Source organism: Kitasatospora sp. LaBMicrA B282, from assembly GCF_050325825.1.
Lineage (GTDB): Bacteria > Actinomycetota > Actinomycetes > Streptomycetales > Streptomycetaceae > Kitasatospora.
Genome location: NZ_JBNQTI010000067.1, coordinates 1 through 40,667, shown reverse-complemented (window position 1 = coordinate 40,667; position 40,667 = coordinate 1). Strand labels below are relative to the sequence as shown.

40 protein-coding genes and 1 tRNA gene are annotated in these 40,667 nt (G+C 72.9%); 20 read left to right on the top strand and 21 right to left on the bottom strand.

Going from position 1 to position 40,667, the window contains the following annotated elements; translation table 11 throughout:
• The coding region (locus ACQRUO_RS20065; protein ID WP_428317354.1) for an exonuclease domain-containing protein at positions 1-932 on the top strand (932 nt) is incomplete at its 5' end.
• 50 nt (positions 933-982) lie between these two features.
• On the opposite strand, the gene ACQRUO_RS20060 is transcribed toward ACQRUO_RS20065, so the two are convergent.
• A complete protein-coding gene (locus tag ACQRUO_RS20060; protein WP_428317353.1) occupies positions 983-1,900 on the bottom strand; it encodes a polysaccharide deacetylase family protein in 918 nt (305 codons plus the stop codon).
• 234 nt (positions 1,901-2,134) lie between these two features.
• Entirely contained in the window at positions 2,135-4,360 is a 2,226-nt protein-coding gene (locus ACQRUO_RS20055; protein WP_428317357.1) for an MMPL family transporter, read from the bottom strand.
• 609 nt (positions 4,361-4,969) lie between these two features.
• On the opposite strand from ACQRUO_RS20055, the gene ACQRUO_RS20050 reads away from it, so the two are divergent.
• From ACQRUO_RS20050 to ACQRUO_RS20030, 5 genes are all read left to right on the top strand, one after another.
• Positions 4,970-7,207 (top strand): MMPL family transporter, encoded by a 2,238-nt coding sequence (locus ACQRUO_RS20050; RefSeq protein WP_428317352.1) that lies wholly within the window; start codon positions 4,970-4,972, stop codon positions 7,205-7,207.
• Positions 7,208-7,510: 303 nt separating this feature from the next.
• Positions 7,511-7,717: a cold-shock protein gene (locus tag ACQRUO_RS20045; protein WP_428317351.1), complete on the top strand. Its 207-nt coding sequence runs from the start codon at positions 7,511-7,513 to the stop codon at positions 7,715-7,717.
• A gap of 164 nt (positions 7,718-7,881) precedes the next feature.
• A complete protein-coding gene (locus ACQRUO_RS20040) occupies positions 7,882-9,534 on the top strand; it encodes a DEAD/DEAH box helicase (RefSeq protein ID WP_428317350.1) in 1,653 nt (550 codons plus the stop codon).
• 209 nt (positions 9,535-9,743) lie between these two features.
• Complete coding sequence (locus ACQRUO_RS20035) at positions 9,744-10,142, top strand: MmcQ/YjbR family DNA-binding protein (RefSeq protein ID WP_428317356.1); 399 nt, start codon at positions 9,744-9,746, stop codon at positions 10,140-10,142.
• 285 nt (positions 10,143-10,427) lie between these two features.
• Positions 10,428-11,954 carry an MDR family MFS transporter gene (locus ACQRUO_RS20030; RefSeq protein WP_428317349.1) on the top strand — a complete coding sequence of 509 codons (1,527 nt, stop codon included), beginning with the start codon at positions 10,428-10,430 and terminating at the stop codon, positions 11,952-11,954.
• Between the two features lie 29 nt (positions 11,955-11,983).
• Here ACQRUO_RS20030 and ACQRUO_RS20025 read toward each other — a convergent pair whose 3' ends face one another.
• The 11 genes from ACQRUO_RS20025 to ACQRUO_RS19975 all read right to left on the bottom strand — a co-directional run bounded on the left by ACQRUO_RS20025 (position 11,984) and on the right by ACQRUO_RS19975 (position 21,822).
• On the bottom strand, positions 11,984-12,757 hold the full coding sequence (locus ACQRUO_RS20025; RefSeq protein ID WP_428317348.1) for a sirohydrochlorin chelatase: 774 nt from the start codon (positions 12,755-12,757) through the stop codon (positions 11,984-11,986).
• A gap of 4 nt (positions 12,758-12,761) precedes the next feature.
• Positions 12,762-13,709: an ABC transporter permease gene (locus tag ACQRUO_RS20020; RefSeq protein ID WP_428317347.1), complete on the bottom strand. Its 948-nt coding sequence runs from the start codon at positions 13,707-13,709 to the stop codon at positions 12,762-12,764.
• A complete protein-coding gene (locus ACQRUO_RS20015; RefSeq protein ID WP_428317346.1) occupies positions 13,696-14,499 on the bottom strand; it encodes an ABC transporter ATP-binding protein in 804 nt (267 codons plus the stop codon). The genes ACQRUO_RS20020 and ACQRUO_RS20015 overlap by 14 nt, the downstream gene beginning before the upstream one ends.
• 172 nt (positions 14,500-14,671) lie before the next feature.
• Positions 14,672-15,823 carry an aliphatic sulfonate ABC transporter substrate-binding protein gene (locus ACQRUO_RS20010; protein ID WP_428317345.1) on the bottom strand — a complete coding sequence of 384 codons (1,152 nt, stop codon included), beginning with the start codon at positions 15,821-15,823 and terminating at the stop codon, positions 14,672-14,674.
• 203 nt (positions 15,824-16,026) lie between these two features.
• On the bottom strand, positions 16,027-17,358 hold the full coding sequence (locus ACQRUO_RS20005; protein WP_428317344.1) for a sulfate adenylyltransferase subunit 1: 1,332 nt from the start codon (positions 17,356-17,358) through the stop codon (positions 16,027-16,029).
• Positions 17,359-18,300 (bottom strand): sulfate adenylyltransferase subunit CysD, encoded by a 942-nt coding sequence (gene cysD, locus ACQRUO_RS20000; RefSeq protein ID WP_428317343.1) that lies wholly within the window; start codon positions 18,298-18,300, stop codon positions 17,359-17,361.
• Complete coding sequence (gene cysC / locus ACQRUO_RS19995; RefSeq protein ID WP_428317355.1) at positions 18,297-18,869, bottom strand: adenylyl-sulfate kinase; 573 nt, start codon at positions 18,867-18,869, stop codon at positions 18,297-18,299. The genes cysD and cysC overlap by 4 nt, the downstream gene beginning before the upstream one ends.
• A gap of 100 nt (positions 18,870-18,969) precedes the next feature.
• Complete coding sequence (locus ACQRUO_RS19990) at positions 18,970-19,668, bottom strand: phosphoadenylyl-sulfate reductase (RefSeq protein WP_428317342.1); 699 nt, start codon at positions 19,666-19,668, stop codon at positions 18,970-18,972.
• Positions 19,652-19,831 carry a hypothetical protein gene (locus ACQRUO_RS19985; protein WP_428317341.1) on the bottom strand — a complete coding sequence of 60 codons (180 nt, stop codon included), beginning with the start codon at positions 19,829-19,831 and terminating at the stop codon, positions 19,652-19,654. The genes ACQRUO_RS19990 and ACQRUO_RS19985 overlap by 17 nt, the downstream gene beginning before the upstream one ends.
• Positions 19,828-21,540 (bottom strand): nitrite/sulfite reductase, encoded by a 1,713-nt coding sequence (locus tag ACQRUO_RS19980; RefSeq protein ID WP_428317340.1) that lies wholly within the window; start codon positions 21,538-21,540, stop codon positions 19,828-19,830. Before ACQRUO_RS19980 ends, ACQRUO_RS19985 begins: the two co-directional genes overlap by 4 nt.
• A gap of 198 nt (positions 21,541-21,738) precedes the next feature.
• Positions 21,739-21,822 carry a putative leader peptide gene (locus tag ACQRUO_RS19975; protein ID WP_329492070.1) on the bottom strand — a complete coding sequence of 28 codons (84 nt, stop codon included), beginning with the start codon at positions 21,820-21,822 and terminating at the stop codon, positions 21,739-21,741.
• A gap of 171 nt (positions 21,823-21,993) precedes the next feature.
• Here ACQRUO_RS19975 and ACQRUO_RS19970 point away from each other — a divergent pair, with 171 nt between their 5' ends.
• From ACQRUO_RS19970 to ACQRUO_RS19960, 3 genes are all read left to right on the top strand, one after another.
• On the top strand, positions 21,994-23,496 hold the full coding sequence (locus ACQRUO_RS19970; protein ID WP_428317339.1) for a YihY/virulence factor BrkB family protein: 1,503 nt from the start codon (positions 21,994-21,996) through the stop codon (positions 23,494-23,496).
• Positions 23,497-23,778: 282 nt separating this feature from the next.
• A complete protein-coding gene (gene rsgA, locus ACQRUO_RS19965; RefSeq protein WP_428317338.1) occupies positions 23,779-24,942 on the top strand; it encodes a ribosome small subunit-dependent GTPase A in 1,164 nt (387 codons plus the stop codon).
• A 119-nt stretch (positions 24,943-25,061) separates the two neighbouring features.
• The gene (locus ACQRUO_RS19960) at positions 25,062-26,555 is read left to right on the top strand and encodes an AlkA N-terminal domain-containing protein (RefSeq protein ID WP_428317337.1); all 1,494 of its coding nucleotides are present in this window, start codon (positions 25,062-25,064) and stop codon (positions 26,553-26,555) included.
• Between the two features lie 12 nt (positions 26,556-26,567).
• Here the strand turns inward: ACQRUO_RS19960 and ACQRUO_RS19955 are convergent, their stop codons facing one another.
• The 4 genes from ACQRUO_RS19955 to ACQRUO_RS19940 all read right to left on the bottom strand — a co-directional run bounded on the left by ACQRUO_RS19955 (position 26,568) and on the right by ACQRUO_RS19940 (position 29,442).
• Entirely contained in the window at positions 26,568-27,197 is a 630-nt protein-coding gene (locus ACQRUO_RS19955) for a MarR family winged helix-turn-helix transcriptional regulator (protein ID WP_428317336.1), read from the bottom strand.
• A 188-nt stretch (positions 27,198-27,385) separates the two neighbouring features.
• Positions 27,386-28,108, bottom strand: a complete 723-nt coding sequence (locus ACQRUO_RS19950; RefSeq protein ID WP_428317335.1) for a DUF305 domain-containing protein — start codon at positions 28,106-28,108, stop codon at positions 27,386-27,388.
• Positions 28,108-28,779 carry a DUF3105 domain-containing protein gene (locus tag ACQRUO_RS19945; protein ID WP_428317334.1) on the bottom strand — a complete coding sequence of 224 codons (672 nt, stop codon included), beginning with the start codon at positions 28,777-28,779 and terminating at the stop codon, positions 28,108-28,110. Before ACQRUO_RS19945 ends, ACQRUO_RS19950 begins: the two co-directional genes overlap by 1 nt.
• Before the next feature lie 138 nt (positions 28,780-28,917).
• Complete coding sequence (locus ACQRUO_RS19940; protein WP_428317333.1) at positions 28,918-29,442, bottom strand: hypothetical protein; 525 nt, start codon at positions 29,440-29,442, stop codon at positions 28,918-28,920.
• Between the two features lie 301 nt (positions 29,443-29,743).
• Here ACQRUO_RS19940 and ACQRUO_RS19935 point away from each other — a divergent pair, with 301 nt between their 5' ends.
• Positions 29,744-31,174, top strand: coding sequence for a protein phosphatase 2C domain-containing protein (locus tag ACQRUO_RS19935; protein ID WP_428317332.1), 1,431 nt, complete (start codon positions 29,744-29,746; stop codon positions 31,172-31,174).
• A gap of 12 nt (positions 31,175-31,186) precedes the next feature.
• Here ACQRUO_RS19935 and ACQRUO_RS19930 read toward each other — a convergent pair whose 3' ends face one another.
• Positions 31,187-31,795, bottom strand: a complete 609-nt coding sequence (locus ACQRUO_RS19930; RefSeq protein ID WP_428317331.1) for a TetR/AcrR family transcriptional regulator — start codon at positions 31,793-31,795, stop codon at positions 31,187-31,189.
• A 255-nt stretch (positions 31,796-32,050) separates the two neighbouring features.
• On the opposite strand from ACQRUO_RS19930, the gene ACQRUO_RS19925 reads away from it, so the two are divergent.
• Positions 32,051-32,124, top strand: a tRNA-Trp gene (locus ACQRUO_RS19925).
• 230 nt (positions 32,125-32,354) lie between these two features.
• Positions 32,355-33,068, top strand: coding sequence for an MBL fold metallo-hydrolase (locus tag ACQRUO_RS19920; RefSeq protein WP_428317330.1), 714 nt, complete (start codon positions 32,355-32,357; stop codon positions 33,066-33,068).
• Positions 33,069-33,095: 27 nt separating this feature from the next.
• On the opposite strand, the gene ACQRUO_RS19915 is transcribed toward ACQRUO_RS19920, so the two are convergent.
• Positions 33,096-33,887 carry an alpha/beta fold hydrolase gene (locus ACQRUO_RS19915; RefSeq protein WP_428317329.1) on the bottom strand — a complete coding sequence of 264 codons (792 nt, stop codon included), beginning with the start codon at positions 33,885-33,887 and terminating at the stop codon, positions 33,096-33,098.
• Positions 33,888-34,162: 275 nt separating this feature from the next.
• Between ACQRUO_RS19915 and ACQRUO_RS19910 the strand changes: the two genes are divergently transcribed.
• The 8 genes from ACQRUO_RS19910 (at position 34,163) to ACQRUO_RS19875 (ending at position 38,118) form a co-directional block, all read left to right on the top strand.
• The gene (locus ACQRUO_RS19910) at positions 34,163-34,375 is read left to right on the top strand and encodes a hypothetical protein (RefSeq protein WP_428317328.1); all 213 of its coding nucleotides are present in this window, start codon (positions 34,163-34,165) and stop codon (positions 34,373-34,375) included.
• Positions 34,368-34,880, top strand: coding sequence for a DUF6879 family protein (locus ACQRUO_RS19905; protein WP_428317327.1), 513 nt, complete (start codon positions 34,368-34,370; stop codon positions 34,878-34,880). The genes ACQRUO_RS19910 and ACQRUO_RS19905 overlap by 8 nt, the downstream gene beginning before the upstream one ends.
• A 12-nt stretch (positions 34,881-34,892) precedes the next feature.
• Positions 34,893-35,747 (top strand): helix-turn-helix domain-containing protein, encoded by an 855-nt coding sequence (locus ACQRUO_RS19900; protein WP_428317326.1) that lies wholly within the window; start codon positions 34,893-34,895, stop codon positions 35,745-35,747.
• A 62-nt stretch (positions 35,748-35,809) separates the two neighbouring features.
• On the top strand, positions 35,810-36,955 hold the full coding sequence (locus ACQRUO_RS19895) for a terpene synthase family protein (protein ID WP_428317325.1): 1,146 nt from the start codon (positions 35,810-35,812) through the stop codon (positions 36,953-36,955).
• Positions 36,955-37,089, top strand: a complete 135-nt coding sequence (locus ACQRUO_RS19890; RefSeq protein ID WP_428317324.1) for a hypothetical protein — start codon at positions 36,955-36,957, stop codon at positions 37,087-37,089. Before ACQRUO_RS19895 ends, ACQRUO_RS19890 begins: the two co-directional genes overlap by 1 nt.
• A complete protein-coding gene (locus ACQRUO_RS19885) occupies positions 37,086-37,400 on the top strand; it encodes a hypothetical protein (RefSeq protein ID WP_428317323.1) in 315 nt (104 codons plus the stop codon). Before ACQRUO_RS19890 ends, ACQRUO_RS19885 begins: the two co-directional genes overlap by 4 nt.
• Complete coding sequence (locus tag ACQRUO_RS19880; RefSeq protein ID WP_428317322.1) at positions 37,397-37,879, top strand: hypothetical protein; 483 nt, start codon at positions 37,397-37,399, stop codon at positions 37,877-37,879. Before ACQRUO_RS19885 ends, ACQRUO_RS19880 begins: the two co-directional genes overlap by 4 nt.
• Positions 37,880-37,902: 23 nt before the next feature.
• Positions 37,903-38,118 (top strand): hypothetical protein, encoded by a 216-nt coding sequence (locus ACQRUO_RS19875; RefSeq protein ID WP_428317321.1) that lies wholly within the window; start codon positions 37,903-37,905, stop codon positions 38,116-38,118.
• A gap of 523 nt (positions 38,119-38,641) precedes the next feature.
• Here the strand turns inward: ACQRUO_RS19875 and ACQRUO_RS19870 are convergent.
• Together ACQRUO_RS19870 and ACQRUO_RS19865 are read right to left on the bottom strand one after the other, a co-directional pair.
• On the bottom strand, positions 38,642-39,679 hold the full coding sequence (locus tag ACQRUO_RS19870; protein WP_428317320.1) for an agmatine deiminase family protein: 1,038 nt from the start codon (positions 39,677-39,679) through the stop codon (positions 38,642-38,644).
• A 30-nt stretch (positions 39,680-39,709) separates the two neighbouring features.
• On the bottom strand, positions 39,710-40,667 hold a 958-nt coding region (locus ACQRUO_RS19865; RefSeq protein ID WP_428317319.1), incomplete at its 5' end, for an urease subunit alpha.

The following is a 40,667-nucleotide window of genomic DNA, read 5'->3' as shown; positions in this document are numbered from 1 at the left end:
CCCCGCCTCCCCCTGGCCCCGAGGCGGGGCGGCGCCGCACCCGGCGCCGCGCCCGGCGCCGGCCCGAGCGGATCACGCCGGCCCCTCGAGGGCGGGAGCAGGGCGTTGTCACAGGCGGCGGCCATGATGGGGCCGTCAAGGTGACACCCCGACGGAAGGCGCTGCTGATGGGTGAGGTGAAGAACGGGGCACTGGCCGCGGCCGGGCCGGTGCTGCGGCCGGCGCGGGCGCGCTGGTGGCAGGGGCCGCTGGTGGGGTTCGACCTGGAGACCACGGGGACCGACCCGGCCGAGTCGCGGATCGTCACGGCCGCCCTGGTGGACGCGGTCGGCAGCGAGCCGGTGCGCACCACCCGGTGGTTGCTCGATCCGGGGGTGCCGATCCCCGAGCAGGCCAGGGCGATCCACGGGATCAGCGACGAGCAGGCCCGCACCAGAGGCCGGCCGCCGGCCGCGGCGGTCGAGGAGATCGCCGCCGCGCTCTGCGCCCGGCTGGCCGAGGGCATACCGGTGGTGGCCTTCAACGCCCCGTTCGACCTGTCGCTGCTCGACGCCGAGCTGCGCCGGCACGGCCGCCCGGGCCTGTCCGAGCGCTCGGCCGCCCGGCAGGTCGCGCCGGTGCTGGACGCGCTGGTGATCGACCGTGCGGTGGACCGCTACCGCAAGGGCTCGCGCGGTCTGGGGCACGTCTGCCAGGTGTACGGGGTGGAGCTGCTGGACGCGCACGAGGCGGCGGCGGACGCGCTGGCCGCGGTCCGGGTCGCGGTCGCGCTCGGCGAGCGCTACCCGGCCGAGGTCGGCGAGCAGAGTCCGGCCGCGCTGCACGAGCGGCAGGTGGGCTGGTACCGGGACTGGGCCGAGGGCCTGCAGTCCTGGCTGCGGCAGGGCAAGGACCCGCAGGCGGTGGTCGACGCCCGGTGGCCGATGCGCTGACCAGGCGTCAGGGGCGATGCCGGGCCGGCGAAAGGTTTCCCCCGGCCCGCTCAGGCGGCCGGGAAGTCGAAGGTGTACCCCTGCTGCACCAGCCAGGGCAGCAACTGACCCAGCGCCGCCACGCTCTGGCTCCGGTCGCCGCCGCCGTCGTGCATCAGGATGATGCCGCCCGGGCGCAGCTCCTTGTGGACGGCGTCGAGGATCTTGGGGACGCCGGGGCGGGACCAGTCGACGGTGTCCACCGTCCAGCCGAGCGGCCGCAGCCCGTTCTGCACCGCGATCTGCCGGTTGTCCGCGCTGAAGTCGCCGCCCGGCGCCCGGAACCAGCTCACCTGCGCGCCGTTGCCGCCGGCCTTGAGGATCATGGTCTTGGCGTCGACTATCTCGTGCACCTGGCGGTCGTGCGACAGGACGTGCATCGGCTGCGGGTGGTGCACGGTGTGGTCGCAGAGGCGGTGGCCCTCGGCCAGGATCCGCTGGACCAGGGCCGGGTTGGCGGTGGCCTGCGGGCCGATCTCGCAGAAGGTGGCCTTGGCGTGGTACCGGGCGAGCAGGTCGAGGATGGGGCCGGTGGCCGGGCCCGGGCCGTCGTCGAAGGTGAGCGCCACGGTGCGGCTGGTGCTGCCGGTGGCGGTGCCGTAGACGATCGAGGTGCCGGGTGCGTCGTTGCTCGGGAGCGGGGCGGCGGCGGTGCTCCCGGCGGGGGCGGGGGTGCCGGTCGCCGCCGCGGCGCTGCCCGGGCTGCCGGCGACGGGGGTGCCGGTGACCGGTGCGCCGCTGACCGGGCCGCCGGCGGTCGGGTTGCCGGCGCTCGCGCTCGCGCTCGCCGGGCCGGGGTGGGCCGCCGCGTCCGCCGAGGTGCCGGGGCTCGAACTCCCGCAGGCGCAGGCCAACGCCAGCGTGAGGGCGGCGACGCAGCCGGCGGCAGCGCGCCGGAGCAGGGTGCGGCGGGCGGCGGGGACGGACATGCGGCGGCTCCTGGTCCGGGGTGGCCGCCCCCGGGCGGTGCGGCTCGTTCGTACGACGACGGCCTTCGCCCGGCAGGTTCCGCGATGATGAGAACATCGTCGGAAAATCCTGTGAGTTGGCTGAACTTCGTCAGGTCCGGAGCCGACAGCTGACAGCCGACAGCCGGCTGCCCGGCCCCTGAACGGGACCGGGCAGCCGGGGCGGTGCGGGGCGGTGTGGTGTGGTGCGGGCCGTCAGGCGGTCACCCGCCGGTGCCGCGCGCCCTCGTCCGCCGGCGACCCGGGCTGCTGCGCGGGGGCCTGCGGGACCGGGACCGGCTCGCCGTGCGAGAGGTTCGGCAGCCAGGACAGCCAGCTCGGCAGGTACCAGTTCCGCTCGCCCAGCAGGCTCATCACCGAGGGCAGCAGCACCCCGCGGATGACCGTGGCGTCCACCAGCACCGCCACTGCCAGGCCGACGCCCATCTGCTTCATCGACTGCACCGAGAGGGTGCCGAAGACCGCGAAGACCGCCACCATGATGATCGCCGCGCTGCTCACCACCCCGGCGGTGGAGCGGATCCCGTGGGCCACCGCGTCCCGGGTGGCCAACCCCCGGTCGTGCGCCTCCTTGATCCGGGAGACCACGAACACGTGGTAGTCCATGCTCAGCCCGAAGAGGATCACGAAGAGGAAGAGCGGCACCCAGCTCTCCACCGCGCCGACCCCGGCGGTGCCCAGCAGCGAGGCGCCGACGCCGTGCTGGAAGACCAGGGTCAGCACCCCGTAGGCGGCGCCCACCGAGAGCAGGTTGAGCAGCACCGCGGTGACCGCGATGCCCAGCGAGCGGAACGAGGCGAGCATCAGCAGGAAGGCGAAGACCACCACGAAGGCGAAGACCGGGAGCATGCTGCGGGTCATCTGCCGGTTGAAGTCGTAGGAGGCGGCGGTGTTGCCGGTCACCGGGGCCTGGGTGCCGGGGACCTTGAGCAGGGTGTCCGGCACCAGGGTGCCGCGCAGGGTGGCGAGCGCCGCGGTGCTGGTCGCGTCGTTGCCGCTGCCGTCGAGCGGCACGGCGATGGTGGCCACGTTCTGCGCCCGGTAGGTGGTGACGTCGATCGGGCCGTGCATCTGCCCGCTCGCCAGTGCCCGGCTCTTCAGGTCGGCGATGGCCTGCTGCACGGCGGGGGCCTCGATGTCGCCGGCCTTGACCACCACCTCGGCCGGGGCCGGGCTGCCGGGGAAGGCGGCCTGGATCCGCTCGGAGGTGGCGACCAGCGCGTTGCCCTTGGGCAGCGACTGTTCGAAGGTCAGGTTGGCGGTGTGCATGGTGACCAGCGGGGCGGCCAGCGCCAGCAGCAGTCCGGCCGCGGCCACGGTGGCGGCCAGCGGGTAGCGCAGCACCGGGGTGAGTACCGCGTTCCAGATCCGGCTGCCGCTGCTCACGTCCTGGGCCTTGAGCCGGTGCAGGAACGGCACCCGGCCCTTCTCCACCCGGTCGCCGAGCATCGAGAGCAGGGCCGGCAGCACGGTCAGCGACCCGAGCACCGCGGTGATCACCACCACGATGGTGGCGTAGGACATCGCCTGGAAGTCCGCGATCCCGGTGAAGAACATCCCCGCCATGGCGACCACCACGGTGATCCCGGAGACCAGCACGGCGCGGCCGGAGGTGGCGGCGGCCACCCTGAGGGCGTCCTCGGGGCTGCGCCCGGCGGCCCGCTCCTCGCGCTCCCGGCGCAGGTAGAAGAGGCAGTAGTCGACCCCGACGGCCAGGCCGACCAGCAGCATCACCGAGCTGGCGTCGTCGCTGGTGTGCAGGAAGCCGCTGCTCAGCCCGACCAGGCCGCCGGCCGCGATGAACGCGGTCAGCGCCAGGCCCACCGGCAGCACCGCGGCGACCAGGGCGCCGAAGGCGATCAGCAGGATGCCCAGGGCGAGCGGGACGGCGGTCCACTCGGCGGCCGAGAAGTCGTTCTTGAACTGGTCGTTCGACCACCTGGTGGCGCTGGCCTGGCCGAACTCGGCGACGGTGAAGGACGGTTGGGCGTGCTGGACGCCGGCCACCGCGTTCAGCGGGGCCGTGACGGCGGTCGCGGCCTGGTCGGCGTCGCCGACCACGGTGAACTGGATCAGCGCCGAGTGCCGGTCGGCCGAGATCGCCCCGCTGTCGTAGGGCGAGCGCAGGTCGGTGGTCCTGCCGGTGCCGTTGATCGCGGCGACGGTCTGCTCGACCACGGCCCGGAAGGCCGGGTCGTCCGCGGTCCGTGCGGCGCTCTGCACCAGGACCGTCTCGCCCTGCGGGCTCTTGATCCCGGCCTGGTCGAGGATCTTCGCGGCCTGGGCCACCTGGCCGGGCATGGACTCGGCGTCGGTGATCTTGTGACTGCCGGCGGCTCCGCCGAGGAAGGCGGCCAGGACCACGAAGACCAGCCAGCCGAAGACGGCGGCCTTGCGGTGCCGGGCGCTCCAGGCGCCCATGGTGGCGGCGAAGCCGGCCTGCTGCGCGGGGCGGGCGGCGCTGCCGGAGTGCGGCGCTCCGGCGGGCTGCGGGGCTCCGGCGGACCGGGCCGGGCGGTGCGAGGTGGACACGGGAAATCTCCCCCAGGGCCGCGGCGCTGCGGGCCGCGAGGCGGTGCCCGGCGGTGGCCCCGGGCTCACAACCGAGGCTAGGGAGTGGGGTGCTGAGGGGTAATCCGGCCAGCGGGGGAGCGGTCCCTGGGCTTTTCCCCCAGGGTCCCCTGGGGTCCGCCCCAGGGTCGGGGTGGGGTTTTCCCCCAGTCGCCCCTCCGACCTGGGTACCGGCGGAACTCCACCCTGAGGGGGAGGGATCTCCACCCCGCGAACGAGGTATTGACACGGCCCGGCAGGTCAGGATGGTGCAGGGCCGCGCGTCGGCCCAGCGGGCATGCGTCGAGGACTACGGCCCACGGGGGGCTGCTTGCCGGTCGGCTAGTAAGTTCTCGTATGATGCTCGTTCGTACTTACCTGCCGACCGGCTAAGACCATGCGGTCGTGGCCGTCTCAGCCGTCGCCCGGCGTCCCGTCCCCCAAGGGCTGCGGTGAACCATGCCAGGAGGCATTGCAAGCATGTTCCACCGAATCGGACAGTTCGTCGTCAAGCGGGCGTGGTGGGTGATAGTCGCCTGGATCGTGGCCGCGGTCGCGATCGTCGCCACGGCTCCCACGCTGACGGCCCAGACGGACGAGAGCTCGTTCCTGCCCAAGCACTACGAGTCGATCCAGGCCCAGGAGCTCCAGGACAAGGCCTTCCCGGCGAACTTCACCCCGAGTGCGATCCTGCTCTTCGAGCGGACCGACGGCGGGAAGCTGGACGCCTCCGACCAGGCCGCGATGGCCAAGGTCACCGACGGCCTGACCGCCGAGAAGATCAAGTACGTCCAGACGATCCTCCCGGTCACCGACAAGCCGGCCGCCCAGGGCGGTTCCTACTCGGGCGACGGCAAGTACGCGATGTCGCTGGTGGGCTTCGACAAGAACACCCCGCAGCAGGGCACCGAGACCGCCGACACCGCCAAGAAGCTGCGCGACGACGCCAAGACGCTCTCGGCCGGCAGCAACCTCAAGGTGCAGATCGGCGGCCCGGCCGCGCAGAACCTGGACCAGCAGGACTCCTCGAAGCTGGCCAACGCGCTGATCGGCGTCGGCACCGTCGTCATCATCCTGCTGACGCTCTTCCTGATCTTCCGCAGCCCGATCGTCGCCCTGCTCCCGGTGCTGATGATCACGGTCTTCTCGCTCGTCGCCAACGGCCTGATCGCGGACGCCAGCAAGGCCTTCGGCCTGAAGGCGGACAGCTCGGTCTCGGCGATCCTGATCGTGGTGCTCTTCGGCGTCGGCACCGACTACTTCCTCTTCCTGATCTTCCGCTACCGCGAACGGCTGCGAGCCGGTGACGAGCGCCACACCGCGATGATCAACGCCGTCGGCCGGGTCGGCGAGGCGATCTCCTCCGCCGCCGGTGCGGTGATCGTGGCCTTCAGCGTCCTGGTCCTCTCCAGCCTGGGCATGTTCAAGGCGATGGGCCCCTCGCTGGCCATCGCGGTCGCCGTCACGGCGCTGGCCTCGGTCACCCTGGTGCCGGCCGTGCTCTCCCGGATCCCCGAGCGGGTGCTGTTCTGGGAGAAGGGCCTGGTCTACGCGATCCGCAAGTTCGTCTTCCGCCAGCAGGTGCAGCCCAAGACGCGCTGGCGCCAGGAGCCGGCCGGCGCCAAGTTCGCCGCGCTGGGCCGCACCGTGCAGCGCCGTCCGGGCATGGTGGCCGCCGTCTCCGGCCTGATCCTGGTCGCGCTCGCCCTCGGCGCCACCGGCTACAAGGGCAACTTCGACCTGGCCTCCGGCTCGATGCCGAAGACCAAGGAGTCGATGGTCGTCCAGACCACCATGGCCAGTGCCTTCTCGGCCGGCGCCGCCGACCCGTCGCAGGTCTACCTGACCTCGACCAACGGCACGCCGCTGGACCAGAGCGCCTTCCCCGCCTACGTCTCCGAGCTGTCGGCGGTCCCGGGCGTGGCCCAGGTCAGCCCGAAGCCGAAGCTGAGCGGTGACAACCTGACCGCCAACTTCACCGTGCTGCTCAAGGACGACCCGGCCTCCAACAAGGCCATCGACACCGTGGGCAAGCTGCGTTCGGCGGCGCACGCCGACGCCCCGCAGGGCACCCAGGCGTACGTGGGCGGCATCACGTCCATCTACAAGGACATCAACGCCGCGATGACCCACGACTACGAGCTGGTCTTCCCGGTCGCCGCGCTGCTGATCATGCTCATCCTCGGCCTGCTGCTGCGCAGCGCCGTGGCGCCCTGGTACCTGATGGCGGCGGTCGGCCTCGGCTTCGGCGCCACCGTCGGTGCGACCACCCTGCTGTTCCAGAACATCCAGGGCCAGTCCGGCCTGATGTTCATGCTGCCGATGTTCATCTACCTCTTCGTGGTGGCCATCGGCACCGACTACAACATCCTGATGATCGCCCGGTTGCGCGAGGAGGCGGCCGAGGGCCGCGACCCGCGCGAGGCGGCCTCGATGGCGCTGCGGCACGGCGGTCCGACCGTCGCGGCGGCCGGTGGCATCCTGGCGGCGACCTTCGCCACCATGCTGCTGGCCGGGAACAGCCTGTTCAGCCAGATCGGCTTCTCGGTGGCCTTCGGCATCGTGGTCTCGGCCTTCGTGATGGCGATGTTCTTCACCCCGTCGCTGACCGCGCTGCTGGGCCGCGCCGCCTGGTGGCCCGGCCACGCGAAGCTGAGCGAGCAGGACGTGGAGCCCGGCGAGTGGACCGAGCGCGACGAGCTGGTGCGCACCCGCTAGTGCCTGCCGCAGTAGTACTCCGGTAGCACCGCAGTGCCCACGGGCCGCCCCGATCTCCCCGGGGTGGCCCGTTTCACGTCCGCAGCGGGGTGATGGTATGCAAAATATTCCGATCATCTTCGCGGGGCTCGTGCTACAGTCGAAGCAGTTGCAGTTTTGGTTCCCATGAACGTTTGTGTGCGCCTGCTGGTTCAACCATCAGGCGCATTTGTTTTGTCCGGTGTCATCTCCGGATGGGGATCGCGGCGACGCGGGGTCCACGCAGTGTGGTCCCTGTAGCCCCCAGGTATGAAGGAGACGGTTATGGCTACCGGCACCGTGAAGTGGTTCAACAGCGAGAAGGGCTTCGGCTTCATCGAGCAGGCCGAGGGTGGCCCGGACGTGTTCGCCCACTACTCGAACATCACCGCCCAGGGCTTCCGTGAGCTCGTCGAGGGCCAGCACGTCGAGTTCGACGTGACCCAGAGCCCGAAGGGCCCGCAGGCCGAGAACATCCGCGTCATCGGCTGACGTTCCGGCACTCTGCTGGACGCGCACGACGCAGCGAAGGCCCGCACCGCACGGTGCGGGCCTTCGCCCATGCCGCCCAACGGCCGGGGCGGCGCACACCTTCCTGGCGGCCGACCCACGAGTCACCTCGACGACGGTGACCGCTCAGGACGGAGCACACCCGCATGACCGATCAGGCACGCCCCACCGGCGGCCGTGGCCGCACCCGCGGCTCGGCCCCCCGCCAGTCCGGCGCCCAGGGCCGCGGCCCGGCCCGCGGACGCGGCCAGGCCCGCCCCCGCACCACCGCCACCCCGGCGACCACCGAGTTCACCACGGTGACCGGCACCCCCGCCCGCCCGCCGGCGGCGACCTTCGCCGAGCTGCCGCTGCCCAAGGGGATCCTCTCCGCGCTGGGCCGCGAGGGCGTCACCGAGCCGTTCCCGATCCAGTCCGCGACCCTGCCGGACTCGCTGGCCGGGCGCGACGTGCTCGGCCGCGGCCGCACCGGCTCCGGCAAGACCCTGGCCTTCGGCCTGTCGGTGCTGGCCCGCACCGCCGGGCAGCGCGCCGACGCGCGCCGCCCGCTGGCCCTGGTGCTGGTCCCCACCCGCGAGCTGGCCCAGCAGGTCACTGACGCGCTCACCCCGTACGCGACCGCCGTCAACCTGCGGATCGCCACCGTGGTCGGCGGCATGTCGATCACCCGGCAGGCCAACGCGGTGCGCCGCGGTGCCGAGCTGCTGGTGGCCACCCCGGGCCGCCTGGACGACCTGATCGGGCGCGGCGACGTCGCCCTGGACCAGGTGCGGATCACCGTGCTGGACGAGGCCGACCAGATGGCCGACATGGGCTTCCTGCCGCAGGTCACCAAGCTGCTGGAGCAGGTGGCCGAGGGCGGCCAGCGGATGCTCTTCTCCGCCACCCTGGACCGCAACATCGACCGGCTGGTGCAGCGTTTCCTGACCGACCCGGTGGTCCACTCGGTCGACCCCTCGGCCGGCGCGGTCACCACCATGGAGCACCACGTGCTCCAGCTCGAGGCGGCCGACAAGGCCTCCACCACCGCGCACATCGCCTCCCGCGAGGGCCGGGTGATCATGTTCGTGCACACCAAGCACGGCGCCGACCGGCTCGCCAAGCAGCTGCTGGCCACCGGGGTGAAGGCGGCGGCGCTGCACGGCGGCAAGTCGCAGCCGCAGCGCAACCGCACCCTGGACCAGTTCCGCGACGGCCGGGTCACCGCGCTGATCGCCACCAACGTGGCGGCCCGCGGCATCCACATCGACGGCCTGGACCTGGTGGTCAACGTGGACCCGCCGATCGACCACAAGGACTACCTGCACCGCGGCGGCCGCACCGCCCGGGCCGGCGAGTCCGGCACCGTGGTCACCCTGGCGCTGCCCGAGCAGCGCCGCGACCTGTCGAAGCTGATGGCCGCCGCCGCGATCCGCCCGATCACCACCAAGGTGCGCCCCGGCGACGCCGAGCTCGCCCGGATCACCGGCGCCCGCACCCCGAGCGGCGTCCCGGTCGTCCTGGCCCCGGTCACGCCGGTCGAGACCGCGCCGGCCCCCTCCGCCGCCCAGGCGAACCGCCGTCCCAAGGCCAAGCGCTCGGGTCTGCCCGCGGACGTGGACATCAACGGCAACCCCAAGCGCCGCCGGCCCAAGCAGCGGCTCGGCCAGGGCGGCAGCTCCGGCGGCTCCGGCGGTCAGGGCGGCTCGCGCACCGCGGCCGGCTTCATCGGCAAGTCCGCGACCGGTCCCAAGCCGGGCAGCGGCTCCAAGACCGGCTCCAACTACGGCACCGGCCGCCAGCGGCGCCCCGCCCGCTGAGCGAGCCCTGCTGAGCGAGCCCCGCTGAGCCGGCCTCGCTCCGCGACCCGTGACGGGCCCGCACGCTCCGGCGTGCGGGCCCGCCGCCGTTGCGGGGCGGGCGTCACCGGCCGGGCGGGCCCGCGAGGTCCGGGTGGGTGTCGCCGGTCGGCCGGTCGGCGCGGTTCGGCAGACTGACTGCCGTGACCAAGAGGACCCCGCCCCCGCCGCTGACCCCCGACCGACTCCGGGCCGCCTGCCTGGCCTTCAACGGGACCGAGGAGACCTTCCCGTTCAACCCCGAGACCTCGGTGTTCAAGGTCGAGGGCAAGGTCTTCGCGATCAGCGCCCTGGACGCCGAGCCGCTCAAGGTGAGCCTCAAGTGCGAGCCCGAGATCGCGGTCCAACTCCGCGCGGAGTACCCGGAGATCACCCCCGGCTGGCACCTCAACAAGCGCCACTGGAACACCGTCCGCCTCGACGGCTCGCTCCCCGAGCGACTGGTCCTGGAGATGATCGAGGACTCCTACGACCTGATCGTCGCCGCCTTCTCGCGCCGCCGCCAACTGGCCCTCGACTGGTCCGGCCTGCGCGCCCCCGACGCCGGGGAGCCGGATTCCCGGCGCTGATCCGAAGGACCCGCCCGCGGCCGACCCGAGGCGCCGGGGACCGAGCCCGGGCACAGAGCCGGGTCGCCGGGTTCCCGGTCGACCGGACGCGGGGTCAACCGGGCCGGCCGGGCCCGGAGTCGGGTGATCCCGGCCGGGGCGAGGTCGGCGAAGGCCGCCGCCTCGAGGACCGGCACCCGTTCGGGCGAGCCGACGCCTGGGTACGCTGGACGGTGGGCGTCCCGTGCGGCGCGCAGCGCGCCGGCCGGTTGGGCGCCTGCCCGGCCCCACCGAGGGAGCGTGTCGATGACCGGCACCAAGGCCGTCCCCAGCGAAACCGACCGGCAGGGTCCGAGCCGCCGGACCATCCACCTCGCACTGGCCGGGCTGATGCTCGGCATGCTGATGGCGATGCTCGACAACCTCATCGTCAGCACCGCGCTGCCCACCATCGTCGGCGACCTGGGCGGCCTGGCCCGGCTCTCCTGGGTGGTCACCGCCTACGCCCTCGGGGCCGCCGTCACCACCCCGTTCTGGGGCAAGCTGGGCGACCTGCACGGGCGCAAGATCATGTTCATGGCCGCGATCGTGGTCTTCCTGATCGGCTCCGCGCTGGCCGGCCTCTCCCACAGCATGGACCAGCTGATCGGCTTCCGGGCGCTGCAGGGCCTGGGCGCGGGCGGCCTGATGGTCGGCGCGATGGCGACCCTCGGCGACCTGGTGCCGCCGCGCGACCGCGGGCGCTACATGGCCGCGATCGGCGGGATGATGCCGATCGCCTTCGTCGGCGGCCCGCTGCTCGGCGGCTTCCTCACCCAGCACCTCAGCTGGCGCTGGTGCTTCTACGTCAACGTGCCGCTCGGCGTGGTCGCGCTGCTGGTCACGGGCCTGGGCATGCGGCTGCCGCGGCGCCGGATCGAGGCCCGGCTGGACTACCTGGGCGGGGCGCTGCTCACCGTCGGCGTGGTCGCGGTGACCCTGGTGGCCAGTTGGGGCGGCGGCCAGTACCCGTGGGCCTCGCTGCCCATCCTGCTGCTGACCGTGATCGCGCTGCTGGCGCTGGCCGCCTTCGTGGTCTCCCAGCACCGGGTGGCCGAGCCGATCCTGCCCCCGCGGATGTTCCGGGACCGCAACTTCACCGTCGCCCAGTTGCTCAGCTTCCTGGTCGGGGCGGCCATGTTCGGGGCGGTCAACTTCCTGCCGCAGTACATGCAGTACGTGCAGGGCGCCTCGCCCACGGCCAGCGGGCTGCTCCTGCTGCCGCTGATGTTCGGGATGCTCGCGGTGATGCTGACGGTCGGTCAGATCACCTCGTGGACCGGGCACTACCGGGTCTTCGTGATCGTCGGCGGGGCGGTGCTGACCGGCGGGATGCTGGTGCTGCTGTTGCTGAAGGTGAACACCGGGCTGGTGGCCGCCTCCGCGCTGACCGTGGTGGTCGGGATCGGCATGGGCTTCCTGATGCAGAACACCATGCTGATCACGCAGAACAGCGTGGCGCTGCGCGACATGGGCGCGGCCAGCGGGGCGGTCACCCTGTTCCGCACCATCGGCGGCTCGCTCGGCATCGCGCTGCTCGGCTCGTTCTACACCCGCGGCCTGGACCACCGGCTGACCAGCAGCCTCGGCCCCGCGCGCGGACCCGCGCTGGTCTCCGCCCACGTCCCGCCGTCCGCCGTGCGGCTGCTGCCGCCCCCGGTCCGCGCCGCCTTCGAGGCCGGCGTGGTGGACGGGCTGCACCAGGTCTTCCTGACCGGCGCGCTGCTGTCGCTGGTGGCGTTCGCCGTGAGCTGGCTGATCCGCGAGGTGCCGCTGCGCGACACGGCGGGGTAGGGCAGCCAACCGACCGGACGGCGGTTCTGCTACGCCGCCAGCGGGAGCGGGGTGGTGGTGGCAGCGGCGGCGGCCGAGTAGCGGCGCAGCAGCAGGCAGGCGACCTCGGGGGCCGCGCCGAGGACCGGGGCGAGCAGGTCGGCGCCGGCGGTGCGGGCGGCCTCGGCGATCCGGTCCGGGAGCAGGCCGGGGGCCAGCAGGTAGGGGGCCACGGCGGTGCGCCGCACCCCGGCCGCGCGCAGGGTGGCCAGCGCCTCGGGCACCCGGGGGCCGCCGGCCGAGGCGTAGGCCACGGTGACGGCGCCCCAGCCGCGGCGGCGCTGCCAGGCGGCGGCCAGGCCGCGGGTGACCGCGTCGGCGGCCGGGTCGGAGGAGCCGGCCGCCGCCAGCACCACGCCGGTGCGGGCGCGTTCGGCGGCGGAGTCGACGTCCAGTCCGGCCTCGGCCAGCCGTCGCTCCAGGGCGGTGAGCAGCAGCGCGTCCGGGCCGAGCACCTCGGCCACCGGGTGCGCCGCCCCGGTCGCGCGCAGCGCCGCCGGGATGTCGTGCTTGGCGTGGAAGGCGCGGTTGAGCAGCAGCGGCACCGCCACCGCGGGCGCCCCGGCCAGCCGCCCGACCAGCTGCGGCAAACGCGGCGCGCAGTGGTCCAGGTAGGCGGTGGCCACCTCGAGGCCGGGCCGCAGCGCGCGCGCCTCGCCGACCAGCGCCTCCACCGTGGCCGCGTGGCGCGGGTCGCGGCTGCCGTGGGCGATCAGCAGCAGGGTGGGCTCGGCGGCGGTGCGCACCGGTTCGGCGGCGGTCATCGGCTCAGCGGCCCGTCTGCAGCAGGCCGCGGCTGCGCAGCACCCGCCGCTCCAGCGGGGTGAAGACCAGCAGATCGATGGCGACGCCGACGACCAGGATCAGGATGATGCCGAGCAGCACCCCGGACATGTCGGAGGCGTCCCGGGCGTTCTCCAGGTAGCGGCCCAGGCCGACGCCCAGGTCCGGCGAGCTGGCGATCAGCTCCGCGGCCATCAGCGAGCGCCAGGAGAAGGCCCAGCCCTGCTTGAGGCCGGCCAGGTAGCCGGGCAGCGCGGCCGGCAGCAGCACGTGCCGGGCACCGGCGAGGCCGGTGGCGCCGAGCGTCCGCCCGGCCCGCAGGAAGATCGGCGGCACCTGGTCGATGCCGGAGATCAGGCCGTTGGCGATCGACGGGACGGCGCCCAGCAGGATCACCGCGTACATCGCCTGGCCGTTGATGCCCAGCCAGATCACCGCGGCCGGCACCCAGGCGACCGAGGGCAGCGACTGCAGGCCGGAGAGCACCGGCCCGACCGCCGCGCGGATCGGCCTGACCCGGGCCACCAGCAGCCCGATCGGCGTGCCGATCACGACCGCGGCGACGAAGCCGGTGATGCCGCGCCAGACGCTGGTCCAGATGATCGAGAAGAGCGTGCCCTGGTACCAGAGGTCCTGCAGGCTGTGCCAGACGTCCGTCGGGCTGGGCAGCTTGTACTCGGGGGTGACGTGCAGGCTGAACACCAGCTGCCACAGGCCGAGCACCAGCAGCACGCCGAGCACCGGGGGCAGCACCTTGGCGCGCAGCAGCTGGCCCAGCGGCGGGCGCTGGACCTGGACGGCGTCCAGCGCGTCCAGGCCGGCCTCGACGCCGGCCAGGTCGTTCGGCTGGTGCTCGTGGACGGCGGCGGGCGCCGTCGCGGCGGTGGCCGCGGCGGTGCCGGGCTCGGCGGGGGTGGTCTCAGTGCTGGCCATGGCGGCGGATCTCCCCACGCAGGTGCTCGGTGATCTCGACGGACAGGTCCGCCACGCAGGCGGACTCGATGCGGCGCGGCTGCGGCAGGTCGATCCGCCACTCGCGGGCCACCCGGCCGGGCCGGGAGGAGAGCAGCACCACCCGCTGGGCGAGCCGCACCGCCTCGCGCACGTTGTGGGTGACGAACAGGACGGTGAGCCCGCGCTCCTGCCAGATCCGGGTGATCTCCTCGTGCAGCACGTCCCGGGTGATGGCGTCCAGCGCGGCGAACGGCTCGTCCATCAGCAGCACCTTGCTGCCCTGGGCCAGCGCGCGGGCCATCGCGACCCGCTGGCGCATGCCGCCGGACAGCTCGTGCACCCGCTTGCCGTAGGAGCCGCGCAGCCGGACCAGCTCCAGCAGCCGCTCGGCCTCGGGGCGGCGCTCGGCCCGCGGCACGCCGTTCAGGCGCAGCGCCAGTTCGATGTTGCGGCCGGCGGTGAGCCAGGGGAAGAGCGCGTGCTCCTGGAACATCAGGGCCGGGCGGCCGCCGGGCACCTCGATCTGCCCCGCGGTCGGCCGGTCCAGGCCGGCGACCAGGTTGAGCAGGGTGGACTTGCCGCAGCCGGAGGCGCCGAGCAGGCAGAGGAACTCACCGGGGGCGACGTCGAGGGTGATGTCGTCCAGCACCGGGGCGGCGGCGCCGGGCCGGCCGAAGGACTTGTGCACGCCGGCGATCCGGACCGCGGGCGCCGCGGCCCGGTCGGCGACGGTGGAAGCGTCGTTCGGGGTGGTCAGTGCCGTGCTCATCGCGGGCACCTCCTGGCGTGTGTGTGGCTGGCGTGTGTGGCGGGCGGAGAAGACGGGGGCCGGGGTCCGACCCCGCCCTGGCCGGTGACTGGGCATCGACGTGGCCAGGGCGGGGGCGGACTCCGGAGTCAGGGGCGGGACCGCGGCCGTGCGCGGGTGCGGTCCGACGGGGTCAGGAACCGCTGCCGAGGCCGGCGTCGGAGACCGCGGGCTTGCCGGCGGCCTTGAGCACCTGGTTCAGCGGGTCCAGGTCGTAGATCCCGGCCAGGTTCGGCTTCTTCAGCAGGCCCGCGGTGACCGCGTGGTCGGCCTCCGCCTGCAGGGTGCCGGCCAGCGGGTCGTCCGTGAACTGGATGTTCTTCCAGGCCGAGTCCAGGACGCCGGCCGGCAGCGGGGTGCCGCCGGCCGCCTTGATCGCGGCGTTGGCGTCCTGCGCGGCCTTGGCCGGGTTGGCGTTGATGTACGCGTTGGCCTTCACCGAGCCGTTCAGCACCGCCTGCACCACGTCCGGGTGGGCCTTGAGGAAGGACTGCGAGACGATGACGTTGGTGCTGACGAACTGCTCGTTCGGCCAGAGCGTCTTCTCGTCCAGCAGCACCTTGGCGCCCTTGGCGACCAGCTGCGAGGCGGTCGGCTCGGGCACCCAGGCGCCGTCGATCGAGCCGGCGGCGTAGGCGTCGGGGGTGACCTTGTTGTCGGTTCGCACCACGCTGACGTCGCCGGCGCCCGACTGCGGGTCCTCCTTGTAGCCCTTGCTCGCCAGGTAGTTCAGCAGCGCCACGTCCTGGGTGTTGCCGAGCTGCGGGGAGGCGATCTTCTTGCCCTTGAGGTCGTCCAGGCCGGTGATCCTGCTCGGGTTGACGACCAGCTCCACGCCGCCGGAGGCCGAACCGCTGATGATCTTCAGCGACTGGCCCTTGGACTGGGAGTACCCGTTGATCGACGGCGCGGGGCCGATCCAGCCGATGTCGATCGAGCCCGCGTTCAGCGCCTCGATCTCGGCCGGACCGGCGTTGAACACCTGGGTCTTGATCTTCGTCGCGCCCAGCTCCTGCTGGAACAGCCCGTCCTGCAGGCCGACCAGCGCGGTGCCGTGGGTCAGGTTGGCGAAGTAGCCGATCTTCACGGTGTCCGCGGAGAGCTTCGGCCCGCCGGTCGCCGCGGCCGGCACGGCGTCGTTCTTGGGCGCCTTGGAGCCGTAGCCGCCGCAGGCGGTGAGCAGGGCGGCGGCGGTCAGGGCGGCGGCGGCCGCGAGGGCGACGCGTCTGGCCCGGCCGGCGTTCGGGCGGGGACGACTATGGATCGGAGCCTGGGTGGGAGCCATCGGAGGTGTCCTCTGCTGGAACGGTCAAGGAGGTGGTGCGCGGTGTCGGCCGCCGCGACGCCGGACGGGCGGGCGGCCGGCGGCGGAGCGTCAGTTGCTCCGCCGACACCCACATCGGCCGATGCCGCCCTGGCCACTGCCACGGACGCCGCTGCCGATGCGGCCGCCTTCCTTGTCCATGCCGGAGAACGCCTCGCCGGACATCAGACCCAGTCCTCCTCGTCCGCCGTGCCGGCCCCGGTCGCAGGGGTGTCGCCGGCGAAGGCCTCACCGACCATGCCGGCGGTGAGGGTGGTGCCGTCGGCCGGGTCGATCAGCAGGAACGATCCGGTGCGGCGGTTGTCGGCGTAGTCGTCGAGGGCCAGCGGCTCGGCGGTGCGCAGCACCACGTGGCCGATCTCGTTGACGTTCAGCTCCCGGGCGTCGCCCCGCTGCTCCAGGGTGTCGATGTCGATCCGGTAGGAGATCTCCTTGACCAGCGCGCGCACCGTGCGGGTGGTGTGCTTGAGCAGCACCTTGGCGCCGACGGTGAGCGGGCGCTCGTTGAGGTGGCAGACGGTGGCCTCGAGGTCCTTGGTGGGCGTCGGGGCGGGGCCGGCCGCGATCAGGTCGCCGCGCGAGATGTCGATGTCCTCGGCGAGGCGGACGGTGATCGACTGGGGGGCCCAGGCGATGTCCGTCTCCACGCCGAGCGCGTCGATGCCCGCGACGGTGGTGGTGTGTCCGGAGGGCAGCACGGTCACCCGGTCGCCGGTGCGCAGCACGCCGGAGGCGAGCTGGCCGGCGTAGCCGCGGTAGTCCGGGTGCTCGGCGGACTGCGGGCGGATGACGTACTGGACGGGGAAGCGGGCCGGCTCGGCGCTGGGGTCGGAGCCGACCGGCACCGTCTCCAGGTGCTCCAGCAGGGTGGGGCCGCCGTACCAGTCCATGTGCGCGCTGGGCTCGACCACGTTGTCGCCGGCCAGCGCGGAGATCGGGACCGCGACCACGTCGGTGACGCCGAGCGAGGCGGCGTAGCCGGTGAACTCCTCGGCGATGGCGGCGAAGACGGGCTCGGCGTAGTCGACCAGGTCCATCTTGTTGACCGCCAGCACCACGTGCGGCACCCGCAGCAGGGCGGCGACGGCGGCGTGCCGGCGGGTCTGCTCGACCACGCCGTTGCGGGCGTCGACCAGCACCACGGCCAGTTCGGCGGTGGAGGCGCCGGTGACCATGTTGCGGGTGTACTGCACGTGCCCGGGGGTGTCGGCCAGGATGAACCGGCGCCGGGGGGTGGCGAAGTAGCGGTACGCCACGTCGATGGTGATGCCCTGCTCCCGCTCGGCGCGCAGGCCGTCGGTGAGCAGTGCGAGGTCGGGGGCCTGCTGGCCGCGCTTGCGGGAGGCGTGCTCGACGGCCTCCAGCTGGTCGGCGAGCACCGACTTGGAGTCGTGCAGCAGGCGGCCGACCAGGGTGGACTTGCCGTCGTCGACGGAGCCGGCGGTGGCGAAGCGCAGCAGCGAGGTGGCGATCAACTGTTCGGTGGTGCTGGACATTTAGAAGTACCCCTCGCGCTTGCGGTCTTCCATGGCGGCCTCGGAGAGCTTGTCGTCGGCGCGGGTCGCGCCGCGCTCGGTCAGCCGCGAGGCGGCGATCTCGGCGATCACCTGCTCGATGGTGGCGGCGTCGGAGTCGACGGCGCCGGTGCAGGACATGTCGCCCACCGTGCGGTAGCGGATCAGGCGCCGCTCGACGGTCTCGCCCTCCTTGGGGCCGCCCCACTCACCGGCGGTCAGCCACATGCCGTCGCGGGCGAAGACGTCGCGTTCGTGCGCGTAGTAGATCTCGGGCAGCTCGATGTTCTCGCGCTCGATGTACTGCCAGACGTCCAGCTCGGTCCAGTTGGAGAGCGGGAAGACGCGCACGTGCTCGCCGACCGCGTGCCGGCCGTTGTAGAGGGACCAGAGCTCGGGGCGCTGGCGGCGCGGGTCCCAGGCGCCGAACTCGTCGCGCAGCGAGAAGACGCGCTCCTTGGCGCGGGCCTTCTCCTCGTCGCGGCGGCCGCCGCCGAAGACGGCGTCGAACTTGCCGGTCTCGATGGCGTCCAGCAGCGGGACGGTCTGCAGCGGGTTGCGGGTGCCGTCCGGGCGCTCGCGCAGCCGGCCGTCGTCGATGAACTGCTGGACGGAGGCGACGTGCAGGCGCAGGCCGTGCTCGGCCACCGTGCGGTCGCGGTAGGCGATGACCTCGGGGAAGTTGTGCCCGGTGTCGACGTGCAGCAGCGCGAACGGCACCGGCGCGGGGGCGAAGGCCTTGAGCGCCAGGTGCAGCATGACGATCGAGTCCTTGCCGCCGGAGAAGAGGATCACCGGCCGCTCGAACTCGCCCGCCACCTCGCGGAAGATGTGCACCGACTCGGCTTCGAGGGCGTCGAGGTGCGAGAGGGCGAAGGGATTGTCGCCGCTGCGCTCGATCTGGCTTGCAGTCGCGGTCGTCACGCGAGGCCCCTCTCGGTCAGGAAGGCGTGCAGTTCGGCGGCGGACTCGGCCACCGCGCGGCCCTGGGTCTGCAGCCGCAGCTCGGGCTGCTCCGGTGCCTCGTACGGGTCGTCCACCCCGGTCAGGCCGGTGAGCTCACCGGCGGCCTGCTTGGCGTACAGGCCCTTCACGTCGCGCTCGGCGCACAGCTCGACCGGGGTGGCCACGTGGATCTCCAGGAACTCGGCGCCCTGCTCGGCGTGCCGGGCCCGGACCGCGGCGCGCGAGCGCGCGTACGGCGCGATCACCGGGGCGAGCACCTTCACGCCGTTGCGGGCCAGCTTCTCGGCCAGGAAGCCGATCCGGGTCACGTTGGTGTGCCGGTCCTCCGCGGAGAACCCGAGCCCCTTGGAGAGGAACTCGCGGATCTCGTCCCCGTCCAGCACCTCGACCTTGTGGCCCTCGGCGCGCAGTCGCTCGGCGAGAGCGAAGGCCAGCGTGGTCTTGCCGGCGCTGGGCAGCCCGGTCAGCCACACCGTGGCACCGCGCTCGCAGGGGGCGGCCGGACGGGCCGCCGCTGCGGCGGCCAGGGTGTCGGCTGTGGTCACGTTCAACTCCAGGGGTTCCGGGTGGTGGTGCTCGGGGTCGGGGGACTCAGGGGTCTCAGGGATCTCAGGGGCCTCAGAGGCCTCAGAGGTGGATGCCGCACTCGGTCTTGCCGGAGCCCGCCCACCGGCCGGCCCGGGCGTCCTCGCCCTCGACCGGCTTGCGGGTGCAGGACAGCGGCGCGCAGCCGACCGAGGTGTAGCCCTCCCAGAGCAGCGGGTTGAGCAGCACCCCGTTGGCCTCGACGTAGGCGTCCACGTCGGCCTGGGTCCAGCGGGCGATCGGGGCGATCTTCACCTTGCGGCGCTTGGCGTCGTAGGCCACCACCGGGGTGTTGGCCCGGCTCGGCGACTCGTCGCGGCGCAGCCCGGTGGCCCACGCGTCGTAGGCCAGCAGTCCGCGCTGCAGCGGCTCGACCTTGCGCAGCGAGCAGCACAGGTCCGGGTCGCGGTCGTGCAGGTCGGGCCCGTACTCGGCGTCCTGCTCGGCCACCGTCTGACGCGGGGTCAGGGTGATCACGTTGACCGGCATGGTGGCCGCCACCGCGTCCCGGGTGCCGATGGTCTCCGGGAAGTGGTAGCCGGTGTCCAGGAAGACCACGTCGATCCCGGGCAGCGCGGTCGAGGCCAGGTGCGCGACCACCGCGTCCTCCATCGAGGAGGTGACGCAGAGCTTGCGGCCGAAGGTGTCGGCGGCCCAGCGCAGGATCTCCTGCGCCGAGGCCTCCTCCAACTCGCGCGCGGCCGCGGTGGCCAGCGCCTCCAGGTCAGTGCTGGTGCTCATCCGGCTTTCCCCCGTTCGACGTCGACAGCAGGCCGAGGAACTTCAGCTGGAAGGCGCGGCGGCAGTCGCCGCACTCCCATGCGCCGTGCCCACCGGCCTCGGAGGGACGCAGGTCCTCGTCCCCGCAGTACGGGCAGTGAAAAGGCGCAGCCCGCTCACTCACGACAGTTGCTCCTCGCTTGCCCGGGCCGCCCACTGGGCGAACCGCTCGCCGTCCTGGCGGTCGGCCTGGAAGCGGGTCAGCAGCCGCTCCACGTAGTCCGGCAGGCCGGCGCTGGTGACCTTCAGGCCGCGCACCTTGCGGCCGAACCCGGCCTCCAGGCCGAGCGCGCCGCCCAGGTGGACCTGGTAGCCCTCGACCTGGTCGCCGTGCTCGTCGGTGACCAGCTGGCCCTTGAGACCGATGTCCGCCACCTGGATCCGGGCGCAGGCGTTGGGGCAGCCGTTGATGTTGATGGTCAGCGGCTCGGCGAAGTCGGGCAGCCGCTGCTCCAGCTCGTCGATCAGGGTGCGCCCGCGCTCCTTGGTCTCGACGATGGCGAGCTTGCAGTACTCGATGCCGGTGCAGGCCATGGTGCCGCGGCGGAACGGCGACGGGGTGACCCGCAGGTCCAGCGCCTCCAGGCCGGCCACCAGCGAGGCGACCTGCTCCTCGGGCACGTCCAGCACCAGCATCTTCTGCTCGGTGGTGGTGCGCACCCGGTCCGAGCCGTGCGCGGCGGCCAGGTCGGCGACCTTGCCGAGCAGCGCGCCGTCCACCCGGCCGACCCGCGGCGCGAAGCCGACGTAGAACCTGCCGTCCTGCTGCCGGTGCACGCCGACGTGGTCGCGCCAGACGCCGCTGGGCTGCGCCGGGGCCGGGCCGTCGACCAGCTGGTACTTGAGGTACTCGTCCTCCAGCACCTGGCGGAACTTGGCCGCGCCCCAGTCGGAGACCAGGAACTTCAACCGGGCGCGGTTGCGCAGCCGGCGGTAGCCGTAGTCGCGGAAGATGCCGATCACGCCGCCGAAGACGTCCGGCACCTCGTCCAGCGGCACCCAGGTGCCCAGCCGGACGCCGAGCTTGGGGTTGGTGGACAGGCCGCCGCCGACCCACAGGTCGAAGCCGGGCCCGTGCTCGGGGTGCACCACGCCGACGAAGGAGACGTCGTTGATCTCGTGCGCCACGTCCAGCAGCGGCGAGCCGGAGATCGCGGTCTTGAACTTGCGCGGCAGGTTGGAGTAGGCCGGGTTGCCGATGAAGCGGCGGTGGATCTCGTCGATGGCCGGGGTGCCGTCGATGATCTCGTCCTCGGCGACGCCGGCCACCGGCGAGCCGAGGATGGCGCGCGGGGTGTCGCCGCAGGCCTCGGTGGTGGACAGGCCCACCGCCTCCAGCTTCTGCCAGATCGCCGGCATGTCCTCGATCCGGATCCAGTGGAACTGGATGTTCTGCCGGTCGGTCAGGTCGGCGGTGCCGCGGGCGTACTGCTCGGAGACCTCGGAGATCGCCCGCAGCTGGGCCACCGTCAGCCGGCCGCCGTCGATCCGGACCCGGAGCATGAAGTACTCGGCGTCCAGCTCGTGCGGGTCCAGGATCGCGGTCTTGCCGCCGTCGATCCCCTCCTTGCGCTGGGTGTACAGCCCCCACCAGCGCATCCGGCCGCGCAGGTCGGTCGGGTCGATCGAGTCGAAGCCGCGCTGGGCGTAGATCGTCTCAATGCGTGTCCGAACGTTGAGACCGTCGTCGTCCTTCTTGAACTGCTCGTTGGCGTTCAGCGGGGTGAAGTGCCCCATGCCCCACTGGCCCTCGCCGCGGTGGCGGGTCACCTTGCGGGCGCCGCCGGCGGCGCGCGCGGGCTGGGGCTCGACCGGGTCGGGAGTGGTGGCCATGAGAAGTCCTTCGGGCAGGTGGCTCTGATGCGGGGGACTGCGCTGGTCCCGGGCGTTGACCTGCCCACCCACTGGCACCTGCGGGTTCGCGGTGGAGGGGGGTGGTGGTGATCGTGGCCCTGGGGTGCTCGCGCGTCCGCGGCTGCGGGGACGCGGCGGGGATGGCGCCGGTGCGGTGGTGGCGGCTGGGGTGGGGGCTCAGATCACCGGACAGATGGCGCTGGACACGCGAAGGAGATCGACGTGGAGTCGACCAACCAGGGTGGTTCCGGCGCTAGGCATGGCAAGAGATTCGCACGCCGGGCGAGGCGCGGTCCACTAACGTCCAGAATGCGGACGTGATTGTTCTGAATGCTGGGATGGACCTGCTCCGGCCCAGCGTGTGGCGGCGCGCCCGGGACCACGTTGCACCGTTCGGGGGAGGGTACCTGGCCCGCCCGATACCGTATGGGTGTGCAGGCACCAGGTGAGACGAGCAGAGCGGGAACGGAGCGGCCCTCCCGGCGGCGCGGCAAGGGCGCCCGGCGGGCCCGCCGCTCGAACTGGAAGGCCGTCGTCTGGGGACTGCTCAAGGACACCACCAACACCTGCGTCGAGTACCGGGTCACCGGACTCGCCGCCGAGGCGGCGTTCTTCACCCTGCTGTCGATCCCGCCGCTGCTGCTCTGCCTGGCCGGCACCCTCGGCTACCTGGACGACCTGCTCGGCGCCGGCACCATCCAGAAGCTCCAGCAGGACATCCTGTCGGCGGCCGGCACCGTGCTCTCGCCGTCCTCGATCAACGACACCGTCAAACCGCTGCTGGCCAAGGTCTTCGACAGCGGCCGGCCCGACCTGATCTCGATCGGCTTCGTCCTGTCGCTCTGGTCCGGCTCCCGGGCGCTGTACATCTTCATCGACACCATCACGGTGATGTACGGGCTGGACGGCAAGCGCGGCATCGTCAAGACCCGGTCCATGTCGCTCGGCCTCTACCTGGGCGCGCTGGTGATCGGCTCGCTGGTGCTGCCGCTGCTGATCGCCGGCCCCGGGCTGGTGGTCTCCGCGGTGCCGAGCATCTCGGGCCTGGTCAGCGCGCTCTACTGGCCGGTGGCGATCATCCTGCTGATCGTCTTCCTGACCACGCTCTACCACCTGGCGGTGCCGGCCAGCACGCCCTGGCGGGAGGACGTCCCCGGCGCGCTGGTCGCCCTCGGCATGCTGGTGCTCTGCAGCGTGGTGCTGCGGCTCTACCTGGTGCACTCGGTCGAGGGCAGCAACACCATCTACGGCTCGCTGGCGGCTCCGATCGCCGTACTGCTGTGGATCTTCGTGGTGGCGCTCGCGGTGCTGATCGGCGCCGCGATGAACGCCGCGATAGACCGCCGCTGGCCGAGCACCGAGACCGCCGACGCGCGCGCCGAGAACGAGCGCGCCAGCGAGCAGGCCGCCGCCGCACTGGTCCGCGAGATCAGCGCCCGGCGGGCCGCCGAGCGTGCCCAGCGGGCCCGCGAACTGGGCCTGGCCGAGGGGGCGGAGGAGGACGAGGACGGCGAGGGCGAGGACGACGTGCCCTCCGAGTACCCGGAGCGGTGGGCCGACTTCCGGGCGCCCGGCGACGTCCGCGGCCGCTTCATGGGCATCCGCCGGCGCAACCGGCGCACCCCGCCGCCCCCGCCGGACACCGACCGCCCGGTGCGCCGGCCGGTCGCGGCGCCGGAGCCCCCGATGCCGCCGGGGCCGCCCGGGACGTACGTGCCGCCGGTGCCGCCCGCGCCCCCGGCACCTCCGGGACCGCCCCGGACGCCGGTGCGGCCGGGGGCGGGGCGGCCGTCGGGGCCGGGGCAACTGGAGCCGGTGGAGCGGCCGGCCGAGCCGTGGTCCTCGGACGGGCGGTTCCCCGGGGAGCGGGGGCCGGTGGACCCGGCGATGCCCGGGTACCAGCCGCGGCCGCCGTGGGACGGGCGGCGGGGGTGAGTCGGCGCGGGTGAGCCGGCGAGGGCGTGGCCGGGTGGCTGGGGCTGGCGGCTGGGGGCTCGGCGGCTGGGCCCGTTAATTCGGATGCGGGTCCGGGCGGTGCGCCCTAGGCTGCGGCTGTCCGACCGAAGCACGCACGAAGTACCCCGAAGCCAGGAGGTGGTCCCGATGACTGTCGTTGCGCCCACGCGCCGCACCGTTGCCACCCCCTCCCGCCCGGCCGCCGGCTGACCGACGGTCGGCCCCGGGAGCCACGCTTCCGTTCCGAAGGGCTTCACCGCGTTGTCCACGCCTTCCTCCGCTTCGCCGTTCCCTCCTGCGGCCTCTGCCGCACCTGTTCCTGCCGCACCCGCTTCCGCCGCGCCCGCTGCGGAGCTCCCGGCCGCCGGCCCGCTGGCCGACTACGGCTGGACCGCCGAGCAGGCCGCACTCTTCGCCCCGCACCTCGCGGCGGGGCTGCTCCCCGGCCGGGTCGCCCGGGTCGACCGCGGGCGGGCCGAGGTGCTCACCGTCGACCCCGCCACCGGCGAGCTGCACGCCGTGCACGCGACCATCCGCCCGGTCCAGGTCGGCGCGGGCCTCGACTACCCCTGCACCGGGGACTGGGCGGCGCTCGACCCCGCCGCCGAACCGCGCCCGACCGTCACGGCCCTGCTGCCCCGCAGCACCGCGATCATCCGCAAGAGCGCCGGCAAGTCGGCCGAGGGCCAGGTGCTCGCCGCCAACGTCGACACCGTGCTGATCGCCGTCTCGCTCGCCGCCGAACCCGACCTCGGGCGGGTCGAGCGGTTCGTCGCCCTCGCCTGGGAGAGCGGTGCCCGCCCGGTGATCGCGCTCACCAAGGCCGACCTGGTGCACGACGCCGAGTTCATCCGCGAGGACGTCGAGCGGGTGGCTCCCGGGGCCGCGGTGCTGGTGGTCAGCGCCGAGGCCGGCACCGGGCTGGACGTGCTGCGCTCCTGCCTGGGCCGCTGCGCCGCGCTGATCGGCCAGTCCGGCGCCGGCAAGTCCACCCTGACCAACGCGCTGGCCGGCAGCGCGGTGATGGCCGTCCAGCGGACCCGGGACCGGGACCACAAGGGCCGGCACACCACCACCACCCGCGAACTGGTCCCGCTGCCCGGCGGCGGCGTGCTGATCGACACCCCCGGCCTGCGCGGCGTCGGCCTCTACGGCGGCACCGGCCTGGGCCAGGCGTTCGCCGAGATCGAGGCACTCGCCGCGCAGTGCCGCTTCCCGGACTGCTCGCACGCCGTGGAACCCGGCTGCGCCGTCCGCGCCGCCCTCGCCGACGGCACCCTCCCGCAGCGCCGGATGGACAGCTACCTGAAGCTCCAGCGGGAGAACGAGCACATCTCGCGCCGCTCGGCGGCCCGTCGCGCGATGGAGCAGGAGCGGATGTTCAAGATCAGGATGAAGGGCAGCCGGAGCCGCATCCGACCGTGATGGTGGGGTTCCCTGCTGCGCCCGGCCGCGGGGTTCCGCTCCGGCTCACGGTCCTCCGGCGCACGGTGAGGTCCGATTTCCGCTAGGACGGCCGCCCGCGGCGGCGCAGACTGGACGGCGTGATCGATGACGAGACCCGCTACCGGGCCGTGGACAGCCGGGACACCCGGTTCGACGGGGTGTTCTTCACGGCTGTCACCAGCACCGGGATCTACTGCCGGCCGAGCTGCCCGGCGGTCACGCCCAAACGGGCCAACTGCACCTTCTACCCGACGGCCGCCGCCGCCCAGGGCGCCGGGTTCCGGGCCTGCCGGCGGTGCCGGCCGGACTCGGTGCCCGGCTCGCCGGAGTGGAACCACCGGGCCGACCTGGTGGGCCGGGCGGTCCGCCTGATCGGCGACGGCGTGGTGGACCGCGAAGGGGTGGCCGGCCTGGCGGCGCGGCTCGGCTACAGCGCGCGCCAGGTGCAGCGGCAGCTGACCGCCGAACTCGGCGCCGGGCCGATCGCGCTGGCCCGGGCGCAGCGGGCGCAGGCCGCCCGGCTGCTCCTGCAGACCACCGAACTGCCGGTCACCGAGGTGGCGTTCGCCGCCGGGTTCGCCTCGGTGCGGCAGTTCAACGACACCGTGCGCGAGGTGTACGACCGCACCCCGACCGCGCTGCGGGCCGACGGCCGGGCCCGGGCCGTGCGGGCCGGCCGGCCGAGCCCCGGCGCGATCGGCCTGCGGCTGGCCTACCGCGGCCGCCTCGACACCGGGCACCTGCTGGACTTCCTGGCCCTGCGTGCCGTGCCCGGCGTGGAGGAGGTGGTGGCCGGCGCCCGCGGCGTCCGGACCTACCGGCGCACCCTGGCGCTGCCGCACGGGCAGGCCGTCGCCGAGGTGGACGGCCTGGCCCCCGACGAGCCGGCCGACCGCGGCTGGCTGGACTGCCGGCTGCGGCTGACCGACCTGCGCGACCTGACCTGCGCCGTGCACCGGCTGCGGGCTCTCTTCGACCTGGACGCCGACCCCGAGGCGGTGGCCGAGCAGCTCGGCCGGGACGGCACGCTCGGCAGCGCGGTCGCCCGCCGGCCGGGCCTGCGTTCGCCGGGTCACGTCGACCCGCACGAACTGGCCGTCCGCGCCGTGCTCGGCCAGCAGGTCACCGTGGCCGCCGCCCGCACCCTGGCCGGCCGGCTGGCCACCCGTTACGGCGTTCCGCTGACCGAGCCGAGCGGCGGCCTGACCGTGCACTTCCCCACCGCCGCCGCGCTGGCCGGCGCGGACCCGGCCGACCTGGCGATGCCGGTCGCCCGGCAGCAGGCGCTGCGCGGACTGTGCGCCGCGCTCGCCGACGGCACGGTCCGCCTGGACACCGGGGTGGACCGGGGGCAGGCGGCCGAACAGCTGCTGGCGTTGCGCGGGATCGGCCCGTGGACGGTCGGCTACCTGCGGATGCGGGCGCTCGGCGACCCGGACGTCTTCCTGCCCGGCGACGTCGGGGTGCGCCACGGACTGCGCCGCCTGGGGTTGCCCGCGGGACCGAAGGACGCGGCCGGGCCGGCGGCGGCGTGGGCGCCGTGGCGCTCGTACGCCGTCCACCACCTGTGGGCGCTGGCGGGGGAGGGGTGAGGCGCCCGGGGGTCAGGCTCGGGTCGTGCCGCTCGGGGTGGTGCCGGCCGGGGTGGTGCCCGTCGTGGTGCTGCCGGCCGGGGCGGTCTCGGCCAGGGCGGTGGCCAGGTGGTCCAGGCCCGGCAGGGCGGCCATCACGGCGGCGTAGTCGGCGTCGGCGAGGGTGGCCAGCGCGCCCGCTATCCGGCGCTCGTGCGCCTGCTGCCAGTCCGCCAGCTGCTGGTGGCCCGCCGCGGTGAGCGCGATCCGGGCGGTGCGGCGGTCGCCGGGGTCGGCCTGCCGGTCCACGAACCCGGCGTCCAGCAGCTTGCCGACCAGGCCGCTGACGGTGTTCGGCGCGAGCCGCTGCCGCGCGGCCAGCTCACCCACCCGCAGCGGGGCCGCCGCCAGCGTCTGCAGCAGTTCGACCTGGGCCATCGGCAGCGACTCCCAGGGGTAGTCGGTGCGGATGCTGCTGCGCAGCGCCCGGCGCAGCCGGGTGACCACGTCGGTCAGCTGCCGGGCCCGGGCGAGGGCGTTCGGCGCGATCGGCCCGTGCGGTTCGTGCGGCGCGATCGGTTCGTTCGGTCCGGCGGTGGGCTGGTCGGTCCGGTCGGGCCGGCTGGGCTCGGTCGGCGGCAGCGGACGAGAGGCGGCGGACATGGCGGACAGCGTAGCCGGTCGTGGCAGGCTGCTGGATCTTGGCGGGCCGTGTGGTGAACGGCAGCCGGCGCCCCCGGTGCGAGCACGGCGGCGCGCCCGCCGACTCCGGGGATCGGGTCGACGGGCGCGCCGCTGGTGCTGCCGGTGTTACCGGTGCAGTCGGTGCTGCCGGGTGTCCGGTCGTCGCGTCAGCTGGTCGGCAGCGGCTTGGCGCCGCGTTCGGCCAGCATGTTCGTCATCAGCTGGATCTCCGAGGTCTGCGCGGTGACCATCGACTGCGCCAGCCCCTTCTCCACCGGGTTCTTCGCCAGGTCCACGTAGCCCTGGGCCATCGCGGCGCCGGCCGTGTGGTGCTGGATCATCAGCTGCAGGTAGAGGATCTCGGCCTGGGTGCCGCTCAGCTGCTTCAGCTGGGCCAGCTGGGTGTCGGTCGCCATGCCCGGCATCAGTGCGCCGTCGTGCGGCTGGTACGGCGCCATCTGCATCCAGGCCATCGGCGCCGCCGAGGAGTTCTGGGTGAGGCCCCACTGGCTCAGCCAGCCCATCAGCATGCCGCGCTGGTTGGCCTGGGTGTTGATGATGTCGAAGGCCAGCCCGCGGACCTCGGCGTTCGAGGTGCGGTCCCGGATGATGAACGACATGTCGATCGCCTGCTGGTGGTGGATCGCCATGTCCCGCGCGAAGCCCGCCTCCGGCGAGTTGTCCGCCGGCACGCTGATGGTCGTGCCGGCGGCGGAGGAACTGCTCGCCACCAGGGCGGGCACGCCCAGGCAGAGCGCCACCGCCGCGGCCAGCGCGGCCGGCCACCACAGGGTGCGGCGCCGCCCGCCCGCCGGCGCGACCTCGGACTCCGCCGACGCTTCCTCGGCCGGGTCGAACTCCTCGTCCGCCGGCGTCCGGTCGCCCGACATCACATCGCCCCGTCGCTGCAGGAGGCGCCCGGCTCCTGGGTCTGCGGACCCTGGACGTACTTGGTGAAGAACTCGTTGACCCGCGGGTCCGAGGCGTTGTCCACCACCAGCTGGGTGCCCCAGGCGGAGAGCGTGATGGTGCCCGACTCGGTCGGGTACGGGCTCATCAGCGAGTACGGGGTCGCCTTGACCTTGTCGGAGAGCGTCTTGATGTCGGCGGCGCTGGCCTTGCTGTTGTAGGTCACCCAGACCGCGCCGTGCTCCAGCGAGTGGACGGCGTTCTCGTTCTGCACCGGCTTGTCGTAGACGTTGCCCATGCAGGTCAGCCAGACCGGGTTGTGGTCGCCGCCGACCGGCGGGGTCATCGGGTAGTTGACCGTGCCCTGCACGTGGTTGCGGGTCAGGTTGCTCCAGGTCTTGACGCCCGGGATCGGCGACTTGGCGGCCGCGACCTCCTTGTCCTTCTTGTGCTGGGCGTTCAGCACGATGTACGTGCCCACGCTGATGGTGCCGGCGACCAGGACGCTCGCCACCGAGATGGCGACGACCTTCATCCGCTTCTCGCGGCGCTGCTCCTCGGCGCGCAGCTTGGCGATGCGCTCGCGGCGGTCGGCCGCGTTCTGCTTGCCGGGCGCCTTGTTGCCGGTGGTCTTGTTGGAGGCGGAACCCACGGGATTCTTCCTTGTCCCCGCCGGCCGTTCGGGCGCAGCGGAATGAGGTGTAACAGGGGAGGGGAGACCACGCGGTCCGGGACCGGCGCGCACCGCTGGGGAGCGGGCGGGCGTCGGCCGGGCCGGTGGGGGTTCCGCTCAGGTCCGATTGACCTGGAGCAGGTGGAGATCGGGGGTGGGCGCGGGCTGCGGCGCGGTGGCGGCGAAGCCGGGCGTTGCGGCCGGGCGGACCGCGGTCAGCAGCGGCAGGTCGGCCGGGCCGGGCTGCGGCGGCGCGTTCGGCAGCTGCGCCTCCTGGCCGGGGCACGGGTGGCTGGAGCAGCCGTCACCGGGGCGCTGCCCGGGGGCGTCGACCGCGCACAGGGTCACCGGGGCGGGCAGCTCGGCCGCCGCGCGGGGCGGGGCGGGGTGCGCGTGGTGCCGGTCGGTTCGGGTGCGCTGGCCGGCTCGGGTGCGCTGGTCGGCTCGAGTCTGCTGGGGGGTCCGGCCGTGGTGGGCCTCGGCCGGGGTGCCGGCCTGGGTGCTGGGCGGGGCGCCGGCCGGGCCGTCCACGGACGGGCCGCCGGCCGAGGGGTGCGGCAGGGGCGTGGCCGCGAGCGCCGAGCCCGCGCAGGGGAGGGCCACCAGCAGGGCGACCAGCAGACCGAGCAGCGGGAGGACCAATGACCGAGCGCCCGGGCGGACCGCGGACGCGGCGCTCCCCGGCCTCGGTCGGAGCGGTCCTGGCGCGGTCATGCGCACATATTAATCAGCCATACGGGTGAAGCGGTCCCCCCGAACAGCGGCGACTTTCGGATTAATCCGGCCGTAGTCGGCCTAACCGGGACCGTCGTCGGGCCTGCCCGGTACCCGATCGCGCCATCGTGTCGAATCCCCGGACACCGACCGGTCGCGTGGGCAGAATGACCAGGTGACCGTCCCGTAGCGGGTGGTCACGGGCCAGCCGAGAGCAAGGAGCCGACCGATGACCAACCAGGGCGCGCCCGCCCAGCGCCGATCGGACGACGGGACGCCCCGGGACGGTGCGGCCGGCGAGGGCGCACGGGCGCCGGAGGCGGCGGCCGAGGTGGTACCGGAACCGGTACCGGGGCCCGACTGGTGGGCCCGGGTCTACCAGGGGCCGGCCGGTGGCCTCCCCGACACCCCGGAGGCGGGGGGCGAGGAGGCGAGCGTCGACGACTGGTTCGACTCGATCGCCGCGGCGGTCGGGCTGATCGGGCAGCAGCGCGCGCCGGAGGCCTCGCCTGCGGCCGAGCCGGAGCCGGAGCCGGAGCCTGAACTCGAGTTCGAGCCTGAGTTGGAACTCGAGCCCGAACTCGAGCCCGAACTCGAACCGGAGCCCGAGCCGGCGCCGAAGGTCGACCTCACCAAGCAGCGCCCGCGCCGACCTGCTCCTCGTCCGAATCCCGCTCCCACTCCTGCTCCCGCTCCTGTCCCCACGCCCGTCCCCGAACCCACCCTCGTCGAGGCCCCCGCCGTCCCACCCAGCCCCGCCTCACCCACCCCCATCCCCACCCCGCACATCGGTTCGCGGCCCCCCACCTACAGCCCCGAGCCCACCCTGCTGCCCGCCGCCGACCCCGAACGGGTCGCCGCGATCGTCCCGGACACCGTGCTCGACGGCGCCCAGTACCCGGGCCTGACCCTGCGCGCCGCCTCCGTGCGCGGCGACTCGGCCCGCTACCGCGGCGCGCAGCGCACCGACGCGCTGCTGTTGACCCGGTACGGCGACGGCCCCGACGGTCTGCTGCTCGCGGTGCTGGCCGGGCGGACGCGGCCGCGGCAGGACCCGCGGGCCGAGGGCGAGTCGGCCGACGTCGGCCCGCTGCTGCCGGACGCCACCCGCCAGGCCGCCGCGCACCTGGCGGAGGCGGTCGGCCGCAGCCGGGCGGAGCTCTCCGCCGACCTGCGCGCGGGCGCCCGCGACCGGTTGCGCTACGGGCTGCAGCGGTTGACCACCGGCGCCGCGGCCGGGTTGCGCGCGCTCGCCCCCGAGGTCGGCTCGCTGCACTGCCTGCTGATCTCACTCGACCCGGCGGCCACCCACCGGGCCGCCTTCGGCATCGGCCCGGCCGGTCTCTTCCTGCTGCGCGCGGGCCACTGGATCGACGCGTACGCCGCCCGACTGCTGCACCACCCGGACGGCCCGGCCGAGCTGCCCGAGCCCCGCCCGTTCCGTTTCCGGCTGATCCCGGCCAGCCCGGGCGACATCCTGCTGCTCTGCTCCCCGGGCCTGGCCGAACCCATCGCCGAGGAGCCCGCGGTGGCCCACTTCCTGGCCACCCACTGGTCCCACCCACACCCTCCGGGCAGCGTCGACTTCCTCCGCCAAGTCCAGGTCCGCGCCAAGGGCTACGCGGACGACCGCACCGCGGCGGCGCTCTGGACGGACTGACCGGCCCGAGCGCTACTGCTCGGGCCCGCCCAGCACCGCCGCCGCCACCGCCCGCACCTGGGCGAGCGACCCGTCCCGCGCCACCCCCGGCAGCCCGATCGCCACCGGCACCGAGAACCCGTCCAGCACCGCGCGCAACTGCACCGCCCGCTCCTCGGCGTCGCCGGCCCGGAACTCGCCGCGGGCCACCCCGTCCTCGATCAGCGCGGCCAGGTCGGCCTGCCAGGGGGCCTCGATCGCCAACTGGCCCTGGCGGATCTCCGCGCTGGCCGGCGAACGCCCCCACACCTCGACCCAGAGGATCCACCGCGGATCGCCCGGCCCGTCCGCCAGGTACAGGTCCGCGTACGCCTCGAACCGCGCCCAGGCGGTCAACCCCGCCCCGGCGAGCACCGCCCGCCGCCGCTCACCGAGCTGTTCCTCGCTCCACCGCAGGGTCGACAGCAGCAGCTGGTCCTTGCTGCCGAAGTAGTAGAGGAGGTGCCCGGCACTCATCCCCAGCTGCTTCCCCAGCCCGGCCATGGTGAGTTTCGCCAACCCGTGCTCGGCGATCGCCGCCATCGCCACCGCCAGCACCTCCTCCCGCGGCCGCGCCGCCCGCCGGGGCCGGGGTTCGGTCATCTCGGTGCTCCTAGGCATGGTGCGGGGACGTGCGGGTCGGACGTCGCGATCGCCCTCACCCTAAGCCGCCCGCCCGGCCTCCTGCGGTTCCCGGCCTCCCGCGGGTTCCAGGATCGCGCCGGCGGATATTCGCTCGCCCGGCCAGGGCCGGCCCCTTAGTCTCATCCCATCGACAGGCGTTGAGCGCTGGGACGCAAGCGGGGCTGTAACCCCTGCTCCTTCGGGATGGCGAGGTCCGATTCCTCGGCAACGCACTGGTCTGTAGCTCAATTCGGTAGAGCAGCCGTCTCCAAAGCGGCGAGTTGCGGGTTCAAGTCCTGTCAGACCAGCCGGAGTTGGCGAGAGCCAACGGAAGAGTGCCGCCGCCCGGGCCGAATCGGTGAGAGCCGTTCGGTCCGGGCGGCATTGTGTTCTGGTTCCTGGGAAATCCCGGTCAGTCGGGTGGACTAGCACGGAAAGCTATTGACCTTAGCCATGGCGGCTAAGTAGCGTAGGCACCGCACCGCAGAGGTTCCGCACCGCCCTCCCGACACCGCTGTCACGCACCGGAAGTGATCCCATGGAACTTGCTCCGCACCTGCACCGGCTCGGCAACGACGTGGTGGCCTGCTACCTACTCGACACCCCTGATGGCATCACGCTGATCGACGCCGGCCTGCCCGGGCACTGGAACGACCTCCAGGAGGAGTTGCGGGTTCTCGGGAAGACGCTGGCCGACATCCGCGGGGTGGTCCTCACGCACGGCGACGGCGACCACATCGGGTTCGCCGAGCGGCTGCGGCGCGAGCACGGGGTGCCGGTCTTCGTGCACGGTGCCGACGCGCACCGGGCGCGGACCGGGGAGAAGCCCAAGACGCCGGCGGGGCCGATGCGGCTGTTCCCCGCGCTCGGGTTCTTCTGGTACGGGCTGCGCAAGAACGGCCTGAAGGCCGAGTACGTCAAGGAGGTCACCGAGTTCTCCGACGGCGACGTGCTCGACCTGCCCGGGAGCCCGGTCATCGTCGGGATGCCGGGTCACTCGCCGGGCAGCGTCGCCGTCCACCTGCCGTCCGCGGCGGCGGTGTGCGTGGGCGACGCGCTGACCACGCGTCATGTGCTCACCGGGCGCACCGGGCCGCAGCCGGCCCCCTTCACCGACGAGCCGGCGGAGGCCCTGGCCTCGCTCGACCGGCTGGCCGAGCTCGAGGCCTCCTGGGTGCTCCCCGGCCACGGCGCGCCCTGGCACGGCTCCCCGGCCGATCTCGCCGACCGGGTTCGCGCCGCGGCGCACTGAGCGGCTCCCCGCGCTCTCACGGCCCGGTCAAGCGCCGGCCACCTCCGTGTACAGCTCCTCGATCAGCCGGACGACGGTCGCCGGTTCGCGCAGCGACGGGAAGTGGTCGCAACCGGCCAGCCGCACCAGGCGGCAGTTGGGGATCCGGGCCGCCATCTGCTCGTTGCAGCGCACCAACCCCGGATCGTCCAGCTCGCCCAGGGCCAGCACCGCCGGCGCGGTGATCTCGCCGAGGCGGTCGAAGGCGGGGGCGTCGGTGCGCCGGTGGCCGACGTTGCTGAACCAGGCGGGCAGCACGGCCCGGAGTTGGGCGGCCGCGGCCGGGTCGCTCTCGGGCGTGCCGCCGCCGGCCCGCGCGCAGACGCTCAGCCCGAACCGGACGATGCCCTCCAGGTCCTCGGCCGCGGCCAGTCGGCCCACCTCCTCGTAGAAGCCGGGCGGCACGACGTCGTCGTGCCCCGTGACCCCGGGGACCAGGAGGGCGAGCCCGGCCACCCGCTCGGGTGCGTCCAGCGCCAGGTTGATCGCGGCGGACCCGCCCATGCTGGAGCCCACCAGCACGGCACGGGCCAGCCCGAAATGCTCCAGGACCGCCCCGAGGTCCGCGGCCGGGGAGTACGCGGCCGTGGGCGCGGGCGAACGGCCGTAGCCCCGGGAGTCGTAGCGGATCACCCGGCGCCGCGCGGTGAGCGCCGGGAGAACGGGGTCCCAGATCGTCGAGTCACCGACGCCGGGGTGGAGCAGGACCATCGGCAGGCCGTCCCCACCCGAATCGTCCGCCCAGACTTCACCGTTGCCGAGGGGTACGAAGGTTTCCATGGATCGTAGTCTGGTCGAGCGGTCCGGACGGCCGCCAGTGGCCATAATCTGGACAGCCTGCGCGCGGTCGAGGCTGGGGTGCCGGCCGGGGCCGAGCATCTCGGCGGGGTCGGCCGGCTGGGCGTCGGCGGGGCGGCGCGGGCGGTACGTAGCCCCAGTATCGCTCATGTGTTCGTTGAGTCCGTACTGCAAGTTTTTGCAAACTTCTGGCGCCCCGATAGCTCAGCGTGCAAGCCTGAACACAGTGATCGTCAAGCTGCAAGCAGGAGGTCATCATGGCACTGCACAAGCTCGGCCAGGACCCGAACAGCCCCGACGGGAAGTCGCCGACCCTGTACTACGACGACGAGACCGACAACTACATCATCCAGGGCTGGAAGGTGACGGATCCGGAGCGCCTGGCCCAACTCGACCTGCCTGAGCATGAAACCGTGATCGAGTACCCGAAGCGGATGATCCCGTTCTTCCCGGAGGTGAGCGGTGCCTGAGGCCCCCTCGATTGAGGACCTCATGGCGACATGCCAGCAGTCGGCCGTGCACCTGGAGCTACGCGACGGCTACATGCGTGATGACCCACGATTCATCGCTTGGCTGGACGGGCGGCTCGCCGAGGGCATGGCTGAAAGCGAGCGCCCTTGGCTTGAGGTGATCGCCAATGCCACCGCTCGTGGAGTCGCTGTGCGTCGGGCTCGGATTATCTCTGAACCGATCAGCGACTATGTTCGCTATGAGTACGACCTGACTCCTGGGAATGTGGCGTCAGGTGAAAGGGTGCGCTGGTTGCCCCGACGACAGGCCACGAGTTTGGCACTTCCGGGGAACGACTTCTGGCTTTTTGATGGCCAGGTGTTGCTGCTCAATCACTTCGACGGGGACGGAAACTTCGTTGACCATGAGGTGATTTCAGACCCCGAGGTCATCAAGTTCTTTGCGGTGGCATTCGAGGCCGTATGGGATCGCTCCATTCCGCATGAGGAGTATCGGCCGGCTTGACCGGTCAGCATCATGTCCTCAAGTTCACCATCATCCAGCGTCCAGGAAGCGCGCCATGCGCTTGGCCTACGGCTGCGCGAGATCCGAAAAGATGCGTCGCTTACAGCACGGGCGCTCGCACGCCTTGCCGGCTGGCATGAGTCAAAGTGCTCCCGCCTTGAGCACGGTCGTGCGCTGCCATCGGATGCTGATATCCGGACCTGGGCGCTGCACTGTGGCGTTCCCGGCCAAGCGGCGGACTTGATTGCGGCGGCCCGGGGTATCGACGGCGCTTATGTGGAATGGCGCCGCATCGAGCGCCCCGGGCTGAAGCGTGCCCAGGAGTCGGTGAAGCCACTATTCGACCGTACGCGGCGTTTTCGCATGTATCAGTCCTGGGTTGTTCCCGGAATTCTTCAAACTGCGACTTACACGAAATCCGTCCTTGAGACAATCGTATCCCTGCGTGATGTTCATGACGACGTAGATGAAGCCGTGGCTGTCCGAATGGATCGCCAACGAATGCTCCACACGGGACATCACCGGTTTGCGATCCTCATCGAGGAATGGGTCCTAAGGACTGTGATCGGTGACGCTGACGTGATGGCCGGCCAACTCGGTCACCTCATCGCTGCTGCTTCTACTCCCTCGGTGAGCATCGGCATCATCCCGCTTGGCACGGTACGCGGTGGAGGCTGGCCAGTCGAGTCGTTCACCATCTATGACGATGCGCAGGTCAATGTGGAGTTGGTCTCTGCACACCTTACGGTGACCAGCCCCGGAGAGATCGGAGAATACATTCGATCCTTCGCCGAGCTTGAGGCGCTCGCGGTGTACGGCTCTGCTGCCCGGACCCTGATCACCGCGGCAATCAACTCCCTCGGGTGACGTTCTGCAAGTTTGCGCACACTTGTGGTGGTCGACAGTCGCTCACTCCTACGGTCATCGGCATGGCAGAACGTGCGGTGTCCGCGCCGCAGCCCACCGCCGGGCTGCTGCGAGCGGACCAGATCCTGACGACACATCAGCTCGCCTCTCCGCGCTGCATCGGCTGCGGCGCGGCCGGTGCCCCGCACCTTGGGGAAACCCAGTCCCTTCGGGTGGCTGACGGGGTAGTGCGTGACGTGCGGGTGCGCCGCTGCACTCCGTGCCAGCAGCAGCACACCGCGCCCACCGACCATCGGCATGCCGGCTTGTACGCGGACGTCCGCGACTGGCTCGAGCGCTACCGTCTGCACCCGGACCCCGAGACCTACCTGGCGCACGGGTACCTCGACCTGTGCCTGCGAGCGTGGCCCGGCGCCGACGGGCTTCCGCTTCAGCTCGCGACCCAGTGGGCCGTGTGGATGTGGCGAGCTGACGATGCCTTCGACACCGACCTGCTGGTCGCCGACCCCAAGGAGGCCGCCGGCCTGGCCGCCGCGTTGCTGTACGCGGTCTCCGGTCAGGGCCTGCCGCGGGAGGCCCGTCCGCTGGCCCATGCCCTGGCCGAGCTCCGGATGCAGACCCGCGCGGTCATGCCCGGGTTCTGGTGGGACCGCTACCGCACGGCGCTCGAGGCGTGGGTTGTCTCGGCCGAGGCGAAGCTGAGCCGGTACGTGCGGCCCGGCCGTGTCCCGTCCCTTGCGGAGTATCTGAAGCTGCGGCCGGCGGACGGCGGGATGCAACTGGCCGCGATGTGGTGCGAACTGGCGAACCTGTGCGTCGTCCCGGACTGGCGGGACTCGCTGGTGCAGGAGATGGTGCAGGCGTTCAGCGCCGTCGGTGTCCTGCTCAACGACCTGGCCGCCGAGCCCGGCGACACCTTCACCGCGGTCCGGGCAGTGGTCTGCACGGAGGGCATGTCGGTCGAGGACGCGCGGGCCGAGGTGCTCCAGCTCCTGCGGGCGGAGGAGCACCGGTTCATCGTGCGGGTGTGGGCGGTGCGCGCGATGGCCGTGGACTCGGCGAGCGAGTCGACCCGACCTGGTGAGTTCCGGCAGGACACCAGGGCGTTCGCCGCGTTGCTGGACCGATTCCGCCGCGCGCTGGCGACCTGGACCCTCGAGAGCAGCCGGTATGCAGGCGTACCGCAGTGTGCCGAGGCTGCCCGCTGATGGGCACGCTGCTCGGAGAAGGCAAGTGGGATCACCTCCGCACAGAGTTCATCGCCGCCTGCGAGCGCGGCGATTCGCGGGCGGAGGTCTCAGCGGCGCTCGGGATCCCGCCGGGGTCGATGGTCTACCTGTGACGCCGTACCAGCAGGCGGCCGTGGCCGTGCTGCGCATGTTCGGACGCGAGTTGGACGCCGCGGCCAACGCCGGCGCGGACGCCTGCGAGCTGGACCAGATCCTGACCGCGATGCGGGTGGTGCACCTCGGGATCCACCAGCACCTGACCGCACCGCCCACGCTCGCGTCGAAGCCGGCGACCACCGAGCCCGCAGCACTTCGGGTGCGCGAGCTCCGCCAGCGAGCTGCCGCAGCGCGGCCGGCCGCAGTGCTGCGGGCGGTCCGTCCACCTGGCCCTGGCCCCATGCCCCCGAGGATCGGAGTTCGATGAGCACTGCAACCCTGTGGAAGAACCCGGAGGACCTCCTGGTCCCCGAGGACTGCGAGCGGGTCGTCGCCACCGTCCTGGACAACAACAAGTTCAGCGGGATGGACGACGAGACCGCGCGGCGGATCGTTCGCGAGGCCCTGAAGTTCGTCGCGGCCTGCGGCGAGCACCGGGACCGGAGCTTGGCGCCCAGCCGGGTCGTGGATGAGGGCTGGCACGCCCTGATCCTCAACACCCGGGTGCACGCGGAGCTGTGCGGGCGGTTCGGCGGGCTGGTGCACCACTACCCGCAGCGGCCGGACCCGCGGCGCTGCAGCGGTGCGGTGGTGCAGCGGACCCTCGACGCGATCGAGGCCAGCGGCTACCGGCCCGACCGCAAGCTGTGGGGCGACCCGCAGACGGGGAAGGTCGTGGTGGCAGCGAATTGCCAGCACACGCCGCCCGACTGCCAGGTGACGTGCATGAACGCGCCCAGCGAGTAGCTCCTGGCTGGGAGGATCAGGTCATGACCGAGATGAGCAGTGCGCCGTTCCAGGCGCACAACTGGCTGTCGGACCACGCCCTGGCCATGCACGCCTTGGAGGCAGGGATGGTTGCCGAGGAGGAGCTGGTGACCGTACGGATCCCGATCACGACGGTGCAGAGTGGCCGCAAGTCGGGAGTCCTGATGACCCCCTTCTACCGGCTTCCGAACGGCTGGCGGGCCCCGGAGCCGCAGTAGGAGGGACTGGCGGCCGGCGCACATGGGTGTGCGCTGGCCGCTTCCGCTTCCGCTTCCGCTTCCGAGCAGGTTCACCAGCGGGACACTCAAGGCGGCTGAGATGGCGTCAAGGTCGTCCAGGGTTGGCGGCGTGCGGCCGGCCTCGAACGAGGCACCGGGGTGTTGTCGCATGCCCACAATGCCCGCGCGCACGCGGATCGCACGAATTGCTGCCCCTGCTGGCGGGTGCGGCCCTACTGGTTGGCGCGGTGATCGCCGGCCTGATGGGCCATGCGTCCGGCGCTGCGGAGGCCGACTCCTCGTGGGGTGGAGTGTGGTGGCGGAGACGTGAACTGCTGCCACATGGGGCCGGGTGACGTCGGGCGCCCCCAAGCGCAAGGCCGCCCGGCCCCAACCGTGATCATTTGGGAGGGTCTAGGAGATGATCTTGTCGAGCAGGTGCCAGGATCTACTGAGACCTGCCAGCTCATCTCGGCTTGCGGCGCGCAAAGCCTGCTGGTCGGCGCCGTGACCTGCTAGATCCTCAGCCCTTGGGCTGCTGCTGGGTGATGCAGTGGATGCCGCCGCCGTTGGCGAAGATCTCGCGGGCGTCGACCAGTTCCACCGTGCGGCCGGGGAAGGCCTTGCCGAGGATGGCGGCGGCTTCCTGGTCGCGCGGGTCGTCGAAGGCGCAGAGGATGACGGCACCGTTGGCCACGTAGTGGTTGATGTAGGAGTAGTCGACCGGCTCGCCGTCCTCGTCGTGCAGGACGGTGGGCGCCGGGACCTCGATGACCTCCAGGTGGCGGCCGCGGGCGTCGGTCGAGGCGCGCAGGACGGCGACGAGTTCCTGGCAGACGGCGTGGTCCGGGTGGGCCGGGTCGGGCTGGACGTGGGCCAGCACGACGCCGGGGCGCACGAACGAGGCGACGATGTCGATGTGGCCGCGGGTGCCGAACTCGTCGTAGTCGCGGGTGAGTCCGCGCGGCAGCCAGATCGCCTTGGTGGTGCCGAGGTGGGCGTGCAGCTCGGCCTCGACCTCCGCCTTGGTCCAGTCGGCGTTGCGGCCCTCGCCGAGCTGGACGGTCTCGGTGACCAGCACCGTGCCGTCGCCGTCGACGTGGATGCCGCCGCCCTCGTTGATCAGGCGGGAGGCGAACCGCTGCACGCCGGTGAGCTCGGTGATGTGCTCGGCGATGTGCTGGTCGTGCTCCCACTTGGCCCAGGACTGGGCGCCCCAGCCGTTGAAGATCCAGTCGGCGGCGGCCACCGAGCCCTTGCCGTCGGTCAGGAAGGTGGGGCCGATGTCGCGCATCCAGGCGTCGTCCAGCGGGCGTTCGACGATCTCGACCTCGGCCGCGACGTACTCGCGGGCGGCCGCGGTCTCGCCGAGGTTGACGACCAAGGTCACCGGCTCGTAGCGGACGATGGTGTCGGCCACCTTCGCCCAGGCGAGCCGGGCGGCGTGCAGGTGCTCGGGGGTGTCGAAGGTCGGGTTGTCGGTGGGGAAGGCCATCCAGGTGCGCTCGTGCGGGTGCCATTCGGCGGGCATCGAGTAGCCGTGCGAGGCGGGGGTGGTCATGGCGGTGAATCCTCGGGGGGTGGGGGAGCGTTACAGGAAGTAGAGGCGGCTGAGCGAGACGCTCTCGGAGGGCTCGGAGCGCAGCGGGGTGTCGTCCAGCGAGACCAGGCCGGTGCCGGTGTCCACGTTGACCCGGCCGATCCGGCCGTTGCGGACCATGTCGCGCGGGCCGATGCCGCGGGTGCCGCGCACCCCGACCCGGCGGCGGCGGGTGGGGAGTTGGTCGGCGGACTGGTCGAGGTAGGCGCCGTCGGCGGCGGCCTGGGCGACGAAGGCCACCGAGATGTCCGCGGCGGTCGCGCCGTGCGCGCCGAACTGCGGGCCGAGGACCAGGGGTTCGCAGCGGTCGGTGGTGGCGTTCGGGTCGCCGACCACGCCGTACGCCGGGAAGCCGCCCTTGAGTACCAGCTGCGGCTTGGCACCGAAGTGGTCGGGGCGCCAGAGCACGATGTCGCCGAGCTTGCCGACCTCGATCGAGCCGACCTCGTGCGAGAGGCCGTGCGCGATGGCGGGGTTGATGGTCAGCTTGGCGATGTAGCGCAGCACCCGCTCGTTGTCGTCGCCGCCGTCCTTGGTGCCGTAGTTGCCCTCGACGCCGTCCAGCGGCCCGCGTTCGGCCTTCATCTTGCCGGCCATGGCGAAGGTGCGGCGCACCGTCTCGCCGGCGCGGCCCATGCCCTGGGCGTCGGAGGAGGTGATGCCGATCATGCCGAGGTCGTGCAGGATGCCCTCGGCGCCCATGGTGCCGGCCCGGATCCGGTCGCGGGCCATCGCGGCGTCGCCGGGCAGGTCGAGCTTGAGGTCGTGGGCGGAGACGATCATGCCGGCGGCCTCCGCCAGCGCGTCGCGGCCGAAGGGCAGGGTGGGGTTGGTGGAGGAGCCGATGACGTTGGCGACGCCGGCCATCTTGAGGACGTTGGGGACGTGGCCGCCGCCGCAGCCTTCGATGTGGAAGGCGTGGATGGTGCGGCCGTCCAGGACGGCGAGG

Excerpts from the sequence above, each read along its gene's own strand:
- ACQRUO_RS20060 (WP_428317353.1), bottom strand. The coding sequence starts at position 1,900 with ATGTCCGTCCCCGCCGCCCGCCGCACCCTGCTCCGGCGCGCTGCCGCC.
- ACQRUO_RS20055 (WP_428317357.1), bottom strand. The coding sequence starts at position 4,360 with ATGGGCGCCTGGAGCGCCCGGCACCGCAAGGCCGCCGTCTTCGGCTGG.
- ACQRUO_RS20050 (WP_428317352.1), top strand. The coding sequence starts at position 4,970 with ATGTTCCACCGAATCGGACAGTTCGTCGTCAAGCGGGCGTGGTGGGTG.
- ACQRUO_RS20045 (WP_428317351.1), top strand. The coding sequence starts at position 7,511 with ATGGCTACCGGCACCGTGAAGTGGTTCAACAGCGAGAAGGGCTTCGGC.
- ACQRUO_RS20040 (WP_428317350.1), top strand. The coding sequence starts at position 7,882 with ATGACCGATCAGGCACGCCCCACCGGCGGCCGTGGCCGCACCCGCGGC.
- ACQRUO_RS20030 (WP_428317349.1), top strand. The coding sequence starts at position 10,428 with ATGACCGGCACCAAGGCCGTCCCCAGCGAAACCGACCGGCAGGGTCCG.
- ACQRUO_RS20025 (WP_428317348.1), bottom strand. The coding sequence starts at position 12,757 with ATGACCGCCGCCGAACCGGTGCGCACCGCCGCCGAGCCCACCCTGCTG.
- ACQRUO_RS20020 (WP_428317347.1), bottom strand. The coding sequence starts at position 13,709 with ATGGCCAGCACTGAGACCACCCCCGCCGAGCCCGGCACCGCCGCGGCC.
- ACQRUO_RS20015 (WP_428317346.1), bottom strand. The coding sequence starts at position 14,499 with ATGAGCACGGCACTGACCACCCCGAACGACGCTTCCACCGTCGCCGAC.
- ACQRUO_RS20010 (WP_428317345.1), bottom strand. The coding sequence starts at position 15,823 with ATGGCTCCCACCCAGGCTCCGATCCATAGTCGTCCCCGCCCGAACGCC.
- ACQRUO_RS20005 (WP_428317344.1), bottom strand. The coding sequence starts at position 17,358 with ATGTCCAGCACCACCGAACAGTTGATCGCCACCTCGCTGCTGCGCTTC.
- ACQRUO_RS19990 (WP_428317342.1), bottom strand. The coding sequence starts at position 19,668 with ATGAGCACCAGCACTGACCTGGAGGCGCTGGCCACCGCGGCCGCGCGC.
- ACQRUO_RS19980 (WP_428317340.1), bottom strand. The coding sequence starts at position 21,540 with ATGGCCACCACTCCCGACCCGGTCGAGCCCCAGCCCGCGCGCGCCGCC.
- ACQRUO_RS19975 (WP_329492070.1), bottom strand. The coding sequence starts at position 21,822 with ATGCCTAGCGCCGGAACCACCCTGGTTGGTCGACTCCACGTCGATCTC.
- ACQRUO_RS19955 (WP_428317336.1), bottom strand. The coding sequence starts at position 27,197 with ATGTCCGCCGCCTCTCGTCCGCTGCCGCCGACCGAGCCCAGCCGGCCC.
- ACQRUO_RS19950 (WP_428317335.1), bottom strand. The coding sequence starts at position 28,108 with ATGTCGGGCGACCGGACGCCGGCGGACGAGGAGTTCGACCCGGCCGAG.
- ACQRUO_RS19935 (WP_428317332.1), top strand. The coding sequence starts at position 29,744 with ATGACCAACCAGGGCGCGCCCGCCCAGCGCCGATCGGACGACGGGACG.
- ACQRUO_RS19930 (WP_428317331.1), bottom strand. The coding sequence starts at position 31,795 with ATGACCGAACCCCGGCCCCGGCGGGCGGCGCGGCCGCGGGAGGAGGTG.
- ACQRUO_RS19920 (WP_428317330.1), top strand. The coding sequence starts at position 32,355 with ATGGAACTTGCTCCGCACCTGCACCGGCTCGGCAACGACGTGGTGGCC.
- ACQRUO_RS19915 (WP_428317329.1), bottom strand. The coding sequence starts at position 33,887 with ATGGAAACCTTCGTACCCCTCGGCAACGGTGAAGTCTGGGCGGACGAT.
- ACQRUO_RS19910 (WP_428317328.1), top strand. The coding sequence starts at position 34,163 with ATGGCACTGCACAAGCTCGGCCAGGACCCGAACAGCCCCGACGGGAAG.
- ACQRUO_RS19900 (WP_428317326.1), top strand. The coding sequence starts at position 34,893 with ATGTCCTCAAGTTCACCATCATCCAGCGTCCAGGAAGCGCGCCATGCG.
- ACQRUO_RS19895 (WP_428317325.1), top strand. The coding sequence starts at position 35,810 with ATGGCAGAACGTGCGGTGTCCGCGCCGCAGCCCACCGCCGGGCTGCTG.
- ACQRUO_RS19890 (WP_428317324.1), top strand. The coding sequence starts at position 36,955 with ATGGGCACGCTGCTCGGAGAAGGCAAGTGGGATCACCTCCGCACAGAG.
- ACQRUO_RS19880 (WP_428317322.1), top strand. The coding sequence starts at position 37,397 with ATGAGCACTGCAACCCTGTGGAAGAACCCGGAGGACCTCCTGGTCCCC.
- ACQRUO_RS19875 (WP_428317321.1), top strand. The coding sequence starts at position 37,903 with ATGACCGAGATGAGCAGTGCGCCGTTCCAGGCGCACAACTGGCTGTCG.
- ACQRUO_RS19870 (WP_428317320.1), bottom strand. The coding sequence starts at position 39,679 with ATGACCACCCCCGCCTCGCACGGCTACTCGATGCCCGCCGAATGGCAC.